Origin of the sequence: Bradyrhizobium sp. cir1 (assembly GCF_014198245.1) — a bacterium.
In the GTDB taxonomy this organism is placed as follows: domain Bacteria; phylum Pseudomonadota; class Alphaproteobacteria; order Rhizobiales; family Xanthobacteraceae; genus Bradyrhizobium.
On the sequence record NZ_JACIHE010000003.1, the window covers coordinates 501,557 to 559,227 of the forward strand.

General features: G+C 62.3%; 28 protein-coding genes and 1 pseudogene (1 of these 29 cut by a window edge). 27 read left to right on the plus strand and 2 right to left on the minus strand.

Annotated features, from left to right (window positions below; translation table 11 throughout):
* The 3 genes and pseudogenes from GGD63_RS10660 to GGD63_RS10670 form a co-directional block, all read left to right on the plus strand.
* A pseudogene (locus GGD63_RS10660) lies at nucleotides 1–1,264 on the plus strand (DUF11 domain-containing protein); the annotation flags it as partial.
* A gap of 432 nt (nucleotides 1,265–1,696) precedes the next feature.
* The gene (locus tag GGD63_RS10665) at nucleotides 1,697–3,409 is read left to right on the plus strand and encodes a type I secretion system permease/ATPase (protein WP_183241532.1); all 1,713 of its coding nucleotides are present in this window, start codon (nucleotides 1,697–1,699) and stop codon (nucleotides 3,407–3,409) included.
* Nucleotides 3,410–3,418: 9 nt separating this feature from the next.
* A complete protein-coding gene (locus GGD63_RS10670; protein WP_183241534.1) occupies nucleotides 3,419–4,777 on the plus strand; it encodes an HlyD family type I secretion periplasmic adaptor subunit in 1,359 nt (452 codons plus the stop codon).
* A gap of 203 nt (nucleotides 4,778–4,980) precedes the next feature.
* Here the strand turns inward: GGD63_RS10670 and GGD63_RS10675 are convergent, their stop codons facing one another.
* Nucleotides 4,981–5,607, minus strand: coding sequence for a hypothetical protein (locus GGD63_RS10675; RefSeq protein WP_409334054.1), 627 nt, complete (start codon nucleotides 5,605–5,607; stop codon nucleotides 4,981–4,983).
* A gap of 507 nt (nucleotides 5,608–6,114) precedes the next feature.
* Here GGD63_RS10675 and GGD63_RS10680 point away from each other — a divergent pair.
* From GGD63_RS10680 to GGD63_RS10725, 10 genes are all read left to right on the plus strand, one after another.
* Entirely contained in the window at nucleotides 6,115–6,480 is a 366-nt protein-coding gene (locus GGD63_RS10680; RefSeq protein WP_183241536.1) for a helix-turn-helix domain-containing protein, read from the plus strand.
* 958 nt (nucleotides 6,481–7,438) lie between these two features.
* Complete coding sequence (locus GGD63_RS10685) at nucleotides 7,439–35,995, plus strand: LEPR-XLL domain-containing protein (RefSeq protein WP_183241538.1); 28,557 nt, start codon at nucleotides 7,439–7,441, stop codon at nucleotides 35,993–35,995.
* 30 nt (nucleotides 35,996–36,025) lie between these two features.
* The gene (locus GGD63_RS10690) at nucleotides 36,026–36,835 is read left to right on the plus strand and encodes a SapC family protein (RefSeq protein ID WP_183241540.1); all 810 of its coding nucleotides are present in this window, start codon (nucleotides 36,026–36,028) and stop codon (nucleotides 36,833–36,835) included.
* 122 nt (nucleotides 36,836–36,957) lie between these two features.
* Nucleotides 36,958–38,820, plus strand: a complete 1,863-nt coding sequence (locus GGD63_RS10695) for an efflux RND transporter periplasmic adaptor subunit (RefSeq protein ID WP_210315728.1) — start codon at nucleotides 36,958–36,960, stop codon at nucleotides 38,818–38,820.
* Between the two features lie 10 nt (nucleotides 38,821–38,830).
* Entirely contained in the window at nucleotides 38,831–40,981 is a 2,151-nt protein-coding gene (locus tag GGD63_RS10700) for a hypothetical protein (RefSeq protein WP_183241544.1), read from the plus strand.
* 7 nt (nucleotides 40,982–40,988) lie between these two features.
* Nucleotides 40,989–42,989, plus strand: coding sequence for a preprotein translocase subunit SecA (locus tag GGD63_RS10705; protein ID WP_246785430.1), 2,001 nt, complete (start codon nucleotides 40,989–40,991; stop codon nucleotides 42,987–42,989).
* On the plus strand, nucleotides 42,986–43,819 hold the full coding sequence (locus GGD63_RS10710; protein ID WP_183241548.1) for an efflux RND transporter periplasmic adaptor subunit: 834 nt from the start codon (nucleotides 42,986–42,988) through the stop codon (nucleotides 43,817–43,819). The genes GGD63_RS10705 and GGD63_RS10710 overlap by 4 nt, the downstream gene beginning before the upstream one ends.
* A 26-nt stretch (nucleotides 43,820–43,845) precedes the next feature.
* Nucleotides 43,846–44,109 carry a cold shock domain-containing protein gene (locus GGD63_RS10715; protein WP_183241550.1) on the plus strand — a complete coding sequence of 88 codons (264 nt, stop codon included), beginning with the start codon at nucleotides 43,846–43,848 and terminating at the stop codon, nucleotides 44,107–44,109.
* Between the two features lie 210 nt (nucleotides 44,110–44,319).
* Nucleotides 44,320–44,568 carry a hypothetical protein gene (locus tag GGD63_RS10720; protein ID WP_183241552.1) on the plus strand — a complete coding sequence of 83 codons (249 nt, stop codon included), beginning with the start codon at nucleotides 44,320–44,322 and terminating at the stop codon, nucleotides 44,566–44,568.
* Between the two features lie 104 nt (nucleotides 44,569–44,672).
* Entirely contained in the window at nucleotides 44,673–44,954 is a 282-nt protein-coding gene (locus GGD63_RS10725; RefSeq protein WP_183241554.1) for a hypothetical protein, read from the plus strand.
* 158 nt (nucleotides 44,955–45,112) lie between these two features.
* Here GGD63_RS10725 and GGD63_RS10730 read toward each other — a convergent pair whose 3' ends face one another.
* Nucleotides 45,113–45,412 carry a hypothetical protein gene (locus GGD63_RS10730; RefSeq protein ID WP_183241556.1) on the minus strand — a complete coding sequence of 100 codons (300 nt, stop codon included), beginning with the start codon at nucleotides 45,410–45,412 and terminating at the stop codon, nucleotides 45,113–45,115.
* 177 nt (nucleotides 45,413–45,589) lie between these two features.
* On the opposite strand from GGD63_RS10730, the gene GGD63_RS10735 reads away from it, so the two are divergent.
* The 14 genes from GGD63_RS10735 to GGD63_RS10800 form a co-directional block, all read left to right on the plus strand.
* Nucleotides 45,590–46,072, plus strand: a complete 483-nt coding sequence (locus GGD63_RS10735; RefSeq protein WP_183241558.1) for a pilus assembly protein N-terminal domain-containing protein — start codon at nucleotides 45,590–45,592, stop codon at nucleotides 46,070–46,072.
* Between the two features lie 433 nt (nucleotides 46,073–46,505).
* Nucleotides 46,506–46,709, plus strand: coding sequence for a hypothetical protein (locus GGD63_RS10740; RefSeq protein ID WP_183241560.1), 204 nt, complete (start codon nucleotides 46,506–46,508; stop codon nucleotides 46,707–46,709).
* 212 nt (nucleotides 46,710–46,921) lie between these two features.
* Nucleotides 46,922–47,428 carry a prepilin peptidase gene (locus tag GGD63_RS10745; RefSeq protein ID WP_183241562.1) on the plus strand — a complete coding sequence of 169 codons (507 nt, stop codon included), beginning with the start codon at nucleotides 46,922–46,924 and terminating at the stop codon, nucleotides 47,426–47,428.
* 1 nt (nucleotide 47,429) lies between these two features.
* On the plus strand, nucleotides 47,430–48,386 hold the full coding sequence (cpaB, locus tag GGD63_RS10750) for a Flp pilus assembly protein CpaB (protein ID WP_183241564.1): 957 nt from the start codon (nucleotides 47,430–47,432) through the stop codon (nucleotides 48,384–48,386).
* Nucleotides 48,386–49,582: an AAA family ATPase gene (locus GGD63_RS10755; RefSeq protein ID WP_183241566.1), complete on the plus strand. Its 1,197-nt coding sequence runs from the start codon at nucleotides 48,386–48,388 to the stop codon at nucleotides 49,580–49,582. Before cpaB ends, GGD63_RS10755 begins: the two co-directional genes overlap by 1 nt.
* Nucleotides 49,579–51,015, plus strand: coding sequence for a CpaF family protein (locus GGD63_RS10760; RefSeq protein ID WP_183241568.1), 1,437 nt, complete (start codon nucleotides 49,579–49,581; stop codon nucleotides 51,013–51,015). The genes GGD63_RS10755 and GGD63_RS10760 overlap by 4 nt, the downstream gene beginning before the upstream one ends.
* On the plus strand, nucleotides 51,012–51,944 hold the full coding sequence (locus tag GGD63_RS10765; RefSeq protein ID WP_183241570.1) for a type II secretion system F family protein: 933 nt from the start codon (nucleotides 51,012–51,014) through the stop codon (nucleotides 51,942–51,944). The genes GGD63_RS10760 and GGD63_RS10765 overlap by 4 nt, the downstream gene beginning before the upstream one ends.
* Nucleotides 51,941–52,849, plus strand: a complete 909-nt coding sequence (locus GGD63_RS10770; protein WP_183241572.1) for a type II secretion system F family protein — start codon at nucleotides 51,941–51,943, stop codon at nucleotides 52,847–52,849. Before GGD63_RS10765 ends, GGD63_RS10770 begins: the two co-directional genes overlap by 4 nt.
* Nucleotides 52,850–52,857: 8 nt before the next feature.
* Nucleotides 52,858–53,316, plus strand: coding sequence for a hypothetical protein (locus tag GGD63_RS10775; protein ID WP_183241575.1), 459 nt, complete (start codon nucleotides 52,858–52,860; stop codon nucleotides 53,314–53,316).
* Nucleotides 53,317–53,334: 18 nt separating this feature from the next.
* Nucleotides 53,335–54,654 (plus strand): pilus assembly protein TadG-related protein, encoded by a 1,320-nt coding sequence (locus GGD63_RS10780; RefSeq protein ID WP_210315760.1) that lies wholly within the window; start codon nucleotides 53,335–53,337, stop codon nucleotides 54,652–54,654.
* Nucleotides 54,654–55,064, plus strand: a complete 411-nt coding sequence (locus GGD63_RS10785; RefSeq protein ID WP_246785431.1) for a TadE/TadG family type IV pilus assembly protein — start codon at nucleotides 54,654–54,656, stop codon at nucleotides 55,062–55,064. The genes GGD63_RS10780 and GGD63_RS10785 overlap by 1 nt, the downstream gene beginning before the upstream one ends.
* Nucleotides 55,065–55,427: 363 nt before the next feature.
* A complete protein-coding gene (locus GGD63_RS10790; RefSeq protein ID WP_183241579.1) occupies nucleotides 55,428–57,092 on the plus strand; it encodes a type II and III secretion system protein family protein in 1,665 nt (554 codons plus the stop codon).
* Nucleotides 57,093–57,104: 12 nt separating this feature from the next.
* Nucleotides 57,105–57,503: a hypothetical protein gene (locus tag GGD63_RS10795; RefSeq protein ID WP_183241581.1), complete on the plus strand. Its 399-nt coding sequence runs from the start codon at nucleotides 57,105–57,107 to the stop codon at nucleotides 57,501–57,503.
* Between the two features lie 107 nt (nucleotides 57,504–57,610).
* A protein-coding gene (locus tag GGD63_RS10800) for a tetratricopeptide repeat protein (protein ID WP_183241583.1) crosses the window boundary here: on the plus strand, nucleotides 57,611–57,671 show its 5' end (the start). Its footprint extends 476 nt past the window's final position; 61 of the gene's 537 nt are visible here — the first part of the coding sequence; its start codon is at nucleotides 57,611–57,613; its stop codon lies beyond the right edge, outside the window.

The following is a 57,671-nucleotide window of genomic DNA, read 5'->3' on the forward strand; positions in this document are numbered from 1 at the left end:
GGTCGAGGCGGGCGGAACGACCAGCGCGACCTTCGTGGGTGGCGACACCGACTTGGACGGCAAGCTCGATGTCGGCGAGACCTGGACCTACACCGCGAGCTATGTGGCGACTCAGGATGACATCGACAGCAACGGCGTGACGGGCGACGGCGACATCGACAACCTTGCCACGGCGGATTCGAACGAGACCGATCCGGACACCGCGACGGCGTCGGTGCCGATCGTGCTGAAGCCCGATCTTACAATTACCAAAGCGGCGGTGGTTGAAGATGGCCACGCCGATCATGCCGGCGATCTGATCGACTACACGGTTGTCGTTACAAATACCGGCAACGTGGTATTGACGGGCGTGGTGGTAACGGACGTGTTCGAGGGCGGTGCGCCGTTGGACCTCACAAACTTCAACAGTGCGACGAACACGTTTAGCGGCGACACCGACGGCGACGGCAATCTCGATGTCGGAGAGACGTGGACATATACGTATAAGCACACGCTGACCCAAGGCGAACTCGACAGCCAGGGCGTCGACGGTGACGGCAGCCTCGACAACGTGGCGAGTGTGACAACCAACGAGACTGGTCCCGATAGCGACGACGCCCATATTCCGGTCGAATTGGGGCCGGGCGTGCGGACGCCAGGCTTCTGGGCGCAGAGCACGGGTGGAAATCAATGGACCAAGTTCTGGGACGGCATCGTAGGTAATGAGCCAAAGCAGGCCGGTACAAATGGGTTTGCCAATGGTGAAATTACCTATGCAGTGGATTCCAATCATGACGGCGTCATCAACAGTTCCGACAAGACGGGCTTGTTGATCGGCGATTATGACAAGGACGGAATCCAGGACCCTGGCGAAAACGTGCTGTTCATCTCGACGGCTGACGCGCTTACGCTGTTGAACGCTTCGGCCAAGCAGGTCCAGGACGGGCGCTATATGTTGGGCCGGGATCTGGTCGCGACCTGGTTGAACTACCTCGAAGGAAACGCGATCGGTGATGGCACTGCCGGCACCGCGAAATACGATATCAACCAGTCCGTCTATTGGTTCGAAGCTACCCAGGCAAAACCGGGCGTTTCGACAACATCGGCGGATTTCCATACCTTGAGTGTAAAGGACGACCTTTCCAGCGGTGCTGTCGGCACGAGCTCACCGCTGTGGACTAGCCCGATCGATGTGGTGGTGCTTGGACAGCCGATTCATACTGATCTCGCGGCGAGTACGCTGCATAGTCAGCTTGATCACTATAACAACTTCGGTTCGGTCTAGGCGGAGCGCCAGTAAAGTCCCAACGGGGAACCCTCCGTTGGGACCTGGCTTTCGCAAAATGCGTTTGGAGACCTGTTTCCGCAATCGGATGGCTTGATTGATTGCGTGGTCGTCTCAGGCGCACGGTGTTCCGCGAGAACGCGAACCCGTGTCCCGTCGCGCGTCTGCGCCCATTTGGCTGTCGCCGTCGCCTGGGCGGATTTACGTAGGCTTCACCCGAGATAAATCCCTTAACTCCGAGAAAATCCGTACTTCCACAGGGGCCTTTACCTTTCCGGTGAGGATTGATTTCGCGGCGCCCAGGGACTGTGCTAATCATCGTTCTCGATTTGACGAGAATTGTAACGACTGCCGGCAGGCTTTTTATTTCGGCCAGGGCGTTGTCGCCCCGGCGGTCATTTTGATTAGAGGGGCGGGTCTCCGCCGGATTGTGTGAGCGCGCCTTTCAAAAGGCCGGACGAGCTCCGGCGCCTCGTGCAGACATGCCAGGGCTATTTCGTGACGGCCGGCACCTTCAGCCTTGCCATTAACCTGCTTTACCTCGCCGGCCCGCTCTACATGCTGCAGGTTTATGACCGCGTGATCTCGAGCGCCAGCGAGATCACGTTGCTGATGCTCACGATTGCGCTGCTGCTGGCGTTCATGGCGCTGGCCGGGCTGGACGCAGTTCGTGCGAGGGTCCTGACCCGCGCCAGCATCCGCCTTGACCGCAAGATCGCCTCGCGCGTGATGACGGCAATCATCGATCGCTCGGCCAGCGCGGGCGGCGCCCGCAGCCAGGCGCTCCGCGATTTCGATACGTTTCGCCAGTTCGTCACCGGGGCCGGCATTCACGCCGTCTTCGATCTGCCCTGGGCGCCGATCTACATCGCAGTGATCTTCGCCCTTCATCCGTTTCTGGGGGCCTTTGCGCTGGGGTGTTCGGTCATCCTGGTGCTGATGGCACTGCTGAGTGAGTGGCTGGTGAAGCTGCCGCTCACGGAATCCAGTGAAGCCGCCGCGCGCAGCTACAGCTTCACCGAAATGAGCCTGCGCAACACCGAGGTCGTCCGTGCCATGGGCATGACCGGCGGTCTCCTCCGGCGCTGGAGCAGGGACCGCGACCGGATGCTCGAGCGCCAGGTCGCTGCAAGCGACCGTGCCGCCGCGATCCAGAGCCTGATCCGCTTCCTGCGCCTTGCCATGCAATCGCTGATCCTGGGTTTGGGCGCATATCTCGTGATCGAGCGGGTCACGACGGTCGGTTCAATGTTCGCGGCCAGCATTCTGCTCGGCCGCGCGCTGCAACCGGTCGAGCAGATCGTGGGATCGTGGCGTAGTCTCGTGTCGGCGCGTGCTGCGTTCCTGCGCATTCGTGAGCTGCTGACGGCGCATCCTCTTCTCGATGCCGGCCTCGCGCTGCCCAGGCCCAAGGGGCACGTCTCGGTGGAAGCGCTCAGCTTCGTTCCTCCCGGAAGCTCCAAGCCCATTCTACGCGGCATCACCTTTGCCGTAGAGGCAGGAGAGGTGCTCGGGGTCATCGGGCCATCCGGGGCCGGGAAATCGACCCTGTCGCGCCAGCTTGTCGGCGTGCTGACGCCTTCGGCCGGTGCCGTGCGACTGGACGGTGCCGATGTCTCTACCTGGGTCAAGCGGGCGATCGGCGACCATGTCGGCTACCTGCCTCAGGATATCGAGCTGTTCTCGGACACGATCGCCGCCAATATCGGCCGCTTCGACGAGGGGAGCGACAAGGAGGTCATCCTCGCCGCCCAACTCTCCGGCGTGCACGAAATGATCCTGAGGCTTCCGCACGGTTACGACACCCAGGTCGGAGAAGGCGGCGCCATTCTGTCCGGCGGCTTTCGCCAGCGGATTGGTCTGGCCCGGGCCGTCTATGGCAGCCCAAGCGTCGTCGTGCTCGACGAGCCGAGCTCGAACCTCGATGCCGAAGGTGATGTCGCTCTGGCAGATTGTATCGTGCAACTGAAGAAAAGCGGGACGACGGTTGTGATCGTCTCGCATCGGCCGGCGACCATCGGGGTCGTCGACAAGATTCTCGTCCTCAGAGATGGCGTCGCCGAAATGTTCGGGCCTCGTGCCGAGATCATGGCACGGCTGACCCGTCCTGTACCCGTTCACGCCGTGCAAGGCTCCAGCAGCTAGGCTCGCCCAATGGCCATTCTAGATGGAACACCCAGGAATCTCGCCGCTGCTGGCAGCCGGGCCGGTCTTCCCGCTGGACCGCCTAGCGACTCGATCAGGCGTATCTCTCTCGCCGGCTGGGTCATTGTTGCCGTTTTCTTCGGCGGGATTGGTGCATGGGCGTTGACCGCGCCACTCAACGGCGCCGTCGTGGCAAACGCGGTCGTCAAGGTTGAGGGCAATCGCAAGAGCGTCCAGCACCTCGACGGCGGCATCGTGAAGGAGCTGCGGGTCAGGGAGGGCGACAAGGTCCGTTCCGGTGACCTGCTGATCGTGCTGGATGAGACCCAGGCGCGCGCCGAATACGAAGTTCTGACGCAGCAATGGGCCGTGCTTCGTGCCACGGAGGTTCGGCTCCTGACCGAGCTCGATCACGGCTCCGCGCTCGTGATGCCGTCGGATCTGAAGGCGCGTTCCGAAGATCCCTATCTCAAGAGCGTCTGGAACGGGCAGGTCAGCCAGTTCGAGAGCCGCCGGGCCGCGCTGGAGGGACAGCGCAGCGTCATTCGCGAGAAGATCAACCAGCTCGGCTCGCAGATTGTCGGCGCCCAGGCGCAGGTGAAGTCATTTACCGACCAGATCAATTCCGTGCACAGCGAGGCAAAGGATATCGCGCCGCTCGTCGAGCGGGGCCTGATCGCGCGCCCGCGTATTCTGCAACTGGAGCGTACCGCCTACGGCCTCGAAGGTCAGATCGCGGATTCCAACGCCAACATTGCCAAAGCCCGCCAGGCAATTGCCGAGCAAGAGCAGCAAATGGCGCAGCTCGACAATGATCGAATGACCGACGTGACCAAGGACCTGCGCGACACGCAAGCGAAGATTCTGGAGGTCATCCCAAAAGCCATGAACGCTAAAGCGGTCCTGGGGCGCATGGAGATCCGCGCGCCCTATAGCGGCCAGGTGGTCGGCCTCAACGTCTTTTCGGTCGGCGGCGTCATACAGCGCGGCGACAAGATCCTGGACATCGTCCCGGAGCAGGATGGGCTGACAATCGAGGCGCAAGTGGCGGTCGAGGACATCAGCGACGTGCATCCCAACGCGCGTGCGGAAGTTCATCTCACGGCTTACAAGCAGCGGATCGTGCCGATCATTCATGGTGATGTAATCCAGGTCTCGGCAGATCGTCTGACCGACCCCAAGAGCAACAACCCGTACTACACGGCCTTCGTGCGGATAGATCAGGACGAGCTTGCGGCCATGCCGAACGTCAAGCTCTATCCGGGAATGCCGGCGACCGTCATGATCCCGACCGTCCAGCGCACGGCATTTGAATATCTCGTCGGCCCGCTGATCATGTCCTTCAATCACTCCTTCCGCCAGAAATAGGGCGCAGCACGATCGGAGGGGCAGGGACGCAGCCCGTTGGCCGTGGTTCAGTGGCGGGCTTCCAATTCGGATGCGTGTGGCCGGCTCGGGGCAATTCTCCGCATTGTTTTGAACGTGCTTGGCGTGGCGGCGGCCAAATCTCGGCGCGTAAGGGCAGCGCAGAAAACCTGTCAGTGTCGCTGCAGGACTATTCAGCTGCAGGATTATTTAAACGGGTCGTCGATCGATGCGGCTGACTGCCTCACGCGTCGAACGCCGATGGGCGAGCCGTCCGACACGAACTGCAGTTCATAGCTCTCTCCCCGCGAGTCCGTTGCAGTGCAGGTGACACTCGAGACCCGCCGCGCGGCAAAGTTGCCGAACTGGCGGCAGATGCCGGTCGATGCCTCCTCCGCGGGCACCGGCAGCCCGTGGACCTTCGGCCGATGCCTGGAATTCAAGAGCATCCGATCGATCGGAAGCTCGTAGGAATTGTCGTCGAAGCGCTTTCCCTTCTCGCCGGAGAAAGACACGACGTGGCCGTCGTCCGCCGGATCCTCGATCGCCACCGCGAAGCTCACACGTCCGGCTTCGTTGTGGGCGTAGGCAACGGCCTTGCAGGCGTAGCTGCGACCCGCGATCTTGAGCGTCGTGCACTTGCCGGACATGTGTGCAAGGATGTCGATCAGAGGCTGGCGATGCTCGATGCGCTTGGGAGCGTCCGGACCTTCTGCTGCGGGACGGGTCCCGGCCGTCTGCGCGGCGCAAGGAGCCGCAAGAGCAAAAAGCGCCCCGGTCGACAGCAACAGCTCCGGCCGCAACCAACATAAAAAACGCCGCCAAATGGTCACGCAATCCCCTCTGCCGGGCTATGTCCCGCGACAAAGAAAAGCCCGTCCGGCCAAACTCTTACTCTGCCCAATCCGGTGCATAGTGACATTGGAGCGACCGCCGATCAATCGCGTGAAGGGGCAGTGGGGGCTGCCTTGCCTGTTTACTTAACGCCGCCGAGGCATTACAGGGCGTAACCGAATGGCCGCCGCCCTTTCCCTCGGCGGAGCGGCCGTCCGCAGCCGGGGTCACGTGTCAGGCCAGCGTCGAGCTATGGAGTTAGGAACGCGTGACGCTGAGCGAAATTATCTTTCCAGTTGTGGCTCGGGCCTTGCATACTTAGCCGGCTGAACGAAACCGAAGAGGGCAGTTGGGCTGACCGATTGCACAGGATTGCGACGAACCGCACCGGTTTCCGAAGGCGAAAGCCGATGGATCGATGATTGACTTGAAAACGAACGAGACCGTAATCTCACCTGCCTATAGTCGTTAATGCCGATTCCCACACATGCAAATGGAATTTACAGGTGGCTAAATTCAAGAACAAGACGATTGCCAACTTCGGTTCGCGCTTGAAACAGCTGCGAGAAGAGCGGTCGATGACCATCACGGAGCTAGCGAGACGGATTGACGTGACGCCCCCTGCGATTTGGCATTGGGAGAAGCGCGGCAGGGTGCCCAAGCCCGCTACCATAAAGGCCGTGGCAAAGGTACTTAACGTCAGCGCCGAGTTTCTCGAGGACGGTGTTCACATTGTAAATACTCAGGATCAAGGTCCCTCGGACCAGCTCTCGATGCGGCCGGACGAGATGAGCCTCGAACAGCTGATCCGCGCCATCGAGGCAAAAGGCTTCCGTGTCCGGATCTCTTCGGCCGGCGATCGGGAAATCTAGAAGGCGAGCCGCGCTCTATCTCCGCCTGGAACATTGGCGAGCCACGCCAAGCTCCTTTACCCATGTTCGTGTTGAAATCCGCGAAAATCGGCCAGATTGCAATTAACGCGGGTGACACGCCTCCGCCCAAAATGGCTCCGTGAGTCCGGCAATCCCGGATGCTGCATTTTCCGGCCAAAGGTCGGCGTTCTCGTCGCTCACCGACTTCACGTTCGCGCAACGACGAACATTCCTCGATCGAGCATGGCGGGGCAGCGTTCAACTTGCAGCATGATGCAGCGCAAATGCGCAGTTCTTCGCTGATCGGTGGCGCCCTGGGTGCAGTGTCATCCGGGACGCCGCACGACCGACCAAAAGATTCCCGGTCTCTCACGCTCTACAAAAAACGGTGAGGCAGCCCAGTATCGGAGCCGCTCTCACGCAACGCATGCTTTCGTTTCGTGGCATCCGCACCATTTACAACCTCAGGATACATAAGGTGGAGCTGCGTATTTTGGCAAATTTTCAGCCGGGCTCTGCGCCTAAGTTATTGGGGTGGCACACGCCTCCAGAGTGGAACTGATCATCGTCACGAGTGTCGGGTTGCAGCCACAGTCGTGTTTCAACCGGAATTTATTTCGACGAGTTGTCGATAAACTGCAAGGAGTAAAGCGCTTGTAGCCTATCTGAGGTCGTGTCATACTTTCGTAGTTAAAGCCGATTTAAGCTGCGCATAAATTTAGTTTAAGCCGCCAACTCGTCATTCGAAGGAGGCGCTGCAATGAAAAAAGATTTTAGCACCTTGAGCATTTTGCATTCCGCTCACCCTCTGTCGCGTGCTGTTGACGGCACGGACAATCAGGTTCTCTCCGGCAGACAACGCTAGTTACTTCTACTCAAGCGCGTATTTGCTTGAGCGGCCCTTGCGTACGTCAATTCGCTGCTCGCCGTTCGGTCCATTTTTTGATGGGGCATTCCGATGGGTATAGCCTGGCGCTGGAATAACGAAGCTCACAAGCGCTCCGCGTTCGAAACCCTCCTCAACAAGGTCATTCGCGAGATCATTCCCGGGCGGGACAGTAGAAGGCGCCGCCGCACGGGCGGTGCCGCGAGTTCGGTGGCAAAACCGCGGCGGCAGAGCTTCACCTTGGAGGCGATCGAACCGCGCCTGCTGTTGTCCGCGGATATCACCTATGGCGGAATCCTCAACACGCACACGGATTTCACGCTCAAGGCCGAAGGAGGCTCGTTCAATCTATACGACAACACAACGACATCGATCGTCGATTCAACAGCAATCGTCGCCGGTGACAACAGCGTCAACATCGATCGCGGCGGCGGAGAGGATATTTACGGCGATACGATTCACCTGGATCTCAAATCCTTTGAGACCGCAAACGCGACGATCGGCAGTGGCCACACGCTGAGCATCAATTTTATCGGCGGTGATCAAAGGGTGTTCCAGGACACCGTTTCGTTGGACACCACGTCTGCCGCCGCAATTGGCTTCGGCCTGAAGGTCACCAGCGATTCTGCGATCGCATCGGGCGCACACGCAAGCTTCACCGGCGAGCTTTCGTTGAAGTCGGAAGCCACGGCGGTCAACGATCCGATCGTGAATCAGGGGATCTTGTCCAACGCGAACTCGGCCATCACGCTGTCCGGCGCCAATCTGAGCGCATCGGGCAAGGTGACGTTGACGGCGCACTCGGCCCTCGACGTGAATGCCGACGGTTCCGTTCAGGGCAATGCCGATGATCCTGACCTGAGCGGCAAGATCACCGGAAAGATCGCCGACGCGATCAACGACAATCTCGGCGACAAGATTCATCTCGTCTCACTGGTCACAAGTTTTTCCAGCGCGAAGATCGACGTTGGCAACTCCGTCCTCAGCGCGACCAATGGTGATCTGGTTCTCAGCGCGACCGTTGACGGCACGCTGACGGCGACTTCGGCCAACAACAACTTCTTCAAGATCACGATCGTTGCCGGCGATGCGGATCCGGAGGTGCTGATCCACGGAGCGTCCACCAGCCTCAGCGCCAGCGGCAAGATCGACGCGACCGCAAAATCCGACGTTGCGATCAACGCATCGGCCGTGCCGACCTCGAACGCCGACGCGTCAAAGGACGCGGCCGTGGCAGTTACGGCGTTCGAAAGCAGGGCGACGCTTGCCGTGTCGGACAGCGCGGTCATGAATGCCATGGGGGGCGCCACGACACTGCAGGCGAGCAGCAAGCTCGACGCCATGACCACGGCGGACGGCAGCGCAGGAACAGCCGGGGCCGGCGTGGCGGTTTCGGTGGTTTTTGGTGACACCGTCGCTTCGGTTGACGGTGCGACCGTCGATGGCCTCGGCGTCAGCCTTGAGGCCACGACCGATCGCGATATCACGACCACAGCCAATTCGTCGGTCGGCGGCAGCGCGAAGAGCGGCAGCGGCGACAACGCGAGCGAGACAACGCTGGCCAACAATAACGCGCATACAAGCGGAGACGCCGGCAACGAGAGCATCACATTTGCGGGTGCGATCGCGGTCGCGGTCGACACGGGTGATACCAAGGCCTATTTGCAGGATGGAATCATCAACGCCGGCACCGACGCGGCATCGATCGTAGCGGCGTCCGTCGACGTGATGACGACCAGCGCCGACGGCGGATTCACCCAGGATTCGTCCGGCGGTGGCGGCGGTGCCACCAATGCGGTCGGCGTTGCTGTGGCGATCAATGTCGCGACCCGCGATGATCTTGCCTATATCGCGGGAACGAGCACTGTCACGGGCGGCTCGCTTGCCATCGAGGTCCTGCCGCTGGACGACAAGCAGAGCGTGTTCAGCGCGGAAGCGATCTCCGGCCTCGGAGACGCCAGCAGCGTCAGTTTTGCCGGATCGCTCGCGATCAATGTCACGCTGTTCAATCACAAGGCCTATCTCGACAACGCTGCGCACGTCACGCTGTTCGGGAGCCCGGACGTCACCATCGCGGCCCATGCTGACATCACGAATGTTGCAAAGGCGACGCCGCACGAAGCCGACGGTGTCAATCCCGGAACCGGCATCGGTGCCTCCGTCGCCTTCAACTACGGTGAAGACACGACAGCGGCCTACGTCGACGACAATGTCTTGCTCACGGGAGCGAAGGGCCTGTCGCTCGACGCCTCGTCGGCGCACGAGATGGAGACCGAGGCCAAGAACGGCTCGGCCGGCGGCACAGCGGTCACGCCTGTCATTGCGATCTCGGTCGCCAATGACGATACCCATGCAACGATCGGCAGCGGCGGCACGCTGACGGTCGGCGCCGACGGGTTCAGCCTGAACTCCAAGCTGACCAATGTCGTCAGGACGTCCGCCGAGGGCGATACCGAGGCGGACAAGACCGGCGTCGGCATTTCGCTTGCCTTGTCGATCGTCAACGATGACTCGGAGGCCACGACCGGCCGCCAGCTTCTCACGACCGGCGGCGCCGCGGCGTTTCTCTCGAGCGCCATCTCGATCAGCGAGAGCTCGGCAAAAGCGAGCGTGAAGGGCGGCGAAGACAGCGGCAGCGGCAAGAAAGCCGACGGCAAGAAGCAGGATCAGATGGACTTCGCCGACAGCACGGCGAAGGGCAAAACGGGTGGAAGTGCAAAGGGCAACAACGGCGCAACTGCCCCCGATGCAGATACCGGCAGCGGGCAGGTCGATGTCGCGGGTGCGATCGCGGTCAACATCGAGAATGGATCGTCGGTTGCGTCGATTCCGGACGGCGGCCTTGTCACGGCGACCGGGCTGATTACCGTCCATTCTCAGGCCAATGTCGACGGGCATGCGCTCGCGGATGGTTCCGCGGTCACCGGTGACGGCGGCACCGGCGTCGGCGTCGCAGTAGCGGTCAACGTCAATAACATCAAGAATCATGCGTTTGTCGGCAATGGCGCGGTGGTCAGCGGCAGTGGTCTGAATGTTGATGCCGTCGTGGCCGATCGGCAGATCGACGCGCCGACAATCACCGTACCGGTGGTTGACACCGCCCTCGATACGCTCTTCGTCGGTCTAAATGCCGGCCTCGCGAGCGGCGATCAGGTCCAGTATGTCGGGCTGGGCGGCTTCGGCCTCACCCCTCTGGTCACGACCTACTACGTGCATGTCAACGGCGATGGCACTATCAAGCTTTACGACACCAACAAGGAGGATGCCGAAGACGGCGGCGCCACCGGTCTGGTGGATCTCACTTCCGGCGCCTTGTCGTCATCGGGCAACCAGCTCTGGAAATACATCTCGGGTGTCCCGACCCCGATCGGCGCGATTGATTTCGATCCGACCGGCAATATCACCGAGTTCAATCTCGGCGCCGATGAGACACTGCGCACCGGCGACCGGGTCAAATACGACGCCAACGGCGGCTCACCGCTCGGCGGGTTGAGCGATGACACCACCTACTACGTCATCGACCTGACCAACGGTCACTACCAGCTCGCAGCGTCGCTGGGAGATGCCTACGACGGAAAAGCGATTGTGCTGAGCGGCGGAGCGCCTGCCGGTCAGAAGCTGCACGATCAGACCCACTCTTCGCGCGCCGACGCAACGTCGGGCGCCAGCGGCGGCGATATCGGTGTCGGCATTTCGGCCGGCATCAACATCGTGAACAACGACACGCAAGCGGTGGTCGGGCAGACCCCAGGCGCGCTCCTGCCCGGCACTGCGACCGTGACGACGAGCGGCGGCAACTCGTCGGTCCTGGCCACCAGCGACGAATCCAATCTGGCGACCGCCAGGCCGCATGGCGACACCGAAGGCGACAACGTTGGCGTCGGCGCCTCGGTCGCTGTCAACGTCCTCACCAATACCGTCAACGCGCAGATCACCGATGGGACGTCGTGGAGCGGTTCGGTCGGGGCCTTCACGGTTTCGGCGGTCTCGGGCGATTCCGCGTTCACCCATGGTGAGAACGGCGCGGCGTCGTCTGGCGGAGTGGCGGTCGGGCTCGGCGTCGGCGTGCTGGTCGCCGACGAAAAGGCAACCGCCTATGTCGGCAGTGGCGGACTATTGTCCGCGACCGGTAACGTTGCGATCACCGCGTCGAACGACGCAGAGTTCAACACCGAAACAGATGCGAAGGCGGCCGGCAAGAGCGTCGGCGTCGGCGCATCGATCTCTATTGCCTGGGTTACCGAGAAGATCAGCGCCGAACTCGCCCGCAGCGTCACCACGACCGCAGGTGCGGCGACCATTGCGTCCGATTCGACGGTCAAGAGCGAGACCAAGGCCCTTGCGTCCGTCTCAGGGGCGAGTGACTCGGACAGCAACGCCGACACGAAGGCCGACGGCCAGGTGAACGGCAGCAACTCGAACACAAACAGCAAGGGTATCTCCTTGCCTACGGCCGGCGGCGGCGCTTCAGGCGGGAATTCGTCGGCTTCCTCGGCGGGCGGTACGAACAACAGTGGCGTCGGCATTGCCGCCTCTATCGCTGTCAACCGGATCCTCGCTGACAACACCGCGCAAGTCACCCACGGCGCCGACATCACGGCGCAGGGCGCCGTGACGATCTCGGCCCAGGCCGAATATGACGGCCGCGCCAAGGCGATCGGCGCTGGCGTCAAGTTGAACAGCGACGATCACATTGCGGCCGGTGTCAGCGTCAACTGGCTCGGCGCGACGAACAAGGCGCTGGTCGGTGGTGGCTCGGTCATCATTAGTCATGACGCGGCCGCGGGCATCACGATCGAAGCGATCACGCCGAGCGGCGAGACCGATGACTTTGTCGCATGGGGTGCGGCGGCCGCAGGCGGCAAGGGCGGCATGAGCATTGCCGGCTCGGTGGCGATCAACATCGTCGATCATTTCGACACCGAAGCATCCACGGCGAGCACCTCGCACCTCGAGTCCGATGGCGGTATCGCGGTCAATGGAGCTGCCGTTCTCGGGCCACAGACGCTCGCGGCTGCGGGTGCGTTCTCCAAGGATAAAGGTGCGTTCGGTGCCGCGATCAATGTGACGCTGCTGCATGCCACTGTGACGGCAGCAATCGGTGGCGACGCCGACGCCGCCGGCGCCATCTCGGTGAACGCCGAGAGTCACATGGTGCCGACCGAAATCGACCTGCCATTGCTGAAGCCGAAGCTGACTTCGGTGGCGGTCGCGGGGGCTGCCAGCCAAGCCGATAACACCATCGCGGGCTCGTTCATCATCAACGATCTACACATCGACGTGGACGCGCATATCGGCGCCTCCAGCCAGATCAACCAGGGCGGCCTCTACACCATCGGCAACGCACAAACCGTCACCGTGGCGGCGGCGAACGAGACCAAGGTCGTCAGCGTCGCAGGTGCATTGGCCTTGTCTATCGACTCGTCGGGATTCGGCGTCGGACTGGATGTCGAGATCCTGCACAAGACAACGAAGGCCTACATTGACGGCTCCGCGCATGTCGGAAACAACGCCGGCGGCGTGGTGAGCGTGGCGGCGACATCCCCAGAGACGATGTTGTCGGTTGCCGCAACCCTGGGCGCCGGATTTGGCGCGGTGGGCGCCGCGGCGTCGGTCGGGATCGCCGATCTTCACGTCGAGACCGATGCATATATCAACGGCTCGGCGACTGTGCGGTCCGGTGGCGCCATCTCGGTGGAAGCCACCGGCACGTTCGTGACGACGATGGTCGCCGGCGCGATCGGCATCGGCGACTCGGCCGGTATAGGACTCGCAAATACGACATTGATCTACGACGGGACCACGCAAGCCTATATCGGCAACAGCGCGACGGTGCGCGCAGGCGGCAACATCAATGTGATCGCCACCGAAAGCGAGGATGTCATTGCAATTGCGGCAGGCGCAGCGGGCGGCAGTGAGGTCGGGGTCGCCGGCTCCGCTGGCGTTAACCTGTTGACCGAGCACACCACGGCACGCATCGGCCACAACGCGAACGTCACGATCGTCGGGGCGCACGATCTGACCGTCGAGGCAACCGACGGCACCACGGTGACCACGGTGGCCGGCGAACTCTCCGTCGGCGGTACAGGCGGCGTCGGTGTTGGTGTCGGTGTTGGCGTGTTCAACAAATACACCAATGCATTCATCGAGTCGGCCGTGACCGCGACCGTGGGCGGAAACATTCTTGTCACGGCGAAATCGACCGAGAGCCTGATCTCCGTTTCGGGCGGCGTCGCCGTCGGTGGCGAAGTCGGGGTCGGCGTCAATGCCGACATCAACGTATTCAAGCTGCAGACGCGTGCCTTTGTCGGAGACGATCCGGACGAGCCAACACCGAGCTTCGGGGACGGCAACGTGCACGCCACGGGCACGGTTGGCATTTCTGCCGACGACCAGACCGATATCAACGAGATCACTGCGGTGATCGCCGCGGCGGGTGTGGCCGGCATCGGCGCCGCGGCGGGCGTCGACGTGATGAACAAGGATACCCAGGCCTTCATCGGTTCCCATGCTGTCGTCACAGGCGACGGGCAGGGTTCTGGCGCGACCGTGAATGCCGGCGCCATCCACATCGATACAGTTGCAGCGGCGAGCACCTTCGATCCCCATGATCCGCACGGTCAGGGTATCGAGACCGGTCCTACCGGCGGCACGCGGAGTGCCGAATCCGACGATCCCGGCGCGCGCAGCGCGCTGCGGTCCGGCGGAATGGTCGGAACGCCCAGCCAGGATAAGGTCCTGGGCGGCACGACGAGTGGCGACACTTCGAGCCAGGATGACGGTTCCCTGCACAATGTTCGTACGACGAAGGCAGAAACGACGCCTGGTTTCCTCGGTGTCGCGGTTGGTGCGACGAACAAGGAAGATGTTCGGACATTCACGTTCAGCCTGGGTGTTGGCGAGGTTGGAGTCGGCGTGTCGGCGGGAGTCAATGTCGACAACGTGACGACCAAGGCTTACGTCGGCGACCATGCAACCGTGAATACGGCGCAGGGCAGCGTTGTCGTCGGCGCGGCGGACGATTTCTATCACCTCGCAATCGCGGGCGGGGCGGCCGGCGGATTGGTCGGCGTCGCGCCGGCCGTGGGTGTGAATGTGGTCGGCAACACCACCCTGGCTTTCATCGGCGATCATGCGACGGTGAATGCCGGTACGCTTCTCGGTGGTGGCGACGTGACGGTAGCCGCGTCGATGCAAGAGAATGTCGTGATGATCGGCTTCGGCCTTGCCGGAGGCTTCGTCGGCGTCGGCGGCGCAGTGGACGTCCTGAGCGTCAACAACACGACCAAAGGCTATATCGACCACGACGCGATTGTGTTCGCCTACGGCGACGTGTTCCTCAATGCGACCGATACGACCCATATCTTCGAGCTTTCCGGTGCCATCGCGGGCGGTGCCGTAGGCGTCGGCGGTTCGGTAGGCGTGATGGTCATCCACAAGGAAACCGACGCGACTATCGGTGCCGGCGCGACGGTCGATGCGCTGGGCAAGACCGGCGGCCATGGCAACGTTCTGAACGACATTGTTGGTAGCAGCTTAGCCCGGACCACGACCCATGGCGTGATCGTTCAGGCCGAGTCCAAGGCGGACATGCTGCATATCGTCATCGCTGGCGCTGGTGGTTTCGTCGGCGTGTCTGGCGCGGTTGGCGTGACGCTGATCAGCGGCGAGACCGATGCCGCGATCCTCGACAACGCCAAGGTCAACACGCTTTACCAGACCAACAATGCCGGCTCGGGGCAGGGTGTGCATGTCGGCGCCGCCGACGACGTCACTGTGAAGACGTTCATTGTGGCGATCGCCGGCGGGTTCGTCGGCGTCTCCGGCGCGGTGGATGTCGGTAACGTCAACAACAACGTCAAGGCGGTCGTCGGTACGAACGCGACAGTCAACGCGCTGGCGGACATCAATGTGGAAGCGTTGTCTTTGAAGGACATTGCAGGCTTCGACGCCAGTGGTGCCGGCGGCTTTGTCGGCGTCGGCGGTGCGGTCAGCGTCTGGGCGATCGGAAAGCAGATCGAGAAGAGTGGCAAGGACAACAGTGGCGCCGATACCGGCGACGCTCTGGCCGCTGGCGATCATAAGTTCGACCAGGGCGACGTCGACACAGGTGCACACACCATCGATCTAGGCAGTCAAGGCGGGTTCGGTGACGGCGCCGAGGTGGTCTATCACGGCGCCGGCCTCGGCGACGTGAGCGATGGCGACCACGTCTTCGTGCACCAGGTGAGCGGCGGCGTGATCCAGCTTTACGACAGTGCGGCGGACGCACAGAAGCACAACGGCACCGGGCTGAAGCAGCTCTCCAGCACGGGCAGCGATGGCCAGACGCTGACCTCGGTGAATGGTCCGGATGGCGATGCGGCGGCGGAGGCGAACTCCGGCAAGAACCTGGTGACCAACAGCTCCACCGGCAACGGCATCAACTACTTCACCGGCGACGGCAATGCGAACAGCAACCGCAGCCGGATGAGCAATGCCATTTCGAATCCGACGACGGGCGCCAGCGCTCAGGTCAATTCCGCAACTCCGAGCTCCTCGGATATCAGCGGCCGCGAAAACAATGCGCCGGCGCCGGCGAGCGACCCGACGATCCCGAACGGCACGTCGGCCGTAGTGAAATCAGGCGCGCATCTGAACGCAGGAACCGCGATCAACGTCATTGCGCACGAGATCGACAAGTTCAAGGTGACGACAGGCCAGGCCGCCGGCGGCTTCGTCGGTGCTGGCGCGTCGGTATCGGTGCTGACCCTCGGTGAGAACGTCACGGCATTCGCTGACGGTACGCTGAGCGCGGGCGGCAACATCACCGTCAACGCGATTCTCAACGAAAATCTCAATCTGCTTGCGCTCGATGCGGCGGTCGGGTTTGTGGGAATTGGCGCAGCGGTGGTCGTCATCAGTGATGCCAGCCTGGCGCAGGCGAGCCTGGGCAGCGTGACGCAAGCCGGCGATGTCTCGGTTCTCGCGAGCAACACCCGGGATCTGACCGAATTCACCGGACAGGTCTCCTCCGGCGCGGTTGCGGCCGGCGTATCCTATACCAGTCTGGAAACGACGGGTGGTGCGAGCGCGACGGTCGATGGCGGTGCGAAGATCGGCAAGGATCCCGTCGGTACCGTGAATTCGCTCAAGGTGACGGCCACCAGCACCACCACGACTCACGTCCATACGCTTGCCATATCGGCAGGACTGGTCGCAGTCGGCGTGAACTTCGCGCGCGACATCGACACCGCATCGACGACCGCGGCGATCGGCGATGGTGCCGATGTCGAGGTGACCAAAGATGTGACGGTCGAGGCAGCTTCCATCGACCTGGTCAATCCGATCATGGAAGGCGTCACGGTGCTCAGTGGCATCACGGTCGGCTTGTCCTTCGACAAGGCGGACTTGGAAACCACCGTGCATGCGAGCATCGGCAACGGCACGGTGACCGCAACGAACGTGACGGTGACGGCGACGGAGAACGGCGATCCACTCCTGGTCGGGTATGGCGCCTCCACGGACAACTCGTCGTCTTCGGGCCCGTCGCTGCTGAGCGTAGGTGCGAACATTTCCACCGCGATCATGACGCCGGACATGGAGAGCAAGATCACCGGCACGGTGACCGCGAGCGATACGGTCACGATCAGCGTCACGGACAACAGCAGTGCGATCGCCAGGGCGCACGGTCTCGGCTTGTCCGGTATCGGCATCGCCGCGTCGGAGTCAACAGCGGAAGCCAAAGGCAAGGTCTTTGCCCATCTGGATGGCTCCGTTACCACGGCGAAGACCCTGAAAATCAGCGCTGCGGGAACAGAAGCCGCGAATGCCAATTCGCAGGCCGTTGTTGGCGGAATCCTGGCTTCGGTGGATCATGATGGCGCAACCGCGTCCGTTTCCCCGGATGTCGAGGCGTATGTCTCGTCGAGCGGCAGCATCAACGTCACCGGGAATATCGAAATTGCGGCAGTGGCTTATCCAGAAGCCGACGCGTTGACCAAAGGCATTGGCGTCTCCGGGGGCATCCACATCGGCGAGGTCGATTCGACGGCGACGTCCAATCCGACCGTGAAGGCCTACATCGATCCGCCGACGGTGACGGCGGGCGGTACCGTCTCGGTCTTGGCCACGGCCGACAGCAAGGCGACCAAGACGCTGCCCAACTATCAGATCATCGGTGCCAACACCGATACCAGCAATGACCTGAGTGATCCCAACAATAACACGGTCAATGTCACCAATCACGGTCTCCTGACCGGCGATACCGTGCAATTGCCGACGAACGGCGGAATCGGCGGGTTGACCCCCAACGTGTTCGACGTCAACACCAACTTGCCGATTGCAATCATCAAGACCGTCATTGCCGTCGATGGCGATCATCTCGCGTTCGGCGATGTATTCGATGGCGCCAAGGTGGATCCCAGCACGGATATCATCGAGCTGCCGTCAGCAGTGAACCTGAACAATGGCGATCTCGTCGAATACGAGGTACCCTCCGGCAGCACGCCGATCGGCGGGCTGACGCCCGGACATGTCTACAGCATCTTCCTGCCGAATCCCGCGGATCAGACGCACATCAAACTGCGCGAACCGTCAGGCGTAAGCTACGTCCAGCAGACATTCACGCCACCGGCGGCCGGCGACACAATCACCTTTGCGGTGAATCACGGCCTCAACAGCGGTGACGCGGTGACCTACCATGCGCCGGCGGCGCACACGTTCCAGAGCGTTCAGGTCGATGTTGATCCCGGCAATCCGATCTTTGACCAGGGCAGCAAGACCTATAACAACGTCGACAACAACAATATCCAGTTCGTCAATTCCAACGGCGATGCGGCGAGCTGGGGCTTTGGGGCGGGCAACATCGTCCGGTACAGCTCATCGGGTGGAGCGATCGATGGACTGGCCAGCGGTGCCGATTACAAGGTCGTGACGGTCAGTGGACCGAACAGCAGCTCGATCCAGCTCGGCGACGATTCCTCATTGGGAATGGGGAATGTTCTCTTCGTGAGAAACGGTACCGGCGATACGATCACGCGCTCCGACGGCCACAATTGGTCCGACTTTGGTTTCGTGAACGGGCAGACGATCGTCATCAGCAATGCAGTCGGTGGCGACAACGGTACCTTCCACATCGCGAGCGGATCCGGCAGCAATACGCTGAAGCTTGTCGAGAGCAATGTCGTCTCGAACAACAGCGGCAATCCGTCCACGGCGAAAATCGTGATTGCCCTTAATCCGGGGACCAAGGACCCGAACAATCTCGGCTTTGCAGCGCTGAAGAACGTCACGCACAGCCTGATCAAGAAGTCCGATCTGCCGATGACGGCCGGAGGCACCAATGCCGATGGCAAGCAATTCTATGTCGAGAAGGTCAGCGACACCCAAATCAAGCTGCACCTGCTAAAGGACTTCAGTGACGCGCCGCTGGCCCTGGCGGATCCTTTCGGCCCGACCGGCGATCACACGATTGGACGCGAGGCGGTGGACATCACGTCCCAGGGTTCGGGCTTGCAGCAGCTCCGGGTCGATCTGACCAGCGGCCCATCAGGAACAGTCACGTTGACTGGACCGGGCGGCGTGTCACTCGGTGTGATTTCACCGCCGAGCGGCGACGGCGTAACGTCGGCGGTCGCAACTGGTTCTGGCGGCGGCGCGCTGCTGGGCGTCGCGGAAGCCAATGCGATTACAAACGATAATCCTAACGTCGACGCGCATATAGTTGCGGATCTGTTGTCGGCCGGTGGCGACGTCATCATCAAGGCGACGTCTACTACCAAGGCGACGTCGAGCGCCCGGGACGACGGCGGCGGGTTCGTGGGCATCGGCGTGCCGACCGCAGATGCCAACCAGAACGACGGCAATCACAAGACCACAGCCTATGTGGATGGGCGGATTATCGCCACCGGCGACGTCAAGGTGTTTGCGTTGACGAGCAACAATGCCGAGGCCGCCGCGCATACGATCACGGGCGGCGCGGTTGGCGTCGCGGTAGGGTTTACCAATTCGCTCATCAAGGTCGACACTGCGGCGAACGTGAACGACAACAGCGCGATCCTGGCCGGCGGCAAAATCGTCATCGCTGCCGAAGACAAGGCGAACCAGGTCACCAACACCGATTGCACGGGCATCGGCCTGGGCGGTGACGCCAACGCCTTTGCGAAAAGCTCGCTAAGCGGCAAGACTGAGGTGAATGTCGGCACCGCCGCGAAGATGGAAGGCCGTATCGTGGTCCTGTCGGTGAGCACCGGCGACTCGAAGGCGACTGGCGACGCCAGCGACGTTCCGCAGATGACGGTGAAGGCGATAAGCGAGGGTGACGGCGGTGGCCTGGTGGCGGTCGGCACCGCGTCGTCGGATGTCACCGTGAATATCCCGTTCAATATCGAGGTCAAGGGCTTCGCGACGATTACCGGCTGGGAAGGTGTTGATTTCCGCACGTCCTATAAAGGGATCGACACGGAAGCGCATGCCGAGTCGAGCGCAACCGGATTGTTCGGTGGTGTCCACTCCAGTTCAAGCAACACAACGACGCTCGACTCGCAGGTCAAGGGAGATGCGCACGCGATTGTGACGGCGACTCCTAGGGTCACGGGCGCGTTCGCTGATCCGGCCTTGTTGTCGCCTCCAGCGTCCACTCCGCGGCTCGCCTTCGACATCGACATGACCAACCAGCCACAGGGCTCGCTGGATGGCTCCAACGGCACCATGAGGATCACCAGCGAAAATCCAGATCATGTGCGGGCGCTGGGCTTCAGCCTGTCGGGCGATCCGGACTTGGACCCCGAGGTCAAGCCCCAGATCACGTTCAACTCGGACGTGGTAATCTATTCCGGCCAGTCGCCGGTGCTGATCATCGGTCCGACGGGCGCCGTCGAGAAGCAGGTCAACGTCGTATTCGACACCGCTACGGCGGGCCTGATCAACGTCCACGACATCATCAATCACGATCCCGGCGACGTCTATTTTGCAACCGGCGACACCGGAAACAACCTCAGCCAGATCAACGGCTCGGGCGGCACCTGGGAATTCCGCGACAACTATCACCACGTCCTGCTGCTCAACAAGTCCAAGCTGGACATGAATGTGCAGGCCATCAAGGTCCTGGACGTCGACCCGGCCGACAAGCCGCAAGTCGATATCTCCAACACGGGCTCGCGCGGCCTGACCTTCAAGCTCAAGCGCGACGTCAGCCCGACGCTGATCGACATCGAGAATACCAACACGGATCCGCCGAACATTACGCTCAGCGGCGTCATCGACAATCCGATCGGTACCACGCGCGTCATCAACGTCCACGGAGACATCCTCTCCAGCGCGAGCCGGGCGGACGGTGACGCGGATCCAGCTTCGCTGATCCGGACCAATATCCTGGACATCGAGGCGCGGCAGGGGAACATTGGCCAGAACCCCGGCATCGTGAACTTCGCCGATCCTGTCTCCCCGTCGCAGCATCGGGTCAACGTCGATGTGGTCGACAGCGCGAATGTTCCGGCCGCGACCGACTTCGTGAGCGGAAACGTCAGCAGCGGCGATCACTCGATCGCGCTGGGACTCAACCAGTTCTTCGACGGAGAGCTCGTGAAATATGTGGCCTCGGGCACCGCGCTCGGCGGGCTGACATCGGGCAACTATTACTACATCATCGCGCTTGATTCCCTCCGGGTCCAGCTGGCTGAGGTATCGAGCCCGACGACCGCGATCGAGATCGCCCCGACCGCAACGGCCACCGACCTCCATTCTCTCACACCGGCGCAGCGCTTCACTGCCGTGGCCAAGGGCAATGGCACGACCGAAGGATTCGCCTGGCTGGACGTCAAGGGCCGGCTGCGCGACGGCAATACGCCGTACTCGGTCGTCATCGATGCGGTGAACACCGCGGGCGACGCCAATCTGCGAATTTGGGGCAGTGTCCAGGATACGACCGTCGGGACGGTCGGCGCGGTGCACGTGATCGATCGCGAGGCGGCGAACACCAAGGATTATTTCAACAAGTTCCTGCCGGACAGTGGTAGCGCGTTGCAACAGGACGCAGGTGCATTCGGAACCGGCGGCGTTCATATCGACAGCACGTACGACATCCGAGCGCTGGATTCGACGGGCCATCTCTATCGTCCCGGCATCATCTCGGCCCACAACATCATCGTTACCAATGCCCAGCCGACGGCGACAAGTCCGAGGATCATCAACGTCAAGGCGATCACGGAGATCACTGGATCCGGAACTCCTGGCCCGACGGACACCCATCACGTCGACGTCCTGACGAACGGCTGGATCGACCTCGCCGAAAAGACCGGTGACCTGCGCGTCGGCCGCATCATGTCGACGAAGAGCGACGTGACGCTGCATTCGCCGAGGATGATCGTCGATGCGCTGAACGACGGCATCGGTTCGGAGGCCGACGTCACCGCGGTCAACATCACGATGACGGCGGGCGACAACGGCATCACCGGCACGGCCAGCGACAAGTCCGGCACCGGCGGTATCGGAACCCCCGGCAATTTCCTCGAGATCAACGTTGACGAGCTCTATGGCGCGGGCGCGAGCCTCGGCGTACTGACCGCCAACGACATCGCAGTGGCCAGCAAGAACAATACGCAGGGCATCTTCATTACCGAAGTGGTGCGAGGTGCAGAGTCGTTGAGTCTGCTCGGCAGCGCGGGTCCGCTACACACCGACGCTTTCGGCAAGGAGATCGACGATCTCGAGGTCAAGCTGGTCCAGACCAAGGGCGACGTGACGCTCGCCACGGATCCCGGCTCCATCGTCGATGCACGCAACGGCGGCGTCGGTGGCGACACCGCCAACGTCATCGGCAATACGATCGATCTGTTCGCCGAGGGCGGCAATATCGGCAATTCGAACGGCGGCAACGATCTCGAGATCGATTCGCAGGCCTACGGCTATGGCACGATCGGTGCCCGGGCGACCGGCAGCATCGATCTCAGCGAAGCCCTGCCGACGACCGCAGTGGGCACATTCTTCGCCCGCGATGCCGAAGTCGTGCTGTTGCAGGCACTTGGGATCGCCGGCGGCGATGGCGACATCAACGGCAACATCCGCTTCACGGTGCGCGAGAGCGCCGTGCAGGGTGAGGATCTGCATCTGCTGAATTCCGGGAGCGTGCTGTTCCTCGAGAATGCGCCGGAGGCGATGGCGCACGGTCTCATCAACACGCCGAACGGCTCCGTCCTGCTGCGCGTCGGCGACAACGTGACGACGGAAGCGAACTCGCAGATTCTCGCGGCCAAGAACATCGACATCTACGGCGACTTCCGCCGGACCGGCGAACTTTCCAGCGGCGTGGCGCAATTCGACGGCATTGCGCCGAACGACACGCCGAACTTCGGCACCGTCATGCACCTGCATGGCGTCATCGCGCACGGCCCGACCGCGAACGGATATCTCACCCGCATCTTCGGCAACGCCGACACCGATCAGATCTTCTTTGACGAGACATGGCTCGGCGGTCTGAGCGGCACCGCGTCCTCGCCGATCCCGGGCGGACAAGGTCAGACGATTCCGACCGGCGGTCTCGGACCGGTTCGCCTCATGTCGTTCTATTCCGGCGGCACCACGCGCGCCTATGGCAGCAATACCCCGACCCCGACCACGGCCGGCATTGATGCCAAGGTGACGTTTGCGCCGGATCCCAATGGCGACACCATCACGCGTACTGACGGCGGCACCTTCGCCGGCTTCGCGATCGGCGACGTCATCACGGTCGAGTCCGACGATCCCAGCAATCCGATCGCCAACAATCGCGTCTATACGGTTACAGGTATTTCGGTGACCGCCACTGTGCTGACCCTGAGCTCCGCGCGGGTCGTCACGGCGGCCTCGAACGTCAACGTCAAGATCAAGAATACCAGGCTCAATCCGTTCGCCCCGACGGGCGACAGCGAAGACTTCTTCGTGGTCAACCAGCTGCAGTCGATGGTGTACACCCAGACTGCGGCGGCGACGGCGTCGAGCGACACGCTGACCCTCGATGGCCAGGCCGGTACCGATACCTACGTCATCAACACGACGGGTACGCAGGGAAAGACGGATGCGCAGGGAAATCCGGTCGACCCCTACAACCGCAATTACGTCATCAACGTACTCGACACGGGCGGGCCGACGGACGGCGTCAACAACCTCTCGGTCTACGGAAAGGACAGTATCGATCCGAACTTCATCGGCGCCGGCAAGGCGTTCGACGATATCTTCCTGCTCCGCCGCACGACCGATATTCCGCGCGAGACCGGAGCCCGTCCTGAGCTCTACGCCAACGAGTCGGCCTTCGTTGCCGTGCTCGATTTCGATCCGACCAAGCCCGGCTCGGCCCTCACGCAGGCGCAGGCCTCCGACGCGCCAGCCGACGGAAGCGTGCGCTCGGAATCCGTCCAGCGCATCAACTACGACAGCTCGATCAACGGCCGGCTGATGGTGTTTGGTCAGGGCGGCAACGACTACTTCGCGGTCGACGACAACGCCGCAATCACAACCCTGGACGGCGGCTCCGGCAACGATACGTTCCAGGTCGGCCAGATCTACGGCTATCAGCGCGACGGCAGCACGCATCAGCCGGCGCCACTCGGCAACACCCTGGGCGGATCCATCGTCACCGCGGCGGACCTGTTCCCGCAGCTCGCCAACTCGCTCACTCCGCAGAGCATCTATGGCACGGTGGCAACGACGCGCGGCTGGCTCTCGGCCGGTGCAACCTCGCCGCTGGTTGCCGAGGGCGGCAGCGGCGACGACACGTTCAGTGTCTACAGCAACCAGGCGGTGCTGCGTCTCGAAGGCGATGACGGCAACGACCTGTTCACGGTTCGCGCGTTCGCGCTCGCCCAAACCGATCCCGTGAGCGGCGACATCGTCTGGCTCGATCCAGTGCAGCAGATCGCAATGCCGAAGCTGACCAAGGGCTTCTCGACTGCGGCCGAGACCGCGATCCGCACCGGCGCCGGCAGCAATCAGGTGGAATACAACATCAATGCGCCGGTGTCGGTCGATGGCGGCTCGGGCTTCGACAAGCTGGTGATCCTCGGCACCGAGTTCGCCGATCATATCGTCGTCACCGACAAGGGCATCTTCGGCGCCGGTCTGACCGTCACCTACCAGAACATCGAGGTGCTCGAGGTCGATGCGCTCGAAGGAGACGACACGCTCGATGTGTTGAGCACGCCGCCCGGCATGGCGGTGCGCGTCATCGGCGGACTGGGCAACGACGCCATCAATGTCGCGGGCGACGTGGCCGGCGACGTGGTGTCGCGCGACATCAACGGCACGAGCTCAACCATCAATCATCGCATCTCGACCGACGACGGGGCCTATAAGCCGGTCGTTCCCGACGGTATCTCGCTCAGCGTTGCCCGCCCCGATCAGGGACAAGTGGTTATAGATGAAGCGTTGCCGGGCGATACGAGCAAAGGCTTCACCGATGTGACCGAGGGGCCGCTGGTAGGTGGGAAGGTAGCTGACGACATCTACGGCATTTATCTCGCGCACGCGCCCGCCCCTGGGACCGTCGTCTACGTGACCGTCTCGGCTGCGATGAACCCGGAGGAGGAGCACGTGCTCGACTCCGGCGCGATCGGAGTAGGCGACATCATCGACACGTTGGGTCTCGGCGACAGCGTTCTGCTGGCAGGAACGGGGAATGGCGGGCCGGGTATGTTGCCGCCCACCGCCTATGATCGCACCGTGAAGCTAAACGGTACATCCATCTTCGTGCCGGCACGTGCGATCGTTGTGATGTTCGACAGCAACAACTGGAAGCAGGGGATCAAGAGCGGGACCAATCCGTTCGGTGGCGAACAATACATTCACGTCGCAGCCGTCGATGACGGCCTCGCTGAAGGCGATCGTACGGTTGCCATCAGTCACTCGGTGCTGAGCACCGATGCGACCTTCGACCATGCGATCGTGCGCAACGTCGAGGTGACGATCCACGACAATGACCAGCCAGCCGTCAAGGTGACGCAGCTCGATGCCACGGTCGCGGAGAATTTCGGGACCTATCCAGGTTATGGCCGGCCGGTCGATGGCGTGACCAAGGTGCTCGAGGGCGCAAGTCCCCTGAACGATCCTGCCAATCCGCCTCCGGTCACTGCGGTGGATGACTATTTCGCAGTCGAGCTTGCAACCGCACCGACCGGCACCGTCCAGGTTGCGATCAATCCGCAGTACCTCGATCCGAGCGTGCCGAAGGATCTCCGGGTCTCGCTGAGTTCGACCGACCCGCTCGGCCGCTTCCACATCGTCCAGCCAACGCTGCCCGACCAGGACGGCGTGTACTACATCACCTTTGACGCATCCAACTGGAACCAGCCGGTCATCGTGACGACGCATGCGGTGCAGCGCCTCACGACCGAGGATCCGCACGACACCACGATTACGGCGGCGGTGGTCGACACGATCAACGGGGCTGTGACGACTGACACGGCCTACAAGAATGCCGCGACAGGTATCGTCTATGCCGGTCCCACGCTGACCTTCGCGCAGAGCGTCACGGGCGATACCATCACGCGCTCGTCGGGCAGCTGGATCACGGACGGGTACAAGGCCGGCCAGAACATCATCATCTCGGGCACGCAGACGATCTCCGGAGGTCTCACCAACAACGCGTTGTTCGTCATCAAGAGCGTCGACGTGACCGGTACCATCCTGACGTTGACAACGCGGCTGACGCTGATTCCTGCGGTCGAGAACACGGCATCGAACCCCGTGAAGATCCGCATCAACGGTTCGGGCATCTCCCAGACCATCGACGCGCAGGTCATCGACGACGGCGCGGCGGGTCTGTTCACGCTCGAGAGCGGCGGCAGCACATTGGTGAGCGCCGGCACGGCCACGCAGGGGCCGGGTGACCCCGACACTTACACGATGCGCCTGACCAAGGTGCCGCAGACCACGGTCAACGTCGACGTCATCACCGACGGACAGACCGACATCCTCACGGACGGCGGCCAGATCGCCCTGCAGCAGACCGGCTTTACCCAGACCCTGACCCTGTTCACCAAGGGCAACATCTCGGTCGGCCAGGATCCGGCCACCAGCGCCTGGATGATCACACGAGCCCCCGGGTCCCAGCTTGGCAGCTTCATTGCCGATGGCTTCCTGCCGGGGCAGACGATCACGATCACCGGCACCGGCCCGGGCGGCGTGGACGGCACTTACAAGATCGATGCCGCCAAGGGATCGGTGGGCGATCAATTCATCAAGCTGACCGACGCCGGCGGCGCGGTCTTGCCGAGCGTGGCGGGGACGTTCAACTCCACGGCGAGCCAGACCATCACCATCGCCACCGTCAAGTCGAACGGCGTCTACAACAACGGTACGGTCCAGTACACTGCGGCGGACCAGGCGTTCCTGATGTTCACCGGAAACATCACGGTGAACGGAGCGGTCATCACGCGTTCCGCCGTCGGAAGCTTCATCAATGACAACTTTGCGGCGGGCGAAATCATCCGCCTGCAGCGCAATGATGGCACGATCGTGGGCGATTTCACCATCGCTGCAGGCGGCGTGACCGACGCGCAACTGACGCTCACGGCTTCGACCGGGCTGAGCGGGCCGGCCGGCGACCTCAAGGGCGCCAGCATCAGCAAGATGCTCGATACGCTGGTTCGCACTGACGGCTCGAGCTGGTTGGACAGCGGCTTCTTCGAAGGGCAGCTGGTGCAGATCACGCCTCTGGGCGGCGGCAGCCCGGTGCTGGTGAAGATCGACCTGATCACCGGGACCGATGCCGGCAAGCTCGACAAGATGGTGCTCACCGACCATCCGGAATCCGACGGCCTGCATGGGACTGTTATCAATCCGCTTGATCCGATCCCGTATAGTGGTCGTCCCCTTGGCGGGCTGCTTCCGACGGGCGTGCCCATCAACGTCAACATGGTCCAGATGGCTGCGCGGGTCGAATTCGACCCGACCGGCGGCACGTATCTCTGGTACACGCAGGCGACGATCAAGGTGGTGGCGGATCCGTATTTCGACATCCAACCCGGGCACGAGAACCTGCGAGCCTTCCCGAAAGCCCCCCACACGTTGAGTGGCATCCGCGGCCCACTCTCGGTCGAGGGCGGCACGACCAGCGCCGACCGCTCGCTGGTAGCGGCCGTGTTGCTGCCCGGCGAGGCCAATGGCCCGTTCTTCAACATTCCGCCACAGCCGCCGGAGACGCAGTCGATCGACGTGCTCAACGTCTATAGTGACGGCACCCAGGGAGCTGCTACCGGGACGCTGACGTCGACGGCGCTCACGGGCCTCAACATGAACTCGGCGGGTCTCGACTTCACAGCCATGCTCGGCGGAGCGCATCCGTTCGGCGAGAGCGGCAAGTATCCGGGCGGCATCAGCTATGGCTCGATCGTGCTGGCACAGGATCCGGCCTTCCCGGGCGATCCGACCAAGCAGATATTCCTGACCGACGGCAGCCATTCGACGCTCGAGGTCGTGAACCTCTTCCTCGGCCAGGGCAACGACAAGCTCGACATCAACAGCACCCTCATTCCGGGCCCGGACCACAATGCAGACGGCACGATCGGCCTCGTCTCCGAGCATGGCGGGCTGACGACGATCCATGGTGGTGGCAACGCACCGCTGCAGCTGATCGCCAATAACGGCGGCTCGTTCAGCACCTATGCGGGTGCGCAAGCGGGCACGTATCAACTGGTACGCTCGGATGGTCTGAACTGGGCGCTCGATGGCTTTGCGGTCGGCCAGCAAGTACTGCTTAGCGAAGGCGGCCTCGTCGGCTCGTACACGATTATCGCCATCGGCAATCCGCCGAACAGCGAGCCGAACGCCTCACACAAGCCCGGCAGCGCCTTGACGCTGTTGCCTGCCGTCGGCGCACCAGCTCTTCTGGACGGCGCCACGAACCCGCTCGGCAAGAACCAGATTGGCACGATTTCGGTCATCGATCAGCTCGCCGTCGTAAGCGGCCAGACGCTCGGCAATCAGACGACCGGCAATTTCACGGTGACGGGCGGCTCCGACAGTCGCATCGTCCGCAATGATGGGCTGACCTGGGCGAGCCTCGGCTTCGCGGTCGGTCAGCAGGTGGCGTTCGCTTTTGGCGATGTGCTAGGCGGCACCGCCATGATCGGCACCGGCTTCGTCGCGGGATTTGACAACGCGACGCCAGGCTCCGGCTTCGGAAGTGTGCTCATCTTGACTGGCACCGGCCTCCCGGCAACAACGACGGTCAGCGCCGGCGTGGTGGCGGTGAACAACCGTAACATCGTCTCCTCCAACTCGTTTACGCTCACCAAGACCACGATCGCCCGCGGCGATGGCGGCAACTGGATCAGCGACGGCTTTGCGCGCGGACAGGCCGTGACGATTGGCGGTCAGTCGGGCTATTGGCTCGTTTCCGACGACCCGACCGCGACGACGCTGACGCTGCAGGGCGCCGATCTCACGCCCGCGGTGCAGCAGGTCGCGATCGTCCGCATTGGCGGCGACACCATCAACGTCAACGGCAGCAGCGAGGTGGTGACCGGCAATTTCGACGTGACGGCACCTGTCGCACCCGTCGGAGATGTCGGAGGTGATCCTGCGGGCACGGCGGACCGTCTGACCCGCAATGACGGCCACACCTGGGACGGTACCGACCTCGGCGACAGCGCCTTCGCGGTTGGTCAGCAGGTGACCATCAGCGCCACATTCAGCTTCCCGCAGGTCGTCTTCGCGCGCAGCGCGACGGGTGATACGATCACACGCAGCGACGGCAGCTGGCTGAGTGACGGGTTTGCGATTGGTCAGACAATCGTCATCACCGACACGACCAGCAAGAACAGCGACCCGAGCAACAGCGGCGGCTTCTTGACCAACAATGGCAGCTTCACGATTGCCAACGTAACGGCGACCACGCTGACGCTGACGGCGGCCAATACCGTGGTGCCAACCGCGGACTTCGGCGCGACCGAACCGGCCAAGATCTCGCTCTATGGCAACTTCATTGTCACTGGCTTCGCGGATCAAGTCGGTACTACCGGCCACTTCAAGACCTTGCTCGTGAACGGTGCGGTTCTGCCGCGTCAAACCGCCGTGCCGATGACGGTCAATGTCGACGCGCCGCTCGTCGTGTACGGCGACACGTCGCAGGACGGTGTCTGGTACAATGGCGTCGCCACGCAGCAGTCGCTCGGCAAGTTTGCCAACAAGCCGCAGCCGCACATGGACGATGTGAGCTTCACATTGTCGAGCCCGTCGATCCCGCTGGTTGGATTCGACAATCTCACAGCACCGGCCGGCACGGTACAGATCAGCGCGCCGTACACCGGCTTCAACACTGTCTCGGTTACGGACGATACGTTCGGCAACCTGACGAGGACGGATGGCAGCTCGTGGGTGACGGCCGGCTTCAAGGTCAACGGCCTGGTCACGATCAATGGCGTCTCGGTCGGCACTGTGTACGGCTTCAAATCTTCCGACCCGCTGGCGCACCCGACCGCGACTGACGTCCTTGTGCTCAACAACCTGCTACCCGGCTACGCGGCCGGCTCGACCACCCAGGGCGTCAAGGAGTGGAATACCGCGTCGATCAAGCTCTCCTCCGGCCAGTTCGATCCGGGCTTCGTGCCCGAAGGACTGATCGCAATCGGAAAGACCTACACCTCGCTGGTCTTTGCGCGCAGCGGCGGCGGCGACACGATCACACGCAGCGACGCCGGCGGAAGCTGGATTGCCGACAAGTTTGCGATCGGGCAGAGCATCTCGATCTCCGGCACCACCTACAATGACGGCGGTGGGGGCCCGAACTACGTCATCACCGGCGTCACCGCGACTCAGCTCACCCTTGCTGCGGTCCAGCAGTTGATACCGACCGCGCCGGGCACGTTCGAGACCGCGCGCATCAGCATCGATGTCGGCACGATCGCCGAGATTGGAACGCAGTACCAGGTATCGTTCTCCAGCGCGAACGGGCAGTACTTCATCACGCGCGCCAGCGGGAGCTGGCTTGCGGACGGCTTCACGACGCCGCTGACCCCGGATAAGGCGATCTCGATCGCTCTCTACGGCGCAACGATCGAAACCAACGACCAGGTCTACAAGGTGCTGGCCGTTTCCCCTGATGGTCTTACGTTGACCGTAGACAAGGCCGTCACGCCGGGCGGTTCTCCGCCTCCCATCCAGTCCGTCGTCATCAGCGGCGGTCCGGTGAAACGCGACACGCTCTATCTTGCGAACCTGCGGCCCGGCGCACTGGCCCTGCTCAACGGCGGCCTTCCGCAGACCAACACGATCGTCGAGCGCAATCGCCTCGGCCAGAACGCAGACTTCTTCGTGTTCCCGCTGGCGGCCCAATACCAGTTCGACGGCAACGACACGATCGACGCACACAATCTGTTCGCAGGGATTGCGGACGGGCGTCTGCCGACCGTGGGCATTACGGCCTATGGCGGCCGCGGCAACGACACGATCATCGGCAGCGCGGCGAGTGACTTCCTGGCCGGCGGCTCCGGCAACGACACCATCATAGGCGAACGTGGTGGCGACCAGATCTACGGCGACTCCGGCATCAACGTCGACGTGATCCGGCGCGTGCTGGTGGTCGCCAATGCGGCCGGTACCTCTGGGGCGGTCAATGTCGATCCGATTATCGCCGGCGACGACCTGATTTATGGTGACGCGCAGGGCTCGGCCGCGATCAACGCGTTCGGCGACTACAACGACATCATCTTCGCCGATCTTGGCGACGTGCGTCAGGACGTCTCCGGCGCACGCGATACCACCAAGCCGGTGGACCTGAAGCCGCAGCGCATCGAGACGACGCTACGTGATATCGCGATCACGAGTGCGTCGCGGCAGAATGGCGGGAACGACATCGTTTACGGCAACGGCGGCGAAGACGTCCTGATCGGCGGTCCGGGCAGCGATGCGCTCGACGGCGGCACCGATCGTGACCTGGTCTTCGGCGACAACGTCACGCTCGACCGTACCGGTCACTTCGGCAACTACTCGAATCTCCGCTTCGAGACGCTGACCGGCACGAAGATCTACAGCACCGGTTTGAGCACCGACACGCTGGCGGCCGGACTGGATTACGCCAACGGCATTCCGCAGGCTGATCCGCGCGGGCATGGCGCGTGGGGCGACTACCTCGTCACCATGTACGACACGCTGCCCGATTTGACCAAGTCGGCGACCGTCTCGCAGTCCTTTGGCGATGACTACATTGCGGGCGGCGCTCAGGACGACATGATCTTCGGTCAGGCTGGCAATGATACGGTCCAGGGTGACGGATCGATCGACTATGTCTCGCATGTCCTGATCGACAATGGCCTCGGCGCAATGATCGTGGACACGAGCGACAAGTATGGCGGACGCGTCGGGGTGTACCAGACGGCGACCAATATCGCCGGCAATCCGTTCCGCGGTGCGGACAACAGTCTGCTGCTGCGCCCGTCATTCGACGGTGGGGCCGATGGCCAGGACTATATCGAAGGCAACGCCGGCAACGACCTGCTGCTTGGCAACCAGAATCAGGATGACCTGGTCGGCGGCAACTCCGACATGTTCAGCCTCAAGGATCCGACATTTACTGTATCCCAGAGTCTGCGCCCGGACGGCTCGGACCTGATCTTCGGCGGCTCCGGGGTCGCCGTCGCGCGCAACGACATCGGCGATGCGACGATCGATGCAAACGGCAACATTACATCGAAAGCGAATGGTCATGCGAATGATGCGGACGCGATCGTCGGCGACAACGGCGACATTATCCGGCTGGTTGGTGTCAAAGGAAGCGTCGCGGATCCGGTCGGATTGAGGACCGTCGCCAGCTTCACGATGAACGCCGATCTGACCACGACCCCCGTTGCGACCCAGGTGCAGAGCTTCAACGGCTTCCTGCGCTTCAACTACGATACCAGCACCGGGGAAGGGACGCCTTACGACGAGACAGCCAAGATCGTCGTGCGTGCCGTGCGGCTGCTCGACTATTCTCCGGGAGGGCCGGACTTCAACGGAGCCGATCCCATCAACCCGGCAATTGTGAAGAATGACATCGGCGCCGCTGACGAGGTTCACGGCGAGTCCGGTGACGACTTCATCTACGGCCAACTCGGCAATGACTGGCTGTACGGTGACGGCCAGAACGATGACATCATCGGCGGTTACGGCAATGACTGGATCTCAGGCGGTACCGGCGACGATGGTATCATCGGCGACGACGGCCGGATCTACACCAGCCGTAACAGCCTGAGCGCCACGCTTGGCACACCCGGTTATACCACCAGCCCGGGCGAGCCGCTCTTCGGCATCGCTCCGCTGCTCTCCAGCGACGCCGATCCGAAGTACAGCAACGGCAACGCGCTCAACGAGTACATCTATACGCCGGGCAACATGCAGATCGACACGATCAATGTGAGCGGCGCCCTGAAGAAGACCGTCGACCTGACGCCGTTCAGCTCGGACCCCAGCTTCGACGGAACCCGCGACGACTTCTCGGTCCTCAGCACCAAGAACAACGGCGCCGCGAGCGACGGCAAGACGAAGTCGCATAACGACGACATCATCTTCGGCGGCCTGGGCAGCGACTGGATCCATGGCGGCTCGGGCGACGATGCGATCTCGGGAGCCGAGTCGCTGAAGCTCTCCTACACGCAGATACAGAACCCGACGACGCTCGATCTCACGGGTAAAGCCGAGACCGACTACTACCATCCGTTCAATCCCGGTGACGCACTTCGCTTCAATCCGACGGATCCGGACGGCAAGTTCACCCATCCGCATATTGCAAACCGCACCGGCGAGTTCGCGCTGTATGACGAGAACAACCCGATGCGGAAGATTCTCCTCAATGCGGACGGGACTGCCAGCAGCACGGGTACCGGCTTCGAATGGTTCCTGAACTTCGACCAGACGGAGGGCGTCCTGAGGCCGGGCGGCACGACGCCGGGCAACCAGAATCAGTCCGTGACGTATGGACCGGTCCGCGACGACGGCAACGACGATATCTTCGGCGATAACGGCAACGACTGGATCGTCGGTGGCACGGGCCGCGACCACACCTATGGCGGCTGGGGCAATGATCTGCTCAGTGCCGACGATGACCTGACGACGGCGGGCGGGCTGAACAACGTTCCGGAGACGGCGCCAACCTATGAAGATCGGGCCTACGGCGGAGCAGGGAAGGACGTTCTGATCGCCAATACGGGCGGCGACCGGCTCATCGACTGGGTCGGCGAGTACAACAGCTATCTCGTGCCGTTCTCCGAATTCGGCATGGCCACGGTCAGCCGCACGATGCAGCCGTTCCTGCACCACTTCCTGTATGCGGAGTCTCTGAGCGACGGCGTCGATGCCACACGCTATTCCGACCTGAACAATGGTGCGCTGCCGCCGCTGCCGACCAAGCCCAACGACCCCAATCCGGGACGCAACGGCGAGCCGGCCGGCGAGCTCGGTCTGGTCCTGCAACAGGATGCCGCCTGGCACGCCCAAACCGGTGCCCCGACCGATCCGCAGGCCGGCAACACGCCGGGCACGCAACGCGACGTGCTGCGTAGCGCGAGCTACGCACCAAACACCGTAACCGGCATGTTCGCCGACAGCGGCAGCTGGTCCGTGACCAACAGCACCTACCAGAACAGCACGGTGAAGGTGAGCGGCGACAACGTCAGCCTGTTCGACCTCGATATGTGGCTGCCGGGCAACTTCTTCGAAATCCAGTCCACCATGAAGGTGTTAAGCGGTGGCACCCTGCAGAATGGCTTCATCATCTTCGACTACCAGGGATCGACCAACTTCAAGTACGCGGGTGTCGACGTCACCAACAACCTGATCAAGATCGGTCAGCGTTCAGACGCCGGCTGGACTGATCTTGCGACACTTTCCGCCGGCAAGCCCGGATTGGGCGTGAACTCGCAGAACAGTCTGTTGCTCTCGGTCAACGGAACCGTGGCAACCCTGACGGTGACCAGTGCAAACGGCGGCAAGGCCGCGAGCTCGCTGAAGGTTTCGTATGCGTTCAACGCGCCGCTGAACACGGGAATGGTCGGCGTCGGCACCAACAACTCCATCGCCGCGTACACCTCGTACACGGTGCAGAGATTGCCGATCAGCTTCACCTACAATGTGCTGGAAGATTTTTCGGACGGCGTCGCAAATAACTTTGCGGCCCAGACCGGAACATGGACCACCACCGGCGGGACGAACGGCCGCTACTTTGCGGCTCCGCCGGCGAACGATGCCGCCTTCTCCACGCGTGCCTTCGCGGTTGCACCACTGTCCTATGTCGAATACTCGGCGACGGTGAATGCGGCCAAGGCCGGCACGTCGGCAGGGATCACCTTTGCGAACACATCGACCAACGACTTCCTCTATGCCGGCATCATCGCTGGAACCAACCAGGTCGTGCTCGGACACCGCAGCAACGGCAACTGGTACGTCGACGCCGTCACAAGCACGACCATCGCCGCCGGGACCGATTACAGTCTGCTCGTAGCCCTGTCCGAGGGCGTGACGAACAACGTCAACGTCGTGCTCAACGGCAAGAGTGTCCTGAACTTCAACTACAATGTCCTGGTGCACGACGGCGGCCTCGGGCTCTACGCTCGCAACGGCAACGCGTCCTTCGACAACGTGCTGATCCGCGGCGACGACATCGCCTATGCCGGTGGCGGTACGCCGCAGGTGGCCGCGCTGGTGGCGCCTCCGGCAACCGACGTCGCCGTCGTGACGGCCGACCAGCTGACGGCCATTGTTGCGACTGCGAAACAGGCTTGGACCGCCGCGCTTGGGCCGGCCGATCCGCGTCTGTCGATCCTCGATCAGGTCACGGTCCTGATCGCCGACCTGCCGGATCAAATGTTGGGCGCGACGACGGGATCGACGATCGTTCTTGATGCCGAGGCTGCCGGTTGGGGATGGTTCGTCGATCCGACGCCTGGCGACAACCGGGAGTTCGCGATCCGACTGTCCGATGAGGTGTTCGAAGCCGCATCGTCAAGCCCGGCTGCCGGACACATGGACCTGCTCACGACGATCGTCCATGAGATGGGCAATGCCATGGGAATGCCGGAAGACCTCGGCGACGACGTGGCCGGCATGACCTTGCGCGCGGGCGAAAGGCGGCTGCCGGAGCCTGCCGGGCATCCGGCGCCGACTTCCACTGCGGTGCTGCAGACAGCAACTGCGGCTCAGGCAACGGCGCCGCAGATGACGCTCAACCTGCTTGCGACCGCCACCTCGACGATCGCGCTGCCGGTTCCGGCGGTTGCCAAGGCGGATGAGCCCAGCGGCATTACGCTGATCTCGAATATCCTCCTGAGCCCGATCGCAAGCGCATCGCAGAACGGCGAGTTCCGTAAGTCCGTCGGCGCAGCTGAGGATCCCGGCAAGTCCTTCGTCTCGCTGTCGGCAAGCCTGACGGGCGGCGTCCCGAAGAACGCGACAGTCTCGCAAGACGATCTCTCTACGCCGGAGCATCACTCCTCGCGGAATATCAATAGCGCGAAGGAAACAACCAGCATAAACTGGAATAATAGTCTTGATGCCGTTGAGCATCTCGCCTCGGGACCTTCCAATGGTTCGCAGGAGTGGCTCGACGATTTCCTTAACCACGTGGGCCAGAACAAGACCCAGTGGAATCCGAACGCCGGTCTCCGCGTACGTCCATTGTCGATGAATAGTGCGGGCCACGCCTGAGCCCGAATTTGCAAGGGAAGGAGCATAGTAATGACTGCCCAATTGTTGATTTACGAAACCGTTATTCCGTTGTCCGCCGCGCGGCATCGGGGCTGCGCCGTCGAGATGGCCAGGAATTATGGCTTCAGCAGCAAGACCAATTCGGTGCCTTTGATGGCCGTCGAATTTCCTGCTGCCGCATCGGAATATGCGATCGTGTTTGCCGGCACCAAGGACAACGTCATGCCGGCCGTCATTCTCGGCGTGCGAGACAGCGAGAACCTGTTCCTGTCGCAGGATTCCAAGTGGGACGCTAAATATGTCCCGGCGTTTCTCCGCCGCTATCCGTTCGTGTTCTCGACGAGCTCCGACGGCGAGAGGTTCGTGCTGTGCATCGACGAGGCCTATTCGGGGTTTAACCGTGACGGTCACGGACAAAAGCTGTTCGATGACGACAGCAAGCCCACCCAGTATGTCCAGAACATCCTGACCTTCCTGCAGGAATATCAGACCCAGTTCAACCGCACCCAGGCCTTCTGCCGCAAGGTGCGCGAGCTCGATCTGCTCGAGCCGATGCAGGCACAGGTCGAGCTCGCCTCGGGCGAAAAGCTGTCGCTCGCGGGGTTCATGGCGGTGAACCGGGAGAAACTGAAGGCTCTGCCCGGTGAAAAACTTGCCGAGCTCGCCAAGACGGATGAGCTCGAGCTGCTCTATCTTCACCTTCAGTCGATGCGCAACTTCCAGGCTCTTCCGTCGCGGCTCGCGGTCGTGAAGGGGACGGCTCCGCCGGCGGTCGGACCTGACGGTACCGCGGAGGCGGAAGCAGGCGATCGCCTGAATGGGGCGAGAGCGTCCGCCTAGAGAACGGATCACACCGTGTCCCCGTGTGATTGTGACGCCTCATCGGCGCTTCCGTCGCGCGCGCCGCGATGCTGTCCGTTACTGCAGCATCGCGGGCATAGCTCCGAGGGCGATGAGTAGCCATGACCACTGCGTCCCCGATCTATTCCTTCACCGAGGACGCAGCGCGCGCCGAATCGATAGCTTGGGCGAAATTCTCGGCAGCCAAGGACAGTGCCGAGTTTTGCGCGAGCTGGCTCGCGATCCTTTGCATGCAGGTCGAGCGGGTCGGCGGCGGGCTGCTGTTGCTGGGGCCCGACAAGGATGGCAGCTACGTGCCGGCGGCGGTGTGGCCGCACCCCGGCCTGGACATGCAATATCTCAGCCCGGCGGCCGAACGGGCTCTGACCGAGCGCCGCGGAATCGTGCTGCCCTCGGAGGGGCATGGGGCTTTGCGCGAGCACCACGCCTTTATCGGCTATCCAATTGAGGTGTCCGGCACTTTGCACGGGGTCGTCGTGCTCGATATCGGGCCCGGCCCGGAAGCTGCGCTGCAGCGGGCTTTGCGGCTGTTGCATTGGGCGAGCGCCTGGCTGATTGACCAGTTCCGCAAGGGCGCGCTGGAGGAACGCGACGCACGGCTCGCGCGAATGGGACTCGCCATGGATATCGTGGCGACTGCCATGCAGGAGCGCTATTTCTCGGCGGCGGCGCTAGCTGTGGCCAACGAACTTGCAGGACGTCTGGCGTGCGATCGGGTGAGCGTCGGGCTCGAGCGTTCAGGCAGCGTTGAAGTCAAGGCGATCTCGCATACCGCGACCTTCGATCCCAAAATGGATCTTGGTCGGCGCATCGGCAACGCCATGGACGAGGTGCTCGACCTCGACGTCGCGCTCGTGTATCCCCCGCGCGACGACGTGGAGCGCGCGGCACTCGCGCATGCCGATCTCGCACGCGAGTACAGGGATGTTGCGGTCTGCTCGGTGCCGCTCTCAGACGGCGGGCATGCAACCGGCGTGTTGACCCTGGAACGGGCCGCGGGCGAGCCGTTCGACATCGAAACCATCGAGCTGTGCAAGACCGTTGGCGCCTTGCTTGGTCCGATCCTGAAGCTCAAGCGAGAGAGCGAACGTGGCGTTCTGCGTCATGCCGCGACCTCGTTGCACCATGGCCTGGAGCTCTTGTTCGGGCCGCGTCATCCCGGCGCGAAGCTGATCGCGCTTTTGCTGGTCGGCGTCATCCTTTTCTTCAGTGTCGCGACGGGCACGTATCGTGTGGCGGCAAAGACAGTGATCGAAGGTGAGGTCCAGCGGATCGCCGCGGCACCGTTCGACGGGTATATCGCACAAAGCTTCGTCCGCGCAGGCGACACCGTGCATGCCGGGCAGGTGTTGTGCAAGCTCGACGACCGGGAGCTCAAGCTCGAACAAACACGGTTGTCGTCCGAGCGCGAGCAGCTCGACCGCAAATATCGGCAGGCGCTGGCTGCCCAAGAGCGTGCGAGCATGACGATCCTCCAGGCCCAGATCGAGCAGGTCGATGCCATGCTGTCGCTGGTCACCGACAAGCTCGCTCGCGCCACGCTGCTGGCTCCATTCGATGGCGTCGTCGTCGCGGGCGACCTGCACCAGCTCCTCGGGACGCCCGTCGAATTGGGCAAGATGCTCTTCACGGTCGCGCCATTGGACAGCTATCGCGTCATCCTGCAGGTCGAGGAGCGGGACATTTCCTACGTCAAGCTCGGTCAACAGGGTGAACTGACCCTCTCGGGTATCCCGCACCGGCGGATGGAGTTCTCGGTCGAGCAAATGACGCCGGTCTCGACAGCCCAGGAGGGCCGCAACTATTTCCGGGTCGAAGCGCGGCTGCAGAATGCATCCGAACGCGTGCGACCCGGTATGGAGGGCGTTGGAAAGGTCGATGTCGGCGAGCGCAAGCTGATCTGGATCTGGACGCACAACTTTGCAGACTGGGTCCGTCTGTCGATTTGGAAATGGCTGTTCTGATTGCGAGGTCATGGTGAACGCGCCGTTACTCAGCAATTGGTGGTATCGTGTCGCAGCGCGAAAGCCGAAGCTGCGTTCGCATGCACGATTGCATCGGCACATATATCGTGGCGAGGTCTGGTACCTGTTGCAGGACCCCGCCTCATCGCGGGTGCATCGCTTCAGCCCTTCGGCCCGGCTGATTGTCTCGCTCATGGACGGAACGCATTCCGTCGAACAACTGTGGGAGCTCGCGAACAGGCACCTCGGCGAGGACGCGCCCAGCCAGGACGAGCTCATTCAGCTGCTGGGCCAGCTGCATGCCGCCGACCTGCTGGAAAGCGATGTAACTCCTGACGTCGCCGAGCTCTTCGCTCGCAGCGAGCGCGAGCAAAGGGCGCGCCATTTGCGGTCCTATGGCAATCCCATGGCGATCCGCATCCCGCTGTTTGATCCGGATCGGCTGCTGAATCGCTGGGCGGGTCTTGTACGGTTTGTTTGGAGCGGCTGGGGCGCCATCGCGTGGCTGGCAATCGTGCTTCCGGCCTTCATTCTGGTCTGGCCGCATTGGCCGGAGCTCAGCCACAATTTCAGCGATCGCGTCCTGGCCATCGACAATCTGTTCATCATCTATCTGGTCTTTCCGGCGATCAAGGCGTTGCACGAACTGGGGCATGCCTCCGCCACCAAGGCCGGAGGCGGAGAGGTCCACGATCTCGGCATCATCCTGCTGGTCCTGCTGCCGGTTCCCTACGTCGATGCGTCGGCCGCCACCGTGTTCCGGTCCAAGTATCGGCGCGCGCTTGTCGGTGCCGCCGGGATGGGTGTCGAGCTCTTTGTCGCGGCGATCGCATTCTATATGTGGCTCCTGGTCGAGCCGGGCTTGGTGCGGGCGATCCTGTTCAATGTCATGCTGATCGCGAGCGTGTCGACGCTTCTGTTCAACGGCAACCCGCTGCTTCGCTACGATGCCTATTACATCCTCGTCGACCTCATCGAGATTCCCAACCTGGCGGCGCGCTCGGCGCGCTACTGGGGCTATCTGATCGAGCGATACCTGCTCGGCGTCTCCGATCTGGAGCGTCCCGATGCGACTGGCGTGGAGCGGGCGTGGTTCTTCTTCTACGGCTTCGCTTCGACCGTCTATCGCATCATGGTGACGATCCTGATCGCGCTGTTCATCGCGGGGCAATTCTTCTTCATTGGCGTCATTCTTGCCGTCTGGGCGGTGGGGGCGATGGCGATCCTGCCCGTTGCAAAGGCGGTGAGGCATCTCGTTGAAAACCCCCGCCTGCGCAAGCACCGCGCCCGGTCTGTCACGATCGCGGCCGGTCTCGTGCTGGGCCTCGCTGTCTTTCTGCTCGCTGTCCCGATGCCCTACCATTCCAACGTGGAGGGAGTGCTGTGGCTGCCTGAAGAAGCAATGGTACGCGCCGCTTCGAATGGCTTCGTCCATGAACTTCTGGTTACGCCAGGAACGCAGGTCGCGCAGGGCGATCCGCTGATCCAGAGCCGCGAGCCGACACTCGTTGCGCAACTGCGCAGGAATGAGGCCAAAGTGGCGGAGCTGCAGGCCGAGTATGCAGCGCAGTTCGTGTCGGATCGCGCGAAGGCGCAGATTGTTCGCGACAAACTTGAACTCGAGCGCGCAAATCTCGACCTCGCCCGTGAGCGCGCGTCCGACCTCGTGGCTCGCGCGCGCAGCGATGGCGTGTTCGTCGTGCCGCAAATGGTCGATATGCCCGGCCGCTACTACCGTCGGGGCGAACTCCTCGGTTACGTCGTCGGAAACACGACGCCGCTGGCGCGTGTCGTCGTGCCGCAGGAGGCGGTCGACAGGGTACGCATTACCACCGATCACATTCAGGTCCGTCCGGTGGACCAGCCGCGCCTGATCTTGGTGGGGCGTGTGTTGCGGGCGGTGCCCGCCGGCGGCGAATATCTGCCCAGCGCGGCACTGGGCGTGGAGGGGGGCGGGGATTTCGCCATTGATCCGCGCGATGCGAAGGGGCCGAAGACGCTGCAGCGGACCTTTCAATTCGACATCGCGCTTCAGGGTCTGGAGGCGGTGGACCATTTCGGCCAGCACGTCTTCGTTCGGTTCGAACATCGGATGGAGCCACTGGCGGTGCAATGGTATCGCAGCCTCAGACTGCTATTGTTGACGAACTTCCATGTCTAAAAGCGCTATGGAACTCGATCACCGCGAACTGGCGGTTGGCCGTCCCTATCCGGAGCGCGCGGACCGCGAGCCGGCGGTCCACGATCGGGTGGCTGAATATCTGGCGAAGGGTCTGATCGGACGCGCGTTCGAGGGGCTGCGGGATCCCGTTCGCGTCTTGATGCCTATCGTCGAGTACACCGCCGCACACGAGAACGCCCTGCGGATCATGAGCGACGAAGAACTGCGTGTGCAGGTGTCCAGTGTCCGTGCGAAGCTGCGGAATTCGGGCTTCACGCCGCCTCTCGTCGGCCGATGCTTTGCGCTGGTGCGGGAGGCGGCGTCGCGGACCATCGGTCAGCGGCACTATGACGTCCAGCTGATCGCAGGATTCGGGCTGCTGAAGGGCAGACTGGTGGAGATGGCGACCGGAGAAGGCAAGACCATCGCCGCGACGCTGCCTGCGGCGACCGTGGCGCTCGCCGGGTATCCCGTGCATCTCATCACCGTCAACGATTATCTTGCCCAACGTGACGCAGGCGAGATGAGGGCGCTTTATGAGTTCCTGGGCCTGAGTGTGGGCGCCGTGGTGCAGGGCATGCCGAAAGCCGACCGACGTCGGGCCTATGCGAGCTCGGTGACATATTGCACCAACAAGGAGCTAGCATTCGACTATCTGCGCGACCGTGTAGCTCTGGCGCACCGCAGCACCAGTTTGCATCTCTCGCTCGAGCGGCTGCGCGGCAGCCTGCAGCGTGACGAGGATCTCGTGCTGCGCGGGCTTTATTTCGGCATCGTCGATGAAGCCGACAGTATTTTCATCGATGAGGCGCGCACGCCCCTGATCCTGTCGTCGTCGACGGGGGCCGGCGAGGAAAGACTGCAGTGCGAGCAGGCGCTCGAATTCGCAAGCGGTCTTGTTGCGGGTGAGCACTATGAGATCGATCTCGCAGAGCGAAGTCTGGCGCTGACCAAGGAGGGGCGCCGGGAGATCGGCGGGCTGGCTGAGGGGCTGCAAGGCGTCTGGAGTTCGATTCGCGCTCGCGAGGAGCTTGTGACCCAGGCCCTCTCCGCGATGATGCTGTTCAACCGCGATCAGCACTATGTCGTCATCGACGGCAAGGTGCAGATCGTGGACGAGTCGACGGGACGCGTTATGCCCGACCGCTCCTGGGAGCGCGGCCTGCATCAACTGATCGAGGTCAAGGAAGATTGCGAGCTGACAGAGCGGCGCGAGACGCTCGCCCGCATCACCTATCAACGCCTGTTTCGTCGCTACATTCGCCTGTCCGGAATGACGGGGACCGCCCGTGAGGTCGCTCGGGAGATCAAGTCCGTGTACGGACTCGATGTCGTTCGCATCCCGCTGAACAGGCCCTCGCAACGCCGCGTGGCGTCCCCTCTGGTCTGCACGACCCCGGCCGAGAAGCTGCGGATCATTGCCGACAGGGTGGACCGGCTGGCTGTGGCCGAGGGCAGGGCGGTGTTGATCGGCACGCGCTCGGTCGGGGCGTCCGAGGAGATCAGCGCCGCCTTGAATGCACGTGGCATCGCGCACGCGCTTTTGAATGCGAAGCAGGACCAAGATGAGGCGGAAGTGGTCGCGAGGGCCGGCGAGCCCGCGCGTGTGACGGTCGCGACGAACATGGCGGGCCGCGGCACCGATATCCGGCTTGACCCGAGTGTTGCCGCGCGAGGCGGCCTGCATGTCATCCTGACCGAGTACCACGATTCGCGGCGGGTTGATCGCCAGCTGTTCGGTCGCTGCGCACGACAGGGCGATCCCGGCAGCTGCGAGGCCATCGTTTCACTTCAGGACGACGTGTTCATGATCCATGCAGGATCGATGACGCGCCTGATTGCGCGACTTGTCGGCAGCCGGATTCCCGTTCCGCTGCGAGTCTACAAGTCGTTGCGCTGGCTGGCTCAATTCCAGGCGGAACGGCGACATGGCTATGTGCGCGTCCAGAATGTGAAGCTGGATCGCCGGCTCGACCGGGTGCTTGCGTTTTCGGGGAGGGGCGAATGAAACGAGCTCGAGCATTTCTCGCCATTCTGGCCGTCTCGCTCGCCGCGGGAGCAGGATGCGCCAACGCGCAGGAGCGAAAACCGGAGGGGCAATTCGATTGCCTGATCCAGCCGAAAATGGTGCTCAAGCTCGGGACATCGGTGCCGGGCCTCCTGAGCGAGATGCTGGTCGACCGTGGCGACATCATCAAGAAGGGAGACGTCGTGGCTCGCCTCGAGTCGGGGGTCGAGCAGGCGGCGGTGTCGCTGGCGAAAGCCCGTGCCGAAAACGAGGCAACGGTTCGCTCGAGCATCGCCAAGCTCGAGTTCCAGCGGCGAAAGGACGAGCGATCCAAGCTATTGCGCAAGAACGACTCGGTCTCGGCGGCGGTTGCCGATGAGGCGGAGACGAGCGCGCGGGTGGCCGAACAGGACGTCGAGGAAGCGAAGGTCAACCTTGCTCTCGCGGCGCTGGAGGTGGCGCGCGCCAACGAAGTGCTGAAGCTGCGCACGATCCGGAGCCCCATCGACGGCGTCGTGGTCGAGCGCAAGCTGGGCCCGGGCGAGTATGCGTTCGACCAGGCCCATCTGCTGACGGTTTCGCAAATCGATCCGCTGCTGGTCGAGGTCTACGTTCCGCTCAGCCAGTTTGGAAAGATCCGTGTGGGCGCGTCGGCGGAGGTTTATCCCGAGGAGCCGGTCGGAGGCAGATACTCCGCGCTGGTGACCGTCGTCGATCAGGTTTTCGATGCGGCGAGCGGGACGATCGGCGTTCGCCTTGAATTGCCAAATCCGAACTACGCGCTTCCCGCCGGGCTCAAATGCCGCGTCCGTTTTCCCGGCGTTGGTTGACACGATCGAGCTGAAAAGGTTGCAAGATGCTGGAAGGTACGATCAAGACATATCACGGCGACAGGGCATTCGGCTTCATCAGGCCGGATTCCGGCGGCACCGACATTTTCTTTCATCTCAAATCATTCTCTCCCGGCCTCACCCCCGAGGCCGGTGCCCGGGTGAGCTACAATCTGGCTCCCGATCAGCGGTCCGGCAAGCGCCAGGCCGTCAGCGTCCGGGTGCTCGCCAATGCCCATAGCGCGCCTGTCCTGACGCGCTATGTCAGATCACCACGTCTGCCGCGCTAGCCGCTCGCTGGTCTGCTGCAGGACATCCTCATGCGCTCTGTCATATGCGAGGGACATCATGCTCGGTCGGCTTCGTAAGCTTGTCTTCCACATTCGGCACCGTACGCCCGCAGCCCGCTTTTCCGACAGCGTTCGCCGCGTGCACCGCCTGGCGCGCCTCATGTCCTTGATGCAAAGGCGACCTTCCCGTAAGGCCGGACAGAGCTGACGATGCCGGCCGATCCTGACAGAGGCAGCATTGTCGAGCGGGAGACGATCGTTCGTCGGCTGCTGCGGCGCGCCGCTGGACGAGCCGGTCGCCCGCAACGGCCGGTCCCGGAGGTCCCGTTCGGCCGCGAGAGCGACCCCAATCTTGAATTTGCCGAGCGCCGGATGGGCACCGAACTGGGGTGGCTCTTGGCGGCGTTGTCCGTTTTCCTCGTTGTCCATGCCGTCTGGACCAGGCTCGGCGCTTCATAGGCGGCTCGCGAGAGGACAGTACCGCTACGGGGTTTCACGAAGCAGGAGAATCGGCTTAGCTCCGTTCCAAGCGTGTATCCGTAAGAGGATCGACGGAGCAGCGTTTGGACGATCTGGAGCGCAAGATTGAGCTGCTCAAGAAGTCGCTCGCAGCGACATGGAGCAGTCTCGCCAAATCCTCCAGCTCCGCTGATGACAAGAGCCAGATGCGCGCCCAGGCAAAGCGCTGCAGCGAGGAGCTGCGGCGCTGCCTGCTGATCGCCGAGGCCAAGCACACGCGCGAGCACGTCAAGGCCCTGTCCGATCAGGACGGCCGCGTGCTGCCGAAGCCAAACTTCCGTTTTCTCTCGAACCGGGCCGCAACGGAGGCGGCCGATCCGGGATAAATAACCATTTAAGGGATGGAAACTTTCCGAGTCGCACCGATAAACGGCCAATTGGCGGGCTGTAAATGCCAGCGCGAAATGATTTTCGGAAGTTTACGTCCGTAACACTGCCCCAATCGCAATGCGCCACGTAAGCGACAGGTTGCCGCCGACCACGCTCATTCGTTCGGATGGCAGATCAGCCGGCGAGGATGCTCCGTGCCGAGCTCGGAAATCAGATAGGCGGGGGCCCGGCTTTGCTGAAACAGGCGCTCGGCCAGATCGCCGTCGCAACGCTTGATCTTGGTAACGTAGTCGCACCACTCATTGTCCCGGGGCTGCCGCAGGCGGGGATCGAGGTCGGGGCAGGGTCTCTCATCGACCAGGTACGCGGCTTGTCCGTGCGCGCCGCCGGCGGAAATCCAGGAGCAAACGACAAAGCAAATGATAAAAACGGATAAACCGAAGTAAATGCGCATGCCTGTCCCCACCCGCCCGGTAAATTCAGCTTCTCCCAAGCCCGGTGGAAACGCAAGGTCGAGGCCCCCGGGATCAACACCAAAGAGACTGCGGCGGCCGGCTATGCTAGTCTTCACCGCCCGCGCATTTTGCGGTTACGAGCTTCCTGTTTCTCGGGAGGAATTTTCATGAAACGAATGATTTTACCGGCGGCGTTACTGTCGCTCTTTGCCTTCTGCGTCGGTGGCACCGCAAGCGCGCAGCGCATGCAGGAGATCGTCGCCACCGAGACGATCGAGCTTCGGGCCGAGCAGGCCCGCACCTTCACGCTGGATCAGCCGGTGGCGAGGTTCTCCCTTTCCGTCGAGGACATCGCGCAGGTCATTCCGGAAACCGATCGCGTCTTCACGATCCGGGGCCTGAAAGCCGGTCGCGTGATGATGACGGCCTATGCCGCGGATGGTCAGGTGGTCCACCGCTCCAACATCATCGTGGACCAGACCCAAGGGCTGGTGAAAATCTATCGGGCCGACGTCAAGGACTATGTCGGCTTTTTCTGCACCAGCCGCTCGTGTGGTCGTGCCGATCCCGATGCCAAGCCGCTGCCTTACGGGGCGACACCTGAGGCCCAGCAGCGGAGCGAGGGCAGCAGCGCCGCGCCGCCAAGGGAGTCCCGGTGAGGAATACACCGGCAGGGCCGGCCGCGGCGCTGGACGCATAGGCGTTGGCGCCTGCGGCCCTTCGGAAATTCGGGTCCGCGTCGGTGCAACGCCCCTGGCAAGCCGCCGGGCGATGATAAATCGTCGTTGTTGCTGACTCGCGCGACCTGTCTGGCCGCGTCTTTCGCCAGCCGGTCTGCCGCTCATTCTGGCATATGCGCGGCTGGTTGCCTGCGGCAGGTGCAGTTAACCCGCATTTTAACGGGGTTTTGCCTCTTTAACTGCCGGCGTTACCCGGGTTCCAGGCGGTATTTTTCCGGACGCCCTAAGTAAGGTTAAAAAACGATTAGCAGGTGACAACTTTCAGGCGAAATATTAGAGTTTTAGTCAGTTGGCGATTTTTGCCTGCCAACGGTAATGGTCAGTTAATCTTAGTAAAGAGGGATTTTCTCCTATGTTGAAATATTACATCAAGACCACCGAAGCCCTGAAGCAGCTCCGCGCGGACAAGAAGGGCGTAGTGTCGTTTGAGTACATCATCGTCGCTGCTTGTGTGGTCGCCGCGGTCGCTGCTGTGTTCAGCACTGACACTACGGTTGGTATCGGGAAAGCTCTGAAGGCTGGGCTCGACGCGATCATCGCCAAGCTTCCCGCCTAAGCGTGCGTTGCAATCAATTCGGGGGGGCAACTGGGCTGTATGCCCCCCTGAGACTTCAAATTGTCACACCCAGCGTTGGCGTCGCCGGCGCAAGTGCGGTGCCCTAGACAACCGTTGAGTGGAAGCGATCAGCATACCGCTGCGGGGGGAGGTTATACGATCGTCTGACTAGGGGATATTGGACTGGCGATTTTTTTCTGAGGCGCGTTTTTATGAGTTGGATTGTTCACATAGCCTCAATTCTTGAAATCCTGTTGTTGCTGTATGTCGCAACGCTTGATGTCGCGACGCGACTGATCAGAAATGAGGTCTGCCTGGCGCTGGCGCTCCTTGGAATCGCCAGTCAAATCGGCAGTCCGGTGCAACTTGCTCAATCGCTGATCGCTGCTGCGATACTCTTCCTGCTGCTGCTGATCATCTATACGCGGGGATGGATGGGCGGCGGCGATGTCAAGCTGCTGACTGCCGTGACGATTGGTTTTCCGCTGACGGGGGTGATCCAGCTATTGACCATCACGGCAATGGCCGGCGGTGTTCTTGCCATGGCGCATCTGGTGATGCGCAACTTGCCATATCCAAAACTGGCGCCAGCCGGATCGTCGTTCGCGCGCCGCGTCTACGCGGTCGAGCGCTGGCGCCATTTGCGCCATGCGCCGTTGCCTTACGGAGTTGCCATCGCTTGCGGCGGCATCTGGGCCATTTTCAGTCGAGGATTTTGACATGTCATCCGCTTTGCGCATCTCGATCATCATGGTGCTGTTGCTCGCGACCACGGCGCTCGGGCTCATTGCCTACAACATGAACCTGCCGAGACAGGTCCCCGTGCAGGTCGCCGAAAGAGGACCGGCGGCGCCAGCAACTGTCGGATATTTCATCGCGGCACGACCGCTGCCAAAGGGCACATTGGCACGCCAGGAGGATTTCACGCTCCGCCAGGTGGCGCCGGATCGTGTTCCGACGGGGGCGATCCTTGAAACCCCCGACTCCTCGGCCGGGCTGCCCGGCTCTCTGGTGCGCAGGTTCGTCGAAGCCGGCAGCCCCATCACATTGCAGGATATCCTGCGCCCCCGGGACCGCGGCTTCCTCGCCAGCGTGCTGGCGCCGGACAGCCGGGCCATCAGCATCAAGGTCGACGAGGAATCCGGCGTCTCGGGCCTGGTCAGGCCGGGCGATCATGTCGACGTGGTGCTGACCCAGGTGTTCGAGAAGGCGGATCCCGCGCGTCGCGCGATGAGCGAGACCGTCCTGCGCAATGTCCGGGTCATCGCGATCGACCAGGAGATCGTGCAGGGCGGGCGCGGTATTGGCTCCGTGACCGGCAAGCTGCCGCAGACGGTGTCGCTGGAGCTGACGCAGGAGCAGGTCAAGAAGGTCACGGTCGCCAAGCAGCTCGGAACGCTCTCTCTGGCGGTGCGGGCCGCCATCGATCAGTGGGACAAGGGAGACACGGGTTCGATCTCGAGCTGCGACGTGTCGCCCGAGCTTGCGCGCCAGAATGCGATCGCGGGACAGCGGACGGCGGTGGTGGTTCATTCCGGCGGCGAGGTCAAGCAGTACACCGTCCGGAAGCAGGACGCCGAAGACGGCGACACCGCCGTGAGCTGCGATGGATCGGACGCTGCCAGCCGCACCGCCAGCGCAATTGGCTACGCTTCCAGGCAGCCGGAGAAACGCTGATGAATTTGGCCGTGATCACTCCGCCCCAGGATACGACATCCGTCGTCACGCGCAACCGGATCGTCTGTTTCGTCAATGACGAGATCAGCGCCGGCGCTCTCGGCAAGGGTCTCGAAGGCAGCAATGTCACCATCAGGCACGGCACGATCCGCAATGCCATCAAGATGCTGGAGACGGATACCGACCTGTTCGCCCTGGTGACCGACATCAGCGGCATCGATGATCCATTTCCCGAGCTGGAACGCCTGGCCGGCGTCTGCCCGCCCGACGTCCATGTGGCTCTGGTCGGTGACAACAGGGAGATCACCTTCTACCGCGAGCTGATGGAGCTCGGCTTGACCGAGTACCTCCCGAAGCCGCTGACGCGGGATATCGTGCTGGACCAGTTGCGCCCGAAGCTGCTGGGCGACGTGTCGCACGTTGCGGCCGATCGCGGCGGGCATGTGGTCTCGATCTGCGGCGCGCAAGGCGGTGCCGGCGCAACCAGCATCGCCATCAATCTCGCGCTGCAGATCGCCGAGACCACCAAGGCCAAGGTCGCGCTGCTCGATCTGCATCTGCAGGGCGGCGAGACTGCCGTGATGCTCGGCGTTCGGCCGGGGCCGGGGCTGCGGATCGCTTTGGAAAACCCAATGCGCGCCGACACGCTGTTCATCGAGCGCGCGGCCATCGAGGTCAACGAGCGGGTGTCCCTGATTTCCGCCGATGAGGAGCTGGATGCGCAGCTCGACATCACCGAGGCGGGGGTGCGGCACGTGCTGGGCCTGCTCCGCCAGCGCTTCAACTATATTGTCATCGACATGCCCGTGCCGTTCCCGCCGTCGATGCATTCGGTGATCGAACTGTCGCGCCACGTACTGGTGCTGCTGGAAGCCGAGGTGACCGGACTGCGCAACGCCCATGCGCTGCGCACCGCGGTCACCAACATCGCCGGCAAGGACCGGGTGTTCACGCTGCTGAATCGTGCCAATCGCGCCGGCGGGCTTCCGATGGCGACCATGGTCAAGGCCCTCGGCGCCGAACCGGACATGGTGATTCCGGACCTCGGCAAGGGCATGACCCAGGCGGTCAATCTCGGCATCCCCGCGCTCAAGCACGTCAGGAGATTGCGGCGCCACCTTGCTCCGATCGTCCGGGAGATCACGGGCATCGGTGCCGGGCGCAAGGGCCGGTTTAGGAGGCTGCTCGGGCTATGAAGAAGTTCGGTCGACGCCCGGACGATATGCCGGATCGTTTGCCCGCACTGGCGGCAGGCTCGCCCTTGCCAGTGCCTGGCGCGCCTGCTGCGACGACAAGTCTGCCGTCGCCGCCCCCAAGCGTGCCTGCCGCGACGCCCGCAATCGTGCCAAGGCGTGAGGACACGCCGGTTCACCACCCCGTGATGCCGGCCTCGCTGCGCGAACGGGTCATCGAGCAGATCGATCCGGCCGCGGCGGCAACCGTCTCGCGCGATATCCTGCGGCGCCAGGTCGAGGAAATCATCCACGGTATCGCCAACCAGGACCGGCTCGAACTGTCGGGCCGCGAGCAGATGATGCTCGCGGACGAGATCGCGGACGACATGACCGGCTACGGCCCGCTCCGGCCGCTCCTGCTCGACCAATCGATCAGCGACATCATGATCAACGGTCCCAGCAACATCTATGTCGAGCGAAGCGGCAAGCTGGAGCGGATCGCGGTGCGGTTTCGCGACAATAACCATATCGCCTCGGTGGCGCAGAAGATCGCGGCCCAGGTCGGACGGCGCGTCGACGAATCCAGTCCGATGGTGGATTGCCGCCTGCCGGACGGCAGCCGGGTCAACATCATCCTGCCGCCGCTCGCGGTCCACAGCCCCTGCATTTCCATCCGGAAATTTCCGAGCCGCCGTCTGGACATGGCCGGCATGGTCGAAAACGGTTCGATGACCCCGGCCATTGCGCAATTGCTGGAGATTGCCGGCCGGTCGCGGCTGAACGTCCTCGTCTCCGGCGGCACTGGCTCGGGCAAGACCACCTTGCTCAACGCCATGAGCCAGTTCATCGATCCCAGGGAGCGCATCGTTACAATCGAGGACGCGGCGGAGCTGCAGCTCCAGCAACCGCACGTGATCAGCCTGGAGACGCGGCCGCCGAGCCTCGAAGGCACCGGGCAGGTGACCCAGCGCGATCTCCTGTGGAACGCCCTGCGCATGCGTCCCGACCGGATTATCGTGGGCGAGGTCCGCGGCGCCGAAGCCTTCGACATGCTGCAGGCCATGAACACGGGCCATGACGGCTCGATCTCCACTGTGCATGCCAACAGCACCCGCGACGCCCTGACCCGCATCGAGAACATGGTGCAGATGGGGCAGGTCAATCTGCCGTCGCGGGCGATCCGGTCCCAGATCGTCGCGGCACTGGATCTCATCGTGCAGGTGGAACGCATGCGCGACGGGCAGCGCCGCATCATCCAGATCAGCGAGGTGATCGGCCTCGAAGGCGATGTGATCACCACCAACGACATCGCGGCGTTCGAGTATCAGGAGGAGGACGTCCACGGCCGCATATCGGGTGCATATAGGTCCACTCACGCGGTCCCGAAATTCAAGAGCCGTCTTGTCTATTACGGGCTCGATCGGGACTGGGACGAAGCTATGAGGCATATATGATACCGCAATCAGTGATCGTTGCCGTTTTGGCGCTCCTGCTGTGTGCGATAGCCGTGTCGTTGTGGCTGGACGCACGACAGCGCCGGATGGAGCGCCAGCTCACGACAGCTCTGCCAAGTTCAGATCCGGCCAGTTTGCCCTCGATTCGCCGTCTGGAGAGTGGCACCCGCTCGCGGTTTCTGCATCGTTTGGCCAACTACCGCTCGGGCATAGTTTACGCTTGGCACCCGGCTTACGTGGCGGGGGCCGCCATCTGCGCGGCGTCAGCGATCTTCTATTTTAACCGTCTGCTTGGATTTTCTACGCTCTACGTGTCGATCGCGGCTGCGATTGTGGCGATTGTGGTGGTGCGAGGTCTCCTTGGATGGCAACAACGGCGTTTTGTCGATCAACTCTTCCGGCAGCTACCTGACGCGATCCAGCTAGTGACAAGCACCGTTCGATCCGGGCTACCTGTGAATGAATCATTTCGCACGATCGCTCGCGAGATGCCGCAGCCGACGGCCGGGCAGTTTGCTATCGTCTGCAGCGAATTGGCTCTGGGGAGGTCTCCAGAGGAGGCCGTGGAAGCAGTTTATCAGCGAACACAAGTACCGGAGTACGCGATGTTTGCGGTCACGCTGGCCGTCCAGTTGAAGTCAGGCGGCAGCCTGGCCGAAACGTTGCAGACGCTGGCAGAAACGGTAACTCAGCGCGTTGCGCTGGCTGCCCGCGCGAAGGCCCTCGCTGGAGAGGTGATCTTCTCGTCGCGCGCCCTTTCGTTGGCACCTCTGATCGTAGGTGGGTTGCTATACTGGATCAATCCGCAAACAATCGATCTGCTATTCCATGACCCCGTCGGGAACAAGCTTCTGGCATATGCGATCGGCTCGGTGCTCCTCGGGCACTTCGTGATACGCTGGATGATCAGACGGGAGACCGCGCTATGAGTGCTGGCCTTGGTTTTGTGGCCCTCGCCATCACTGCCGCGGCTGCAACCTTCGTACTGATTATCCGCGAAATCCACCTTCGCACGCTGAACACGCGGGTTTCGAATGCCGTGCTGGGGATCCCTGACCGACCGATACGCTCCCAACACGTGATCGGTTGGTTTTCCTCGATCGGCACGCGGTATCGGAGCTTCTACGCCGAGGAAAATCTGGAAGAGCTGCGAGCAATCTTGCAATCGGCAGGTTTCAATCATTACCGAACGTTGCCGATCTGGATCGGAGTGAAGATCGTCAGCATGTTCTTGTTCCCTGTTGCGGTTTTCCTTGCTGCGCAGGTTTCGGGAAGATCACCGGGCGATGTGCTGATCTTCACGCTGTTTGGCGTGGTGATCGGCATCATGGGGCCGCGACTCATATTGTTCGTGTTGAGACGGCGTTTTGATGCTGCCATCCGGCTGGGCACGCCTGATGCGATTGATTTGCTGGTTGTATGCAGCGAGGCGGGAATGGCCCTCGAGAGTGGGCTCCAGCGCGTAGCCGAAGAAATGAACCAGTCTAACCCCGCAATGGCCCGCGTCTTACATGGTCTTCTCGATGATCTCCGGATATTGCCAAGTCGCGTCGAGGCATTCGAGAAATTGGCGTCGACCTCGGATGGGCTTCGCCGCTTCGGCACTATGGTTAGCCAAAGCCTGCAATACGGAACGCCCCTGGGTCAGGCTCTGCGCACGATCGCTTCGGACCTCCGGCGCGATCGCATTACTAAGCTGGAGGAGCGAGCGCACAAGCTGGGCGCCAAGCTGACGATTCCGATGGTATTGTTCCTACTTCCGGCCATGTTCGTCATTCTCGGCGGAAGTCCGTTCCTGCATCTCATTCGTACCTTTGGCAAACTTGGACACTGATCCGATCCATGAGTGCGGTCCGAACTTTTGGGCTTGAAAAGCAGAAAGAATCGCTTGCGGCGGATCAGCGCGGGGCCGTCGCGCTTGAGATGCCCTTCGTCTTTATTTTCTTGATGTTCAGCCTGCTCCTGCCGCTTGCCGATGTTGCAGTCGCCGGCTTCAAGTACATTTCCGCCTATCAGGCGTTGCGGGATATGGGACAACGTACTCAATATTCGCCGCCGAGCGACGTCACAGATGCGGGCGCTATCAGCAGCTGGCAAAGCTCTCTCCCCACGAGCGTCGCAGGCTACTCTGTCACTACGCAGATCTATTGCGGCGATCCAGGAACTCCGGCTCCGTGCGCTTCGGGAACAATTTTGCCCAAATACTATACCTTCACAACAAGCTTTACCTTGTCGCCCCTCGTACTTGGATCGGTGTTCTGCAGCACCTGCACCATAAACTACTCGGAACGATTTCAATAGGAGCTTGTCGTGCGTAACATGCTTCGATGTCGTAGAGGTTCAGTCGCATTCGCGACCGTTATCGCCTTGGTGCCCCTGATCGGAGTGGTCGCGCTCGGGGCCGAGGCGGGATCATGGTACGTCACCAAGCAACATGCGCAGACGGCAGCTGATGCGGCAGCCTTTTCCGGCGGTTTGACGCTGGCGTGCTCGATCTCTGGAAGCAGCAATTGCGATACAGCGCAGGACTATGTCTATCGCGGCAAGGAATTCGCAGCCCAGAACAAGTTCTGCAACACCGGTGATACTGTGTTCACGTGCGCAAGCTCGCTTGCCGCGGATACGACACAAACCGTGCTGATCGACCAAGGTGCATATGACGCCGTTACCGGCGCTTGGACCAGTTCGACGAGCGGCACTTTCGTTCGCGCCAGTGTCAGTCAGCATCAGCCGGCATACTTGGCAGCAGTACTTGGCTTATCGACTGTCGATATCGGCGCTCAAGCCATTGTCCAGATCCAGAACCCGAAGAACCTGTGTGGCTTGGGACTTAATTCGTCAGGTACCTCACTTACGATCGGTGGTAGCAGTATCATTACCGGAACTGGCTGCGCGCTGATGTCAGACAGCGCCGTCAAGTATAACAGTACTCCGACTTTCGTTGGTTCGGATTGGGCCGTTGATGCCGTAGCCGGTTGTAAGGCTTCGTCGGGCCATTGCACCATTAGCGTGCCTTATAACTATAACATGCTGCCCGTCGTGAACCCGCTAAAGGTGCTGGATACCGAAACGTTCAATAGCCGGACAGGCAATACACCACCACCGCAAGGGAGCGATCCGCGCTGCAATAGCAAAGGAAAATGCTATTTGCTCACTCCGAACAGCAGCGCAGGAGCGTACAAAGACATTACGGTGAACAATAATGACACGCTAATTTTTACCGCCTCCGGAACCTATTTTTTTTACAATGCGAGTATAAAAATCAATTCCGGAACGGTCATTGGCACAGGCGTAACCCTTGTTTTGCTTGGGACGTCGAGCCTTTCAATTGGTAGTGGCGCAACGGTTAATCTCTCGGCCCCTGCGACAAACACCTTCTCTTCTGACCTGAATGGCGTTCTGATCGACGACCAGTCGAGCGCAGCGGTCTCCATCACCGGCGGTGGCACGGTTGCATTGAGTGGCGCGATGTACTTCCCCAAAGCCGACGTTACTTACGGCGGAACGGTTCAAGGTGCGAGTACCTGTGCAGAAGTGATCGCCAATACGCTCACCATAAATGGCAACGTCTACCTGAGCTCGACTGGATGTGGTTCGAATACCATCACAAGTACTCAAATCGTTGCTTTGGTGCACTGATGAGAAAGCTCGACCAGCGCGGGGTTGCGGCGCTTGAATTTTGCATCGTCGGTGCGGTGTTCTTGACGATGGTGTTCGCTATCTTCGATCTCGGACGTTATGCAATCACCGTTCAATCGTTGCGATCACTTGCGAACGCTGGCGCTCGGCAAGTCATGATCAGTTGCTACACGCCTGCTGCAGCCCAACAAAAGACGCCTAGTTGCAGCGGAGACCCGCTGCCAACCGATGTGGCCAAACAGAATGTTGCCCCCTTCTCGTTCGTCGGTACATCCGCGCCTACGCTCAGCGCGGCTACGGGGAGCGGTGTGATTACGGTACAGGCTTCTCAACCCAAGTTCGGGATGCTGCTGCCGATCTGGGGCGCACAGTTAGACCAGCCGAGTGCGTCCACTGAGATTCCCTTCTAGGTATCACTGGACTTGGGCGTCGGCACTGCCGTTCCGCTGGGGGGGGGCTGCAACGAAAAGTGGTGCCGGAGGGCAACATTAATCAGTTTTCTGCGGCATTGCGGCACTGCGGCAGGGGTCTCGCCTTGCCAAGCGCGCGCAGGATTGATGATGATCCCGGTGCTGCTTTGCGCGGCCGGCAGGGCTTGGTCCCTGGTGCGGGGATGATTTTAGGCCCGTGTAACTGCGGGAAGAAAATACCTAGTAACGGTTTGTAGTCGAACGAATTGTAAGCTCTGTGGCGTTGCGTACGAAGGAGAGTTGCTGAAGCGCCCGGGAGTGCATTGTCGGGGACAGCCGTAGAATGCGGCAAGGGGTTTGGAAATGGGTGGCGGTCGCGTTTTCATTGGGGCCCGAAACAGGCGCTGCGCGCTGAGCGTGTTGGCTCTGGGCGCCGGCCTCGCCTTGGTCGGTTCCGCGGACCACGTGGGCGCCGCCGACCGGCGGGTCTCCCCTGGTGGCGTCTTCGTCAGCGAGATGAACGACGTCCAGCGCGTCAAGGTGATCGTCAACAAGTCCAGGACCTTCCGCGTCGATCAGGCCTTTGCGACCATCGTCGCCGGCTCGTCCGACATCGCCGACGTGAAGTCGCTGAGCGATCACCTGATCTACATCCAGGGCAAGCAGACCGGCACCACCAACGTCATTTTGCTCGACTCGTCGATGAAGCAGATCGGCATCCTTGATGTCGAGGTCGCCATCGACACCAACAGCCTGCAGCAGAACATCCGCGCCAGCACCGGCTCCCCCGGCATTCGCGTCTCCTCGTCCGAGGGACAGGTGGTGTTGAACGGAACGGTCGTCGATGCCGTCGCCGCCGAGCGGGCGATGGCGATTGCGACCGGCACGGTTGGCAAGGGCGGCACCGTCGTCAATGCGATGAGCGTCGCGGCGCCGCAACAGGTGATGCTGGAGGTGCGTTTCCTCGAGGTCGGTCGCGACGCTGGCCGCAATCTCGGCGTCAACCTTTATGCGGCAAATGCCAATGGGACCAACGTCGGGAATACGGGGCTTGGCGGTCTGAATACAGCGGCGGGCCGCACACCAATCGGCGGTATTAATACCGCCAACGGTCCCCTAGGGACTGGCGGAGGCGCCGTCGGTTCTCCTCCGACGGGAAGCCTTCCTCTTCTTGGAACGGCCGGGACGCTCATCGGTACCGCTGGCGGCATCGCTCCAGCCCCGTTCGGAAGCTTGTTGACGAGCATCATCAGGACAAGCGGCGGCGGTTCGGTAGACCTGCTGATCTCTGCGTTGGAAACTAAGGGATTGGCACGTCGACTGGCTGAGCCGAACTTGACCACGCTTTCCGGCGACGCTGCGCGCTTTCTAGCCGGCGGCGAATTTCCGGTTCCGGTGGCCTCCACAGCAGGTACTGCTGGCTTGGTGCCGACTGTGACGATCGAGTTCAAGAAGTTCGGCGTCGAGCTGGCCTTCGTCCCCACTGTCCTCTCGCGCGGTGCGATCAATCTTCGCGTCGAGCCATCCGTCAGCGAGCTCGATTTCCAGAACGCAGTCACGATCGCCGGGACGACCATCCCGGCATTGTCGCGGCGCGACGCGCGAACTACGGTCGAGCTGCGCGACGGCCAAAGCTTCGCCATCGCCGGCCTGCTCCAGACCCGCAACCGCCAGGAAGTCTCGCAACTGCCCTGGATCGGCTCGGTGCCGGTGATTGGAACCTTGTTCAGCAGCAAGTCCTACCAGCAGCAGGAAACCGATCTCGTCATCATCGTGACGCCGCGCCTGGTTGCGCCGGCTGCGCCGGGGCAGCAACTGGCCTCGCCGCTCGATTCGCGCCTGCCGGCCAATGACGTCGATTTCTTCCTCAACGGCCAGATGGAAGTCCGCAAGCGTTACGACGACTACGTCAATTCCGGCGGCGAGGTGAAGGGGCCGTACGGCCATATCATCGCGCCCGAGCTCAGGGCGCCGGTTCCGCCTCCGGCCGCGGCAGCCGGCCAGCCGGTCGTGAAAACCCTCAATTGAAGGACGCGAGAGATGACCATCAGGTATCTGGCTCTGTGCGCGCCCGTCCTGCTCGGGGGATGTTACGGGCTCGCGGGGCATGACGAGGTCGACCGCTACTTCCAGCGCTCCGACACGATCACCATGAGCGCCGGCGATGCCAAGCAGGTGAACGCCGTCACCCACACCATCACGCCCTGGCCGCGCTATGTCGGCGACACCAGGATCGCCACCGACGCGCGCCGCGCCGGCGCCGCCGTCACGCGCTACGGCAACACGAAACAGCCCGTGGATCAGCTTCCCGACATCAGCGAGCCGACGAAGCAAATGGGGGTACGGCCCACGCCGACTCAGAGCATCGACGTGCAAGGTTTGGGAGCTGGTGCGTCTTCCGGTATCTCGGTACCGGTGGGCGGGCCTGCAGCAAGATAAAAAACTCAAATCATTTCAATGACGGGTCTACTGTGCATGGGGTTGTTTTGCAGCATTGTGCTGGGGACCAGCGGAGGCCGCTGCGAGCCGGCGGGGGACAAGGACTGATGCGGCGTCTATTTCTGATGCTGACCTGTTGCTGGCTGGGGACCGGCCTTGCCGCGTGCG

Bases quoted from the DNA above. Each gene is read 5' to 3' on its own strand.
- GGD63_RS10670 (WP_183241534.1), top strand. From the start codon at position 3,419: ATGGCCATTCTAGATGGAACACCCAGGAATCTCGCCGCTGCTGGCAGC.
- GGD63_RS10685 (WP_183241538.1), top strand. From the start codon at position 7,439: ATGGGTATAGCCTGGCGCTGGAATAACGAAGCTCACAAGCGCTCCGCG.
- GGD63_RS10690 (WP_183241540.1), top strand. From the start codon at position 36,026: ATGACTGCCCAATTGTTGATTTACGAAACCGTTATTCCGTTGTCCGCC.
- GGD63_RS10695 (WP_210315728.1), top strand. From the start codon at position 36,958: ATGACCACTGCGTCCCCGATCTATTCCTTCACCGAGGACGCAGCGCGC.
- GGD63_RS10700 (WP_183241544.1), top strand. From the start codon at position 38,831: ATGGTGAACGCGCCGTTACTCAGCAATTGGTGGTATCGTGTCGCAGCG.
- GGD63_RS10705 (WP_246785430.1), top strand. From the start codon at position 40,989: ATGGAACTCGATCACCGCGAACTGGCGGTTGGCCGTCCCTATCCGGAG.
- GGD63_RS10710 (WP_183241548.1), top strand. From the start codon at position 42,986: ATGAAACGAGCTCGAGCATTTCTCGCCATTCTGGCCGTCTCGCTCGCC.
- GGD63_RS10715 (WP_183241550.1), top strand. From the start codon at position 43,846: ATGCTGGAAGGTACGATCAAGACATATCACGGCGACAGGGCATTCGGC.
- GGD63_RS10720 (WP_183241552.1), top strand. From the start codon at position 44,320: ATGCCGGCCGATCCTGACAGAGGCAGCATTGTCGAGCGGGAGACGATC.
- GGD63_RS10730 (WP_183241556.1), bottom strand. From the start codon at position 45,412: ATGCGCATTTACTTCGGTTTATCCGTTTTTATCATTTGCTTTGTCGTT.
- GGD63_RS10735 (WP_183241558.1), top strand. From the start codon at position 45,590: ATGATTTTACCGGCGGCGTTACTGTCGCTCTTTGCCTTCTGCGTCGGT.
- GGD63_RS10740 (WP_183241560.1), top strand. From the start codon at position 46,506: ATGTTGAAATATTACATCAAGACCACCGAAGCCCTGAAGCAGCTCCGC.
- GGD63_RS10745 (WP_183241562.1), top strand. From the start codon at position 46,922: ATGAGTTGGATTGTTCACATAGCCTCAATTCTTGAAATCCTGTTGTTG.
- cpaB (WP_183241564.1), top strand. From the start codon at position 47,430: ATGTCATCCGCTTTGCGCATCTCGATCATCATGGTGCTGTTGCTCGCG.
- GGD63_RS10755 (WP_183241566.1), top strand. From the start codon at position 48,386: ATGAATTTGGCCGTGATCACTCCGCCCCAGGATACGACATCCGTCGTC.
- GGD63_RS10760 (WP_183241568.1), top strand. From the start codon at position 49,579: ATGAAGAAGTTCGGTCGACGCCCGGACGATATGCCGGATCGTTTGCCC.
- GGD63_RS10765 (WP_183241570.1), top strand. From the start codon at position 51,012: ATGATACCGCAATCAGTGATCGTTGCCGTTTTGGCGCTCCTGCTGTGT.
- GGD63_RS10770 (WP_183241572.1), top strand. From the start codon at position 51,941: ATGAGTGCTGGCCTTGGTTTTGTGGCCCTCGCCATCACTGCCGCGGCT.
- GGD63_RS10775 (WP_183241575.1), top strand. From the start codon at position 52,858: ATGAGTGCGGTCCGAACTTTTGGGCTTGAAAAGCAGAAAGAATCGCTT.
- GGD63_RS10780 (WP_210315760.1), top strand. From the start codon at position 53,335: ATGCTTCGATGTCGTAGAGGTTCAGTCGCATTCGCGACCGTTATCGCC.
- GGD63_RS10785 (WP_246785431.1), top strand. From the start codon at position 54,654: ATGAGAAAGCTCGACCAGCGCGGGGTTGCGGCGCTTGAATTTTGCATC.
- GGD63_RS10790 (WP_183241579.1), top strand. From the start codon at position 55,428: ATGGGTGGCGGTCGCGTTTTCATTGGGGCCCGAAACAGGCGCTGCGCG.
- GGD63_RS10795 (WP_183241581.1), top strand. From the start codon at position 57,105: ATGACCATCAGGTATCTGGCTCTGTGCGCGCCCGTCCTGCTCGGGGGA.